Consider the following 56,269-nt stretch of genomic DNA (forward strand, 5'->3'; position numbering starts at 1 on the left):
CAGACCGTCGCGACCATCATCGATCTGATCGGCGGCAGCCCGGTGATCGCGGACATGGTCGGGGTTTTCGCCGATTCCATCTACGACAATATCGCCGCCAACAACGACTACACCCTCGGCCAGGTGGTCGACCGCGAACCGGTGGAAGCGTTGCTGGAGAAGATCTTCGGCATGCATCAGGCCCAGGAACGCATTCTGGACCGGCTCACCGAGAGCCCGCTGGTCGCCACCGTCGCTTCGAAGTTCGTCGACAAGTTGATCTCCGACTTCATGGAGGCGAACAAGCAAATCGCCGGCAAGATCCCCGGCGTCTCCTCGTTGATCTCCATGGGGCAGTCCGCGGCCAAGACCGCGAAGAAGGCGACCGAGAGCACCTTCATCGGCGACATGGCGGGCAAGGGCGCGGTTTTCGCACTCAAACGGACCAACAACGCGATCCGCGAAATGTTGCGTGACGCACCGGTGCACGACGCCGCCATGGAATTCTGGGATCTGCACGCCGACGAACCGGTCAGCGGCCTGCGCGATTATCTGTCGCAGAAGGATCTGAACGAACTGGTCTTGATCTGCTACGAAATCGCGGTCACCACCAGGGAGAAGGAATACTTCGGACTGCTCGTCGGCGAATGTGTCGAGGTGTTCTTCACGAAGTACGGCGATTACACGCTGGCGGCCATGCTGCCGGAACTCGGCTTGACCGCCGACGACATTGCCGCCGAAATCCTGCGCTACGGCCCCGCGGTCATCGAGGGCGCCAAGCGAAACGGCGTGCTCGCCAAGTTGATTCGGGAACGGCTGGAGCCGTTCTACACCTCCGAAAAGGTACTCGCGATTCTCGGCGGCGAGTAACCGGCTCCTTGTCGATTGCTGGTGGGTTGCCGATCGACCCGCGGCTCACCAGCGCGCACGGTGCCGCGGCGGCGGGGGAGCGGCCGCCGCTCGAGGTGCGCGCAAGGCCGCGACTCGGCTACTATCCGAGGGCATTTCGGGCCGGCGCCCGGATGCCGACTGATCGTCCACCTGCCCTACCTCACTTCGGTGGGCATTAAGTTCTGCTTCAACCTTGAACCACCTTTCTGTCTCAAACGGGACAGTTGGTAGCAACGGGTTGGCAGTACGGGTTGAAAAGTATGAACAAAGTTCCCTATCTGGGGTTCTCGAGTTGACGCCGGACCGGGCATATGGGATTTTGCTCGGAGACTTTCCGTGCGCTCGTCGTGGAGCTGTCACGGCCGGCTTTTCGGAGGAGTAGCAGGTTGGTGCGTTCACGTCTACGGCAACCAAAGCCCGGGGACACACCGGATCTCACAATTGCGGTTCCCGCTGGGAAGCCAAGCGGTCGAATGACGGCCGTCATCCGGCCGAGAACCATCGGCGGTCAGCTGACCCGAATTCTGGCGCTCGCACTGATTTTGGTGCTCGCGTTGCTGGGAGTCACTGTCTATCGCGAACTCTCGGACTACCGAGAGTCCAACGACACGGTGAAGGCCGTGTCGCTGGCGCTGAGCGTGCAGGACCTCACCAACCAGATCCAGCGTGAACTCGGTTTGAGCAACGGCCTGCTCGGCGGCGACAACCGCCTGCAGCAGCCGCTGCTCGACCAGCGAGGCAAGGTCGACAGCGCACTCGGCACCCTCACCAGCGCCGCGGCCGGGGACGCCCCCGGCGCCGATCAGGTGCGCGCGGCGCTCAGCCAGCTGAATCTGCTGGCCAACACCCGCACGCAGATCGACACGCGCCGCGTCAGCAGGCAGGTCGTCTTCCAGTTCTACACCGACGGCGTCACCGCGCTGAACCGCCTCGCGCTCGGCCTCGACCAGGCGCGCGACCCGCAGATCCAGCGCGGCCTGCAGGCGTTGTACGCGCTGGGTGGGGCCAAGGAGGAGGTCGACAAGGAGCGAGGCTTCCTCAACGGCGTCTTCACCGCGGGCCGCTTCAACGGCGGCGAGTACGTGCAGTTCATGGAGATCCGCTCCACCAAGCTCGCGGGCTTCACCGCGTTCTCCCGCTACGCGACCAAGGCCCAGCAAGCAAAGCTGGACGCCGCGATGTTGAGCGAGAACGCCACCAAGGCAGACCAATCGGAGACCATCGCGATCGCGTCGAGCGACGGACCGCTGGTCCGTGAGGTCGACCCGATGACCTGGTGGACCCAGATGTCCAGCGTCCTCGACGAACAGCGCACCGTGCAGCAGGCCGTCGGCGACGACGTGCAGGCCCGCGCGGACAGCCTGCGTGCCGCCGCGTTGACCAAGTTGATCTTCTTCCTCGTCGCCTCGGGAATCGCCATCGCGGCGATGATCGTGCTGGTGATCACCTCGGTGCGCGCCATCGTGCGCCCGCTCGCCGCGCTGGCCGGCGAGGCCGACGACGTGGCGACGCGCCGGCTGCCTCAGGTCATCGAGGCCTGGTCGAGAACGGACGACAGTCGGCCCGAGGCGCCGATGCCGGTGCTCGCACCCGCCGGTGCGAGTACCGAAATCGCCGCCGTGGCAGGCGCGCTGGACCGCGTGCAGACCACCGCCTTCGAGCTCGCCTCGCAGCAGGCGCTGGTGCGCCGCAACACCACGGAGTCGATGGCCAACCTGGCCAGGCGCAATCAGAACCTTGTCCGCCGCCAGCTCGGCCTGATCAGCGAGTTCGAACGCGAGGAACTCGATCCCAAGGGTCTGTCAAACCTGTTCGAGCTCGACCACCTGGCCACCCGCATGCGGCGCAACGCCGAGAGCCTGCTTGTGCTCGTCGGTGAGGCGAGCCCGCGGCGCTGGGCCCAGCCGATCGCGCTCAGCGACGTCATCCGCGCGGGTCTGTCCGAGGTCGACGACTACCGCCGGGTCGTGCTGCGCCGGGTGGATGACGTGATGATCACCGGCGCGGTGGTCAGCGAGCTCGCGCACATGCTCGCCGAGCTCATCGAGAACGGACTCGCCTTCTCCCCACCGGATCTGGAGGTGGAGATCTACGGCCGCCGGGTGCCGCACGGGTATCTGCTCGCCGTCGTCGACCACGGTGTCGGCATGCCGATGGACCAGCTGGCCCAGTCGAACGCCAGGCTGCGCGGCGAACAGGACTTCATCGTCGCGCCGACCCGCTACCTCGGCCACTACGTGGTCGGCCGGCTGGCCGAGCGGCTCGGCATCGACGTCGAGCTCAACGTCTCGCCGGTCAGCGGCATCGTCGCGCGGATGTCACTGCCGTTGGAAATCCTTGTCCAGGAACAAGATCGTCGGCCGGCCGCGGTGCAGGCCAAGATCTCCGGCACCGGGCTGGAGCGGTCGTGGGGCGCGGATTCGGAGTCCAACAGCGTGCCCGAACTGGAGTCGGGCCCGAATACCAACGGCGCCATGACTTCTCCGGCCGTGATCCGCGGCAACGCGCCCGAGCCGATCCCGCCGAGCCCGCGCGGTCCCGCCCATGCGGCGCCCGCGATCTCGTCGAACGAACAGAACGGTGTGGAGCGCCGGGCCGAGGGTCCGTGGACCGCGGCGCAGCGGGCGGTACCGCGCAACGACCAGTACACCGGTCCGCAGCATGCCGCACCGAGCGGCCCCGCGCCCTCCGCGTACTCCCAGTTCGTGTCCCCGCCAACGGTTTCCACGCCGCCGCCGGTATCCCCACCGCCGGACCCCGCCGATCGATTGCTGACCGACACCGGAACATGGCGGCTGCCCGATTCGCCGGAAGGCCCGCACGGAGTCACCGAAAGCCATTACGGTGTCAATGGATCGGCGCCCGGGGCACCAGCACCGCGCACCACGCGTAACGGACTTGTCAAGCGCAACAAGAAGTCTCGCTCCGCGGGCACGGCGCCCAGCACCGAACCGCGGCGGGAGACCAATGGCACGGCGGAGCGGCCGGATCGGGCACCGATTCCGGAACGTTCGCCGGAGGAAACCCGTAGCATGCTTTCGTCGTTCCGGGCCGGACACGATCGCGGCGCCCCGCCGCCGCCGTCGACCACCCGTCCCTACGTCGGAGCCCGCGACCACGACGCCCGCGCCGACGACCAGGCTCAGACCATCGCAGAGGAGAACCGGTGACCACTCACTTGCCGAGCGCCGACCCGCACACGTTCAACTGGATGCTCGCCAACTTCGTCCGGGAAACCGACGGTGTCCGCGACACCGTCGCGGTCTCCTCGGACGGGTTGCTCATCGCGATGTCGGACGGCCTGGACCGCACCTCAGCGGACCGGCTCTCGGCCATGGTGTCGGGGCTGGCCAGCCTCGCCAAGAGTGCGTCACGCAGTTACTCCTTCGACGGACTCAAACTGATCATGATCGAGATGAAGCGTGGCTTCTTGCTCGTCTCGGCCATGGGTGACGGCAGCTGCCTCGGCGTAATCGCCGACGGCAGTTGCGATGTCGGCCTTGTCGGCTACGAAATGGCCGTGCTGGCCGAACGCGCCGGGTCGCTCCTTGACCCGACGTTGATATCCGAGTTGCGAGAGACGTTGCGAAGATGAGAGATCCTGACCGGCCGAGGCTGCCGGACCCGCGGATGATCCCGATGAATCAGATGTTCGGGTGGTTCGATCCGGACCGCCCAGGCCAGCAACAACCGCCGGCCGAAGAGCTTGTCGACAGTGATGAACAGTTTGTGCGTCCCTTTGTCGTCACCGCGGGGCGCACTACGCCGTTGATGGACGGTTTGCGCATCGAAACCCTGGTGCAGGCGCCGCCCTCGGCGCTTTCCGCACCGCTGCAATTCGAACAGCGCACCGTGGTGCAGCTGTGCCAGCAGCCCCATTCCATCGCCGAAATCGGTACCGCGCTGCGCGTTCCGGTCGGTGTCGCGAAGGTCGTCGTCAGCGACCTCGTCGCCGGAGGGTACGCGACGGTGCGTGAGGCCGATCAACTGTCTACCGCTGCCATCGAGAGGATCAGGGACCTTGTACGGGCACTCTGACATGAACGCCGCGCCACCACCGACGATGCCGTCCTCGGTGAAGATCGTGATCAGCGGCGGATTCGGCGTCGGTAAAACAACATTCATCGGCGCGATCTCCGAGATCGAGCCGTTGGTCACCGAGGCCGCGATGACCGAGGTGGCGATCGGTATCGACGATCCGGGTCGGCGCGCGGAGAAGACGCAGACCACGGTCGCGCTCGACTTCGGCCGAATCACGTTGGACCGCTCGCTGATTCTGTACCTGTTCGGCACGCCGGGCCAGGACCGGTTCGTCTTCCTGTGGGACGACTTGGTCGACGGCGCGCTCGGCGCGGTGATCATGGTGGACACCAGCCGGGTCGGCGACTGCTACCCCGTGCTGGACTACTTCGAGGAGAAGCAGACGCCATTCGTGGTGGTGGTCAACCGCTTCGACAACGGCGTGCATTTCGACCTCGCCGAGGTCCGCGAGGCGCTGGAGCTCGACGACTGGATCCCGGTGCTGGAATGCGATGCGCGCGACCGTGAATCGGTCAAGGACGTCCTCGTCGCCCTGCTCGAGCAGGTCCTGTTCCACCGACTATCGGTGCAGGGTCTGCCTGCCTGACGAGCTCCATCGAACGGGACGTGACCACGGCGACCGCCGGGGTCAGGTCCCGTTCGGCGTTTAGGGTGGCGGGCGTGGGTGAGATGAAGGAGCGAATGCTCCGCGTGGAGTTGTACCGGGACAATGATCCCGAGTTGGAGATCGAGCGGGAGCGGGCGCAGCGGCTGTGCGACGAATTCAACGGGAGCGCCGCCGGAGACCGTGAGCGGCGTGATGCTGTGCTGCGTGAGTTGCTCGGGAAGTTCGGCGAGGGGTCGTGGATCAGGCCGCGGTTCCAGTGCGACTACGGGTATCTGATCGAGATCGGGACGAACACTTTCCTGAATTTCGATGCGATCCTGCTGGATTGCGCGCCGATCAGCATCGGCAACGATGTGTCCATCGGGCCGCGATGCCAGTTGCTGACGGCGCTGCATCCGATGGCGGACCACGAGCTGCGCAGGGAGCGCTGGGAGACCGCCGCGCCGATCCGGATCGGGAACAACGTGTGGTTCGGGGGCGGGGTGATCGTGTGCCCGGGGGTCACCGTCGGGGACGACACCGTGGTCGGCGCGGGCAGTGTGGTTACCAGAGATCTGCCGCCGAGGGTGTTCGCAGCCGGTAATCCGGCACGGGTGATCCGCGACTTGTAACCGCTGGCGCGTAGTTGCTATGTCAGCGTCGCCTGGTCGCCGTACAGCGGGTCGTCGTTGAAGACTCCGAGCTGCTCGCCTTCGGCGTCGAGTGGGTACAGCCAGATGTAGACCTCTTCGGATTTCGCGAGTGGCTTCTGTTTGGGTTGGGCGACGGGCACGTCGACATGGTGAGGCTTGCTGTCACACGTGAGGCCCGAGGCCTTGCCGATCAGATTCTTGTCGCGCTTGCTGGCGATCTCGACCTCGACACCCTTGACGCCCGAGTCCTTTTCACACGAGTAATCGACCCCCACCTTGACGGTCTTGCCGGAGATCTCCGCCGACACCACGCGGCCGGCGCCATTGAAGGGGTCGTCGGCGCTGGCCACGCCGGATCCTCCAGCGACGAGCGCGGCAACAGCCATGACACTTGCGAACATCCGAGTCCTCATGAGCTACTCCTCGATAGGCCGGGGTCAGTACAGCTCCTTATTCGGTCCTGCGTCGTGCTCGGATGGGTCCGAGGCGGCGTGTTCCGGTTCGGCGGCGACGATAATTCTGAGCTATCGCAACGGACACCGTGTCAGCCGATGAATTCGGTTCGGCTCCGCCGTCAGTAGTGGTGTCCCGCCTTACTGAAGGAGTACAAACATGAGCAACGGCAAAGATCTCGCCCTCAGCCACGTCGCCGTGCTGGTCGGCGACCAGGACAGGGCGGTCGAGTTCTATCGCGACGTACTCGGCCTCGAGGTCCGCCAGGACATGCCGTTCCCGGGCGGCCGCTGGCTGACCGTGGGTCCGGCCGGTCAGGCCGGCATCGAATTCATCCTCGAGGTCCCGGAGATGAACCCCTCCGCCGAGGCGCGCGAGGCGGCACAGGCGCGGCTGCGCAACGGCGCGGCAGGCACGCTGATCTTCACCACCGAATCGGCCGACGACACCTTCGCCCGGCTGCGTGACGCGGGTGCCGAGGTGAGCCAGGAGCCGATCTCGCAGCCGTATGGCATGCGCGACTGCGCCTTCCGCGACCCGTGGGGTAACCACCTGCGGTTCTCCGAGGTGCTCGGCTGACCTGAACCCGTTGACGCCCTGGGATTCCCAGGGGTCAGCTCACGCGGGTCAACACCGCGATCGGCAACTTTCGCGAGGTGAGCGCCTGATAGGTCGCGTAGGCCGGGTACTGGGCGACCATGATGCGCCCGCGGCGACACGGTGTGGGCGGCGTCGCATACCAACGCGGGCCGGACGGCAATACTGTCTGATCATGGGTGAATCGACGAGCGAGACGCAACACGACGCCATCCGGCCACTGCGCGACGACATCCGATTTCTCGGCGGCGTACTCGGGGACGCCATTCGTGACCACGAGGGCCCGGAGGTATTCGACCTCATCGAGCGGGTGCGCATCGAGGCCTTCCGGGTGCGGCGTGCGGAGGTCGAGCGCAGCGCGGTCGCCGAGATGCTGGACGGGGTGGAGATCGGGGTGGCGCTGCCGCTGATCCGCGCGTTCAGCTATTTCGTGCTGCTGGCCAACCTGGCCGAGGACATCCAGCGTGATCGCCGTCGTCATGCGCACGAGGCGGCCGGTGAGCCGCCGCAAGATTCGTCGCTGGCCGCCACCTATCGCAAGCTCGACGCGGCGGCGCTGGACGGCGCCGAGGTCGCGGATCTACTGGCCGACGCGCTGGTGTCGCCGGTGATCACCGCGCACCCGACCGAGACCCGTCGCCGCACGGTCTTCGACGCCCAGACCCGGATCACCGAGCTGATGCGGCTGCGCCAGCGATTCACCGACACCGAGCGCGAGCGCGTCGACTTCGAGCAGCAGATCCGCCGCCAGGTGCTGAGCCTGTGGCGCACCGCGCTGATCCGGTTGCAGCGCTTGCGGATCCAGGACGAGATCTCGGTGGGACTGCGCTACTACGACATCACCCTGTTCGACGTGATCCCGGCGATCAACGCCGAGGTGCGGGCCGCGCTGCGCTCCCGTTGGCCGGGCGCGGAACTGCTGCCGCGGCCGATCCTGCGGCCCGGCTCGTGGATCGGCGGCGACCGCGACGGAAACCCGTACGTGACAGCGGATGTCGTGCGCCAGGCCGGACATCAGGCGGCGACGGTCGCCTTCTCACGGTACCTGCGTGAGCTGGTGGAGCTGGAAAAGGTGCTCGCGCTGTCGGCGCGCCTGGTCGCCGTGACGCCCGAGGTCGTCGCCCTCGCCGCGGCCGGATACCCCGATCCCGCGACCCATGCCGACGAACCGTATCGCCGTGCGCTGCACACCATCCGGGGCCGGCTGACGGCGACCGCGCACCGCGCGCTTGGTGTGGTCCCGCCGAACGGTCTCGAGGTCGGCGCCGAACCGTACCCGACCCCGCAGGCGGTGCTCGACGATCTCGACGCGGTGGACTCCTCGCTGCGCGGCAGCGGCGACGACCTGCTCGCCGACGACCGCCTCGCCGCGCTGCGCCACGCGATCGAGACCTTCGGCTTCCACCTGCAGGGCCTGGACATGCGGCAGAACTCGGAGGTGCACGAACAGGTCGTCGCCGAGCTACTGGCCTGGGCCGGTGTGCATTCGGACTACGCGAGCCTGCCCGAACAGCAGCGCGTCGACCTGCTCGCCGGGGAACTGCGCACGCGACGCCCGTTGCTCGGCCCGCATGCCCGGCTGAGCGAGCTGGCCCGCAAAGAGGTCGACATCGTCTGTGCCGCACGCGATGTGGTGGACACCTTCGGCACCGAGGCGGTGCCCAACTACATCATCAGCATGTGCACCTCGGTCAGCGACATGCTGGAGGCCGCGCTGCTGCTGAAGGAGGGCGGCCTGCTCGACCCGGGCGAGCCGGACGGGCCGCCGCACTGCTCGGTGGGCATCGTCCCGCTGTTCGAGACGATCGAGGACCTCGGCGCGGGTGCGGCCACCCTGGCTGCCGCACTGGACGTTCCGGTGTATCGCGACCTGGTCGCGGCGCGCGGCATGCGGCAGGAGGTGATGCTCGGATACTCCGATTCCAACAAGGACGGCGGGTACCTGGCCGCGAACTGGGCGCTCTACCGCGCCGAACTCGATCTCGTCGAGGTGGCCCGCAAGGCCGGAATTCGGTTGCGGCTCTTCCATGGTCGCGGTGGCACCGTCGGTCGCGGCGGCGGTCGCAGCTACGATGCCATCCTCGCCCAGCCCGCCGGTGCGGTGCGCGGGTCGCTGCGGCTGACCGAGCAGGGCGAGGTGATCGCCGCCAAGTACGCGGAACCCGGTGCGGCCCATCGCAATCTGGAGTCGCTCATCGCGGGCACGCTGGAATCCACGCTGCTCGACGTGGAGGGTCTCGGGGCGGACGCGGAGCCGTCCTACGAGCTGATGGACGAACTGGCCGAGCGGGCCCGCGCGGCGTATGCCCGGCTGGTGCACGAAACACCGGGATTCGTCGAGTATTTCCGCCAGTCAACCCCGGTGGCCGAGGTCGGCGACCTGAACATCGGCAGCAGGCCCGCCTCGCGCAAGCCGACGAACTCGGTGTCGGACCTGCGCGCCATCCCGTGGGTGATGTCCTGGAGCCAGGCCAGGGTGATGCTGCCCGGCTGGTACGGCACCGGCACCGCGCTGGAGGAGTGGATCGGCGGCGATCCCGAACGCCTTGCGACACTGACCGATCTGTACCGGCGCTGGCCGTTCCTGCGCACCGTGCTGTCGAACCTGGCGCAGGTGATGGCCAAGAGCGACCTCGATATCGCCGCCCGCTACGCCGAGCTGGTCGAGGACGTGGCGTTGCGGGAGCAGATCTTCGGGATGATCCGCGACGAGCACGCCAGGACCATCCGGATGCACGCCGCGATCACCGGCAACGATCACCTGCTCGCCGACAACCCCTCACTCGCCGAGTCCATCCACAACCGCTTCCCGTACCTGGAGCCCCTGAACCAGATGCAGGTAGAACTGCTGCGCAGGCTCCGCGCGGGCGACGACTCAGAGCTGGTGAAGCGCGGCATCCTCCTCACGATGAACGGCCTCGCCACCGCGCTACGCAACTCGGGCTAGCCGCATAATGAGCTGGACCGCAGAAGGAGGCGCCGCACGCCTTCTGACGTCGCGCACTCCGACTCGCCGCGCTGACACGCGTGCGTTTGTCAGAAGTGGTGCGGCTCAGGCGGCCGAGCGGGAGCGGGCGGCTTGGGCGAGGGTGGTGTCGACGAAGGCTTGGGCGGCGGCGGTCAGCGGACCGCCGCGGTGCACCAGCCACTGCGGTAGCTTCTCCGGCGGATCGAATCGATAGACCTCGGCCCCGGCGCGCACGGCCAGGTCGTGCCAGCCGTCGGGCATCAGGCCGGAACCGATGCCGCGCAGCACCATCGGCAGCACCACGCTGCGATCGCCGACCTCGGCCGCGATGTGCAGATCGCCGACGGTGGCGGCGAGCCGGTCGAAGCGGGCCCGGACGGCGGTGGCGGGCTGGGTGATGACAAAGCTCATGCCGCGCAGGTCTTCTGGCGTGACTGTGCCATCGACGCCGATCTTCGTGCCCGGCGGCGCGACCAGCAGGAACTGTTCGTCGCGCAGGTGGTGCGCCACCAAACCGCGGCCTGCGGGTCGCTCCGCGCTGCCACAGACCCCCGCCTCGCAGCGTCCACGCAACACCATGGCGACCACCTCCGCCGCCGACAGCGCCGACCAGGTGCCGACCGTCAGTCCGGGGTGATGCTCGCGCAGTTCGGCGATGGTGCTGATCACCGGCTCCAGCGTCGAGGACGAGGTGGCCGCCACATCCACCCGGCCGACCACACCCTCACCGACGGCCTGCGCCGCGGCCCGCAGCGCATCGAGGTCGCGCAGCACCTGACGGGCCCGGTCGGCCATGAATTCCCCGGCATTGCTGAGCACGGCATTGCGGCCGACCCGGTGGAACAGCGCCACCCCGAGCTCGCGCTCCAGCTTGCCGATCGCGCGCGACAGCGACGGCTGGGCTACCCGCAGGGCCCGAGCGGCGTGGGTGAACCCACCGTGCTCGACGATGGCGACGAAGTACTCCAGCTGCCTGCGTTCCATAACCATAGGCTATCGGTTTAGTGCCATAGATGTCTTGGACGTACGTACCGTTATCGAGAGATACTCAGCAGGTGTTCACCACGCGGCCTACCTTGCAGGGCACCTTCGGGATGGTGTCGTCAACTCACTGGCTCGCCTCGGCCGCCGCGATGGCGGTGCTCGAGGACGACGGTAACGCGTTCGACGCGGCGGTCGCCGCGGGGTTCGTGTTGCACGTGGTCGAGCCACACCTGAACGGCCCGGCCGGCGAAGTGCCGATCATCCTGGCGCCCGCGGGGCTGCCCCCCCGTGTGCTGTGCGGCCAGGGTCCGGCGCCGGCCGGGGCCACCATCGCGCGCTACAACGCGCTCGGCCTGGACCTGGTGCCCGGCACCGGCCCGCTGGCCGCCGCGGTGCCCGGCGCGTTCGATGCGTGGATGGTGCTGTTGCGCGATCACGGCACCAAGCGCCTCGCCGAGGTGCTGTCCTACGCGATCGGCAATGCCGAGCGCGGCCATCCCACGGTCGAGCGGATCGGTGAGACCGTCGAGACGGTCAAAGAGCTGTTCGAGAACGAGTGGACCAGCTCCGCGGAGCTCTACCTGCGCGACGGAAAGGCGCCTGCCGCAGGCGCTTTGCTGCGGAATCCGACACTGGCCGCGACCTGGCGCAGGCTGATCGCCGAGGCCGAGGCCGCCAGCTCGGACCGGGACGCCCAGATCGAGGCCGCGCGCCGCATCTGGCGCGAGGGTTTCATCGCCGAGGCGCTGGTCGCCGCCGCCGCGCGCCCGACCATGGACACCTCCGGTGAGCGCCACATCGGCACGCTGACCGGTGACGATCTCGCGAATTTCAGTGCGACGTACGAGAATCCGGTCACCTACACCTGGAACGGCTGGACCGTCGCGAAGCCGGGGCTGTGGAGCCAGGGCCCGGTCCTGCTGCAACAGCTCGCGCTGCTGCCGGAACGGCTGGAGTACGGCACCCCGGAGTACTACCACACGCTGATCGAGGGCTCGAAGCTCGCGATGGCCGACCGCGAGGCCTGGTACGGCGACAGCACCCAGGTCTCGCTCGCGACGCTGCTTTCCCCCTGGTACAACGCGCAGCGCAGCGCGCTGATCGGCCCGCAGGCCTCCTTCGACCTGCGTCCGGGTAGCCCGGACGGCCAGCGTCCGCGCCTCAGCGGCTACGTGCAGACCAATTCCATTGACGCCGTTGACGTTCCGCTTGGTGCGGGGGAGCCGACGGTGGCCACCTCCGGCGCCACCCGCGGCGACACCTGTCAGCTCGATATCGTGGACCGCTGGGGCAACATGATCGCGGCGACACCGAGTGGTGGCTGGCTGCAGTCCAATCCGGTGGTGCCCGAACTCGGCTTCCCGCTCGGCACTCGACTACAGATGGCCTGGCTGGAACCGGGCCTGCCCAACTCGCTCGCACCGGGCCGCCGCCCGCGCACCACGCTCAGCCCCTCGCTGGCGCTGCGCGACGGCGAGGCGGTGATGGCGTTCGGTACGCCGGGCGGCGATCAACAGGATCAATGGAGCCTGCATTTCTTCCTCGCCGTTGCCATGCGCGAGAAAGTACGTGGCGGCCTCGATCTGCAAGGTGCCATCGACGCACCGAACTGGCATCAGGAAAGTTTCCCCGGCTCGTTCTATCCGCGGGCGATGAGCCCCGGTGCGGTGATCGTCGAATCGCGGATCGGCACCGAGGTGATCTCCGACCTGGAACGACGCGGTCATCGCGTGACGGTGGGCCCGCCGTGGTCGGAGGGCCGGTTGTGCGCGGTGGCTCGTGACCGGGAGAACGGTGTACTTTCAGCTGGAGCCAATCCGCGGGGCATGCAGGGCTACGCCGCGGGACGATAACTGAACATTTAAGCAGCGAATAGCGGTCCGGATACGCCGGACCGCTATTTGTCGTGTCATTTATGAGTTCGCACCGATTCATCCGATGACGTAAACAAGAACAATCTACGAAAAGGAATACCCGGCGAGAAAAGTGCGAAACGTTGAAGTATCTTGTAGCGCATGCTCGCTCGCTTCACACGGATGCTGGTGCTCGGCGTGACCGCCGTCGCCATCGCCTCCTGCGCACCGGTACAGCACCCCGCTGGAACGGCAACGCACACAGATGATTACGGCACACCCGTGGGATCGCAGCCGGTACGTGAGGGCGGCGACCTGGTGATGGGCCTTTCCTCCGAACCCGACAAGCTCGACCCGACCACCTCCAGTTCGCTGTACACGCGTTACGTCATGAACTCGATCTGCGAGAAGCTCTACGACAACGACAAGTCCGGAAACCTGGTGCCGCAGTTGGCAACCGCGCTGCCCACCGTCTCCGAGGACGGCCTCACCGTCACCATTCCAGTCCGTGACGGCATCAAGTTCGCCGACGGCGCCCCGTTCGACGCGGCCGCGGTGCAGACCAGCCTGCAGCGGCACTTCAGCATGAAGGGCTCGCAGCGGACGAGCGAAATGGGTCAGATCGCGGCCATCGAGACGGCCGATCCGACGCACGTTGTGATTCGCTACAAAAAGCCGTTCGCGCCGATCACCGCCGCGCTCGCGGACCGGGCCGGGATGATCATGTCCCCGGTCGAACTAGCGAAGGACGAGGGCAAGAACTTCTCCGATCACCCGGTGTGCGTCGGGCCGTTCAAATTCGTCAAGCGGGTGCCGCAGACCTCGATCGAGGTGGTCCGCGACCCGCAGTATTACGACGCGAAGAACGTTCACCTCGACAAGGTGACCTACCGGATCATCACCGACGCCAACATCCGTGCGGCGAATCTGCGATCGGGTGACATCCAGGTCGCCGACACCATCTCGCCGCAGGACGTGGACGCGCTGGCCAAGGATCCGGACCTGCGGGTGCTGCAATCCGGTTCGCTCGGCTTCAATGGCGCGTATATCAATATCGGCAACGTCGACGGCGTAGGCAAACCGACCAAGCAGATCGACACCCCGATCGCGAAGGATCCGCGGGTCCGGCTGGCGTTCTCGCTGGCCACCGACCGGAAGACGCTGGTCGACACGGTCTTCAACAACTGGTTCGAGCCGGCCTGCTCGGGCATCGTGCCCAAGAGCACGTTCGCGACGGAAGCCGGCATCGCTTGCCCGGCTTATGACCCGGAACGGTCGAAACAATTGCTGACCGAGGCCGGCGTACAGCAGCCGTACCCGGTGACATTGCAGGTGACGAATTCCCCGGATCAGCTCCGCTACGCACAGGCCTGGCAGGCCAGCCTCGCGGCGGGCGGATTCGACCTGAAGATCGTGCCCACCGAGTACGCGACCCTGCTGGACGTGCAGAAGCGCGGCACCTATGAGGTGCTCTACCTCGGTTGGTCGGGACGGCTCGACCCGGACGCGAATATCTCCAAGTTCCTCACCACCGGATCGGCCGGAAATTACGCCGGATACAGCAACCCCGCCCTGGACGACCTGTTCGGAAAGGCGGCCCGTGCGAAGGACCCCAAAGAGCGCGCCGAGCTGTATGGCAAGACCACGGCGCTGATCCAGGCCGACAATCCGTACGTCTACACCTACCGAATCCGGGTGCTCACCGTGCACACCAAGAAGGTGACCGGCGTCGAGGCCTACGCCGACGGTGTCGTCCGCCTCGGTAAGGCGGCGTTCACCGATCCGAAGAACTGAACGGCGCGCATCGCAGCGCAATAGCTGAACACTGAACGGAAAATAGCGGTCCGGAGTCGCCGGACCGCTATTTTCCGTATCTTTTTTCGCCTGCCTTCATTTCCTGCAGTGGCGGTTAAGAGAACAATGTACAAAAAGAAACGGTGGTGGCGAAAAATGCAGCGTGTTCAAGTATGTTGTAGCGCATGCTCGTTCGCTCCACTCGGATGGCGGTCCTCGGTGTCGTCGCCGCCGTCCTCGCTGCCTGCGCACCGACGCAACACGCCACCGAGACCGCAACGCACGTCGACGATTACGGCACGCCCATCGGTACGCAGCCGGTGCGTGAGGGCGGTGACCTGGTGATGGGCTTGTCGAACGAACCCGACAAGCTCGATCCGACCACTTCCAGCTCGCTCTATATGCGCTACGTGATGAGCACGATCTGCGAGAAGCTCTACGACAACGATGCCTCTGGAAACCTGGTGCCGCAGTTGGCCACCGCGCTGCCGGACATCTCGTCGGACGGGCTCACCGTCACCATTCCCGTACGCAGCGGGATCCAGTTCGCCGACGGCACCCAGTTCAACGCCGACGCGGTCCAGACCAGCCTGCAGCGGCACTGGAAGATGGAGGGTTCCCAGCGCACCGGCGAGATGGGCCCGATCGACGAGATCGAGGCCGTCGACTCGACGCACGTGACGATCAAGTACAAGGAGCCGTTCGCGCCGCTCACCGCGGCGCTCGCGGACCGCGCCGGGATGATCATGTCGCCTGCCGCGCTGAAGGAGTCGGACAAGAACTTCGGCGATCATCCGGTGTGCGTCGGGCCGTTCAAGTTCGTCAAGCGGGTCCCGAACACCTCGATCCAGGTGGCCCGCGACCCGCTGTACTACGACGCGAAGAACGTGCACTTCGATTCGATCACCTATCGGATCATGCCCGATGCGAAGGTCCGCTCGGCGAATCTGCGCTCCGGCGACATTCAGGTCGGCGACACGATGTCCCCGATCGACATCGACAGCCTGGTCAAGTTGCCGCAGCTGCGTGTCCTGCAATCGGGATCCTTCGGTTTCCAGGGCCTGTATCTCAATATCGGCAACGTCGACGGCGCGGGTAAACCGGTCAAGCCGATCAACACCGCCATTGCCAAGGACGCCAGGGTCCGGCTCGCGTTCTCGCTGGCCACCGATCGGGAGTCGCTGGTCAAGAAGGTGTTCAACAACTGGTACGACACGGCCTGCACGCCGATCGCGCCACGTACCTCGTACGCGACGCAAGCCAGCACCGCCTGCCCGCTCTTCGATCCACAGCGATCCAAGGAACTGCTCGAGGAAGCGGGCGTGCAACTGCCGTATCCGGTCACCATGCAGGTCACCAATACCCAGGACTATCTCCAGTACGCCGAAGCGCTGCGGGACAGTGTCGCGCAGGGCGGGTTCGATCTGCGGATCGTGCCGACCGAATACTCGGCGATGCTGGACGCGCAGAAGCGGGGAACCTACGAGGCGTTGCTGCTCGGCTGGTCGGGCCGAATCGACCCGGATGGCAACACCGCTCGGTTCATGACCACGGGCTCGAGCGGTAACTACAGCGGATACAGCTCGCGGGAACTGGACGACATCCTCGGCTGGGCCGCACACAGTACGAGCGCCGCGCAACGCGGTGCGCTTTATGAGCAGGCGGTGCGGTTCATCGCGCGGGAAAACCCGTTCATCTACACCTACCGGCTGCGTAACTTGACCGTGCACTCGACATGGGTGACGGGCATCGAGGTGTACGCCGACGGCGCTGTCCGGCTCGGCAAGGCCGCGTTTGTCGCGGATCGGAAGGGCTGAAAATCCATGTTGCAGTATGTGTTTCACCGTCTGTGGCAGTCCGCTGTCACGTTGGTGCTCGCGTCGATCGTGATCTTCCTCGGGGTGCGCGCGCTGCCGGGCGATCCCGCCACGGTGATGGCGGGTGAGCAGGCCGACCCGGTGGCCATCGCCGCGGTGCGCGCCGATCTCGGGCTGGACCGGTCGCTGCCGGTGCAGTACTTCGAATTCGTCTGGCACGCGCTGACCGGTGATTTCGGGCGGTCCATCCGCACCGGCACGCCGGTGATCGACATGATCGGCACCACGCTGCCGGTGACCGTGCAACTCGCGGTGTACGCGATGATCATCGCGGTGCTCGCCGGCGTGATCGGCGGTGTGATCGCCGCGGTGTATCGCGGTCGCTGGCCGGAGTGGGTCGCCAACGGCTTCTCGCTGGCCGCGCTGTCGGTGCCCACCTTCTGGGTCGGCATCCTCGCGGTGCTGTATCTGTCGGTGCAGCTCAACTGGTTCCCCGCCTCGGGGTACGTGTCGCCGTTCGAGCATCCGCTGCGCGGCCTCTACTTCCTGACGCTGCCCGCGATCATCCTCGGCCTCGCGCACGCGGCGGTGGTGCAGCGCCAGACCAGGTCGTCCATGGTGGAGACGCTGACCGCCGACTTCGTCCGCACGGCGCGGGCCAAGGGCCTCGGCCGCGGTGCGGTGATCTTCCGATTCGGCCTGCGCAACAGCCTGATCGTGGTCACCACGATCGTCGGGCTGCAGCTCGGCGGGCTCATCGCGGGCGCGGTGGTCACCGAGCGCATCTTCAGCCTGCCCGGCATGGGCAAGCTGACCCTCGATTCGGTGTTCACCCGCGACTACCCGGTGATCCAGGCGGTCATCCTGGTGATCGCCGCGTCCTACATCGTGATCAACCTGCTGGTCGATGTGCTGTACACGGTGATCGACCCCCGCGTGCGAGTGTCCGGGAGGGCGCAGTGACCATTACCGATACCCCGGCCGTCGAGGCAGCTCCCGGCGTCGAGAACAAGCCCATCGAAACCCCGCCGCTGGCGGCGGTGCGCGGTCGCGTGCTGCGCCAGCTGTGGCACAACCCGCTCGGCATGGTCGGCGCGGTACTGCTGCTGATCGTGATCTTCGTCGGCGTGTTCGCGCCGCTGCTCGCCCCCTATTCGCCGAGCGAGGTGCACTTCCCGACCCCGTTCCAGCAGCCGGGCACCGTCGGATTCCTGTTGGGCACAGACGATCTGGGCCGCGACATCTTCTCCAGGGTGCTGTACGGCACGCGTGCCTCGCTCGAGGTCGGCGTGCTTTCGGTGCTGTGCGCGGTGCTCATCGGCGTGCCGCTCGGCCTGCTCGCCGGGTACTGGCGGACGCTGGACATGATCCTGTCCCGGCTGTCCGACGTGCTGCTCGCGTTCCCGTTCATCATCCTCGCGGTCGGGCTCACCGCGATCAACGGCGGCGGGCTAGCCGACGCCGCGATCGCGCTCGGCATCGCCCAGGTGCCGATCATGATGCGGGTGGTGCGCGCGGAAACGTTGCGGCTCAAGGAAACCGACTTCGTGCTCGCCGCGAACACGATGGACGTGCCGTCCTGGAAGATCCTCGGCGAGCACATCCTGCCCAACTCGCTGGCGCCGATCATCGTGCAGGCCACCGTGATCATGCCGACGGCCGTGATCGGCGAGGCGATCCTGTCGTTCCTCGGGCTCGGCATCAAGCCGCCGGCGCCGAGCCTCGGCATCATGCTGTCCGACGCACAGCAGTACCTGACCCGCACGCCGTGGCCGGGCATCTTCCCCGGTGTGGCGCTCGCGCTGATCTGCTTGGGATTCAACCTCTTCGGCGACGCCCTGCGGGACGCGCTCGACCCGAAGACACGGCGCTGAGGAGCCAGCAATGACTGAACCACTTCTGGAGATCGCCGATCTGCGGGTGTCCTTCGGCGCGGTGACCGCCGTGCACGGCGCGGACCTGGTCGTCGCACCGGGGGAGCGGGTCGCGGTGGTCGGCGCCTCCGGATCCGGCAAATCGACACTGGCACACTCGATCATGGGCCTGCTGCCCGGCTCCGGCCGGGTGACCGGCGGCAGCATCAAGTGGCGCGGCGAGGACATCACGCACGCCGAGGAGAAGCGGCTGCGCGCGTTGCGCGGCAAAGAGATCGGCCTCGTTCCGCAGGATCCGATGTCGAACCTGAACCCGGTATCCCGGGTGGGTCGTCAGGTGTCGGAAACCCTGCTGGCGCACAAGGTCTGTACCCGCGCCGAAGCGAAAGAGCGCGCCATCGAGCTGCTCGGGCAGGCGGGGTTGCCCGAGCCCGCGCGGCGGGCGCGGCAGTACCCGCACGAGTTCTCCGGCGGCATGCGGCAGCGCGCGCTGATCGCGATCGGCCTGGCCTGCCGTCCGGCTCTGCTCATCGCCGACGAGCCGACCTCGGCGCTGGATGTGACTGTGCAGCGCCAGATCCTGGATCACCTGGAGAAGCTGACCCAAGAGCTCGGCACCGCGCTGTTGCTGGTGACCCACGACCTGGGGCTGGCGGCTGAGCGGGCGGACCGGGTGGTGGTGATGTCCGACGGGCGGATCGTCGAGTCCGGGCCAGCCCGGCAGGTGCTGACGGACCCGCAGGAGGAGTACACGCGGCGGTTGGTCGCCGCGGCACCCGCGCTGATCGCGCCGCGGCGGGCTGATCCGGTTGTGGTCGATGAGGTGCTCGAGGAACAGGCCGCGGTCGGCGAGAACGGGTCTGCCGACGAGGTTGGTGACGCCACGGTCGCTGCCGAGGTCGCGAACGACAAGGTCGTCGCTGCGCAGGCTGCTGACGAAACGGCTACCGGCGGTGCGGATTCCGACGCGAAGCTGGTCGAGGACAAGACCGCGGCGGAGGACAACGCTGCCGACGAGAAGGCTATCGACGAGAAGGCTGTCGATGGCAAGGTCGCGGTCAAGAAGGCGGCAAAGGGTAACGGCAAGGTGGTTACCGAGAAGGTAGTCGCCGACGAGGTCGCTGAGACCGAGTCCGAGGCGACTGCTGAGAAGTCTGCTGGCGACAAGGGTGCCGACGAGAAGGTCGCTGCCGAGAAGTCGGACGATGACAAGTCGACCGATGCGGACGCTGCTGACGAGAAGGCGGTTGCCGAGAAGTCGGACGACAAGTCGACCGCCGCAGCAGGGGTCGGCGACGCCGCCGACGACAAGGCAGCTGACGCGACGGCAGCCGACGAGGAGCCAGCCGACGACAAGGCAGCCGACGAGAAGGCAGCCGACGAGAAAGCGACTGACGGCGAGCTCGCCGACACGAAGAGCGCCGCCGACGCGGCTGCCGAGGCGAAGGTCGACGACGCGAAGGCGTCCACCGACGAAGCCGCTGCCGACGCACCGGCAAAGGCGGTGCCCGCCAATGGTTCCGCGATCCTCGAGGTCTCCGGCATCAGCAAGGAGTACCGGATCCGCGGTCGCGGTGGGGTGCTGCGCGCGGTCGACAACGTGTCGTTCAATATCACCCGCGGCCGCACCACGGCGATCGTCGGCGAGTCCGGCTCGGGCAAGACCACGACCGCGCGGATGGTGCTCGGCCTGGTGACCGCCACCTCCGGCACCATCAAGTTGAACGGTGTCGACATGGTCGGGCTGAGTGGCGCGCCGTTGCGCGCCGCGCGGCTGTCGATGCAGCCGGTGTTCCAGGACCCGTACGCGTCGCTCGATCCCATGTGGACGGTCGAGCGGCTGATCGCGGAACCATTGCGCGCCTTCGGCATCGGCGATCGGGTGGCCCGCCGTAAGCGGGTGTCCGAACTACTGGAGCAGGTGGCGCTGCCCGCCGCGATGGCGCACCGGTATCCAAACGAGCTGTCCGGTGGGCAGCGCCAGCGTGTCGCGATCGCCAGGGCGCTGGCCATCGAGCCGCAGCTCGTCGTGTGCGACGAGGCGGTGTCGGCGCTGGATGTGCTGGTGCAGGACCAGATCCTGACGCTGCTGGCCTCATTGCAGGAGCGGCTCGGCGTCAGTTACCTGTTCATCTCGCACGATCTGGCCGTGGTTCGCGCGCTGGCGCACGAGGTCGTGGTGATGCGGGACGGTCGGGTGGTGGAGCAGGGCCCGGTCGAGGATGTCCTCACCGCGCCCGCCGATCCGTACACCCGTCAACTGCTGGACGCGATCCCTGGTGCGGGTGTCGTCGGCGGGCCGGAGGACGACGACGAAGCCGCAGACGATGACGTCGCGGCTTCGGTCGATAGTGAATTGGCTGCGAAAGTCTAAGGGGCGCAGCAGAACCCAGGCCCCGCGTCGCGGCTGACTACGCGGCGCGGTCCAGCCGCCCCGATCCACTCGGTCGGGGCGGCTGCTTCGTACTACTCGGAGACGATCGCGACGGCGTCGATCTCGACGAGCATTTCCGCGCGCGGCAGTCCCGTGAATACGGTGGTGCGGCTTGGCAATACGTCACCGGTGGTGTTGGCGGCGACGAACTCGCCGTAGGCCTCGTTCATCGCGCCGAAGTCGTCGCGGGTGGTCAGGTAGACGCGCAGCATCACCACATCGTCGAACGTCGCACCGCTCGCGTCGACGATCGCCTTTACATTCTGCAGCGTGCGGATGGTCTGTGCCGCAACGTCGCCCGGGTACAGGTACTCGTTGGTGACCGGGTCCACCGGACCCTGTCCAGAGACCTGCACGAACGGTCCCTTGCGCACGCCCTGGGAGAACGTGTGCGCGGGTGCGGGCGCATCGGTGGTGCGGACGGCGATCTTCTCACTCATGGTCAGCCTTTCGTGGGGGTGGTTGCGCGGCCGGGGGTCCAGCCGAGCTCGGCGGAAATGGCGTCGGCGGCCGCGCGAACCCGCGGCAGTTCGGCCAGCACCTGATCGTGGTCGAGCAGCATGTCCGGCACCGACATGGAGACCGCGGCGACCACCGCGCCGGTGCCGTTGCGCACCGGGACACCGATGCAGTTGACGAAGCTCTCGTGTTCCTCGTGGTCCTCCGCATAACCCAGTGCGGCAACCTTTTCCAGCTCGATCAGGTAGCGCTCGGGGGTGCGGATGGTCCGTTCGGTGAACGGGTGGAAGTCGATCTTCTCGGCGATGATCCGCCATTCCGATCGCGGCAGCGCCGAGATGAGCACCTTGCCGACGGCGGTGCAGTGCAGCGGCGCCGGGCGGCCGACCCGCGAGTACATCCGCACGCTCTGGGTGGCGTCGAGCTTGTCGATGTAGATGACATCGCCGGACTCGTAGGTGGCCAGGTGGATGGTCTGTTTGGTGTCGGCGTTCAAGGCGCTCAAATGCGGTCGCGCGAGGGTGCGCACGTCGCGCTGCTCCAGGGTGCGGTTGGCCAGCTCGAACAGCCGCGACCCGAGCACGTACCGGTGCTGGCTGTCGTGGGTGACGAAGCGCTGCGCCTCCATCGTTTGCAGCAGCCGCAACACCGTCGACTTGTGCACGCCGAGCTGGGTCGCCAGCTGGTCCAGCGATCGCGAATCCTCGCCGAGGGCAACGAGAATGGTCAACGCACGCGACAAACTCTGACTCATGACTGCGACTCGCTGACTCTAAGGTGACGCCCGACTCCGCCTCGCTGGCGCTCAGCTCCGTCGTGCGCCAGCGCACTGTGTTGTTGATTCGTTCGCTTACGCTCACTCATGAAGCCACATCCTGAATGACACTGTCGTTGTAATGCAGTTCGGCCCAGGCTTTTTCGTCCACGCTGACCAGTCTCTCCAGTATCGCCGGGGCGGGCAGTACCGCGCCGTCCCCGGTTCCGGTCAATGCCGCCGCCGCGCAGAGGTGCCCGAAACGCAACCGCTGCACCAGCGGTCGTCCGTGCAGCAGCGCGGCCAGATAGCCGCCGGCGAACGCGTCGCCCGCGCCGATCCGTTCGGTGATCTCCAGCCCGAGCGCGGGCACCTCGACGCGCTGGGTGCCTGCGAATCCGGTGACCGTGTGCGCGTCGTTCTTGACGATCAGCTGCGCGGGTTGCGGGAACAGCGCGCGCAGCTCGTCGGCGTCGTGGGTGCCGAAGACCGCACCGGCCTCGTCGGCGCCGAGGAACACCACATCGCTGCCGCGGACGTGGCGCGCGAGCACCTCGGCGGCCAGTTCGCCACGCCCGGCCCACAGCGCGGGCCGGAAGTTCAGGTCGAAGCTCACCAGCCTGCCGTCGCGGGGGAGGGCGAGCAGCGCCTCGGTGAGCCCGGTCGCCGACGCCGACAGCGCGGTGGTGATCCCGGTGAAGTGGATCAGGCGGCATTGCGCGAGCAACTCGGCCGCCGCGGTCGCCGCGAGATCGGCCGGGGACAGCGCGCTGGCCGCCGAGCCGGTCCGGTAATAGAGCATGCGGCTGGCCCGGTCGGCCAGATCGGTGGCCTTGCCCGAGCCGCTGCCGCGCTCCTTCACGTACACCGCGGTCGGCCGGGCGGGATCGGTCACCACCGCCGACACGTCGACGCCGCGTGCCGCCAGGTGCGCGACCAGATAACGGCCGAACCCGTCGTCGCCGACGCGGGACAACCACGCGGTGTCGACACCGAGCTGGCGCAGCACGGTGGCCACGTTCGCCTCCGCGCCGCCCGCGGTCCGTTCGAAGCTCTCCGACTCCTCCAGCGGTCCCGGCTGCGCCACCAGCACCGCGAGTCCCTCGCCGACAGTTACCGCCCGTGAGCGGGTCGACGTAGGCCACGTCACACCGATCTCCCTCCTGTGCTTGCGGCCACCGGCCATCCCGTGCAGAATAACCACACGAAACACGATGCGCAACAAGCATTGCAAAATATGCAATAGCAATACGCTATGCATAATGAGGTGAATTCGCTGGGAAGGAATGCCGTGGCGATCGACGAAGACGTCGTAGCAGGACTCGGAGACCGGACGATCGGACCCGAGCACAAAGGGCTGCCGCCCGCCGCCTGGGGTCGCACCGTGCGCGAATTCCTCGCCACCGCACCGAGTCTCGATCAGTTCGAGACGCCACTGCTGACCATCGACCGGTCCGCCGTCGAGGCGAACGTCGCCGTCATGGCCGATTGGGCGAGTGCCGCGGGTGTACAGCTCGCGCCGCACGGCAAGACCACCATGTCACCGCAGCTGTGGGCGCAACAGCTGGCTGCGGGGTGCTGGGGCATCACCCTGGCGACCATCTGGCAGGTTCAGGTCGCGCGTTCCTTCGGCGTCAGCCGGGTGCTGCTGGCCAACGCGCTCGTCGATCCGGTCGGATTGCACTGGGTGGCCGCGGAATTGGCGAACGATCCCGCCTTCGAGTTCGTCTGCTGGGCGGACAGCGTCGAGACGATCGAGCTGATGGACGAGCACCTGCGGTCCGCGCCGGGGTCGGCGAAGGTGCGGGTGCTCGTCGAACTCGGTGGGCCACACGGTCGTACCGGTGCCCGCACCGTCGAGCAGGCGCACGCCGTCGCGGCCGCAATCACCGGCGCGCGGCGGCTGACTCTTGCCGGAGTGGGCGGCTATGAGGGCGCGCTGGCGCACGACCGCATGGCCGGGGCCACCGACACGGTGCGGCATTACCTCGACGAACTTGCCCGCCTGCATCGCGAACTCGCCGCCGCCGGACGGTATCCGGACGGCGCGATCGTGACCGCCGGTGGCAGCGCCTATCCGGACCTGGTCGTCGAACGTCTGGCGAGTCTCGCCGATGAGCAAGGCGCGCAGGGAGTTCCGACTTCGGTCGTGTTGCGCTCCGGGGCGTACATCATCCACGATGACGGCTTCTACGCGGGCATCTCCCCGTTCGCCGCAGCACGCAGTGAGAAGCCGCTGCGTTCGGCCATGCACGGCTGGGCCCGCGCGATTTCTCGCCCGGAGCCGGAATTGGCGCTGCTGGACGCTGGGCGGCGTGATCTGCCCTTCGACGAGGGGCTGCCGGTGCCGCAATACGTTGCGGGACCCGAGGGTTCGGCGCTGGCTGCGACGGTCTCCGCGCTCAACGACCAGCACGCGTTCCTTCGCCTGCCCGAGGGCACCGAGTTGGCGGTCGGCGCGGTGGTGCGGCTCGGCCTGTCGCACCCGTGTACCGCGTTCGACAAGTGGCGGCTCATCCCGGTGATCGACGACGCCGACGCGAAGTCGCCGCGGGTCGTCGACTTCCTGCACACGTTCTTCTGACGAGTCGATGACCATGACGGACTTACTCTTTCGCGACATCGACATCATCGATGGCACCGGCGCGCCGAGCTTCCGCGGCGATGTGCTCGTCGAGCGGGGGCGCATCGCGCGGATCGCCGAGCCGCGCGGTATCGCCGGCGCCGACCGGATCATCGACGCGGGACCCGGCGCGGTGCTGTGCCCCGGCTTCATCGACATGCACGCCCACTCGGACCTGCACCTGCTCACCGATCCGGGCCACTTTCCGAAGATCAGCCAGGGCATCACCACCGAGCTGATCGGGCAGGACGGGCTGTCCTACGCGCCGATCGACGACGCCACCCTCGCGGTGGTGCGACGCCAGATCGCCGGATGGAACGGCAATCCCGGCGATCTCGACTTCTCCTGGCGCAGCGTCGGTGAGTACCTGGATCGGCTCGATCGCGGGATCACGCCCAACGCGGCATATCTCGTGCCGCAGGGCACGCTGCGGTTGCTGGTCGTCGGCGCGGAACAGCGTCCGGCGACGGCGGACGAGGTCCGCCGCATGCAGGAGCTGCTCTCTCAGGGCCTGCGCGAAGGTGCGGTCGGCATGTCCAGCGGGCTCACCTACACGCCCGGAATGTATGCCGACACCGGTGAATTGGCGGCGCTGTGCCAGGTGGTCGCCGAGTTCGGCGGGTTCTACGCGCCGCACACCCGGTCCTATGGCGCGGGCGCGCTCGAGGCGTACGCGGAGATGATCGAGCTGGCTCGCACCACCGGATGCGCACTGCACCTCACCCACGCCACCATGAACTTTCACGTGAATCGTGGACGCGCGCCGGAATTCCTGGCGCTGATCGATGCCGCGCGGGCCGAGGGCTGCGATATCACCTTGGACACCTATCCGTATCTTCCTGGCGCGACGACGCTTTCGGCGCTGTTGCCGAGTTGGGCGATGTCCGGGGGACCGGACGCGGCGCTGGCTCGTCTCGACGACGCCGAGACGCGGGCGCGAATTACCGCGGATGTGAACGTGAACGGGTCCGACGGGTGCCACGGGGTGACCGTCGAATGGGAGACCATTCAGATCAGCGGCGTGGCCAACTCCGAGCTCGACGGATATGTCGGCAAGCGGGTCGACGAGATCGCCGCCGAGCGTGCCATGGCGCCGGTCGAGGTGTTCTTCGATCTGCTGCGCCGCGATCAGTTGGCGACCAGCATTCTGCAGCACGTCGGGCACGAGGAGAACGTGCGCGCGATCATGGTGCACCCCGGGCACATGGGTGGCAGCGACGCGCTGCTCGCCCCGGCTCGGCCGCACCCGCGTGCCTGGGGTACGTTCCCGCGCTATCTCGGGCATTACGTTCGTGAGCTCGGCGTGCTCGAACTCGAAGATTGTGTGCATCATCTGACCGGCCGGCCCGCAGATCGGTTGCGATTGCGTGATCGCGGGCTCGTATTCACCGGATATGCCGCTGATCTGGTGGTGTTCGATCCGGAAACCGTCGTGGACACCGCGACCTTCGACAACCCGAAACAGCAGGCGCGCGGCATCCGGCACGTGCTGGTCAATGGCGAGTTCGCCATCGAAAACGGCGCGCCGACCGGGACTCTCGCCGGACGTGCGCTGCGCATGGACGCTTCGCGGAAGGAGACATATTGAGTACCTCGGCCCTGCAGGTGATCCGGGCTGATCGCGTGCTGAGCGTGGTGCGCGCGCCCGAGATCCCCGATCCGGTCGCGCTCGCCGAAGCGCTTGCGTCGTCCGGTATCCGGGCGTTGGAGCTCACCTTCACCACACCGGGTGTGCTCGGCTATCTCGCCGCGGCCAGCGCCGCCGAGGGGGCCGTGCTCGGAGTCGGCACCGTACTCACCGGCGAACAAGCCAAGGCAGCCATCGACAGTGGCGCACAGTTCCTGGTGACCCCGGGATTGCGCGCCGAGGTGGCGGAAGTCGCCGCGCAGCACGACATTCCGGTCGTGATGGGCGCCTTCACGCCGAGCGAGGTGCTGACCGCACTGGATCTCGGCGCGGCCGCAGTGAAGATTTTCCCCGCCAGGGCGCTCGGCCCTGGCTATCTGAAGGACCTGCGTGGTCCATTCCCTGACGTGGCGCTCATCCCTTCGGGTGGCGTCAACGCGGGCAATGCCGCCGAATTCCTGGCCGCCGGCGCAGTTGCCGTCACGGCCGGAACCGACGTTGTTGCCCCTTCCGATGTCGCGGCGGGCCACTGGTCCGAAATCGCTTCGCGTGCGGCATCGTTCGTTCGATCCATGAATTGAGAGGTCCACCATGGGCGCCGTTGATTGGCTGCGCACCACTACCCCGGGGCTTTTGGTGCTCTGTGGGCTCGCGATCGCTGTGTTGCTATTCGCCATTATCAAGGTCAAGCTGGAGCCGTTTATCGCGCTGCTGCTCACCGGACTAGCGCTGGCGCTCGCCGCCGGACTACCGGTGTCCAAGATCGTCGGCACGGCGATCAAGTCCGGTGATTCCATCCTGGAGACCGGCTTCGGTGGCATCCTCGGGCACATCGCGGTGATCATCGGGCTGGGCACCGTGCTTGGTGCGATCCTCGAAAAATCCGGTGGCGCCGACGTTTTGACCCGAAAGCTGCTGGATCTGTTCGGCGAGCGCGGTGCTCCGGTCGCCATGGGCCTGCTCGGGCTCATCTTCGGCATCCCGGTGTTCTTCGATATCGGCATCTTCGTGCTCGCGCCGCTGATCTACGTGGCCGCCAAGCAAGGTGGGCGTTCGCTGGTGCTGTACGCCATGCCGATGCTGGCCGGACTGTCCATGACGCACGCGTTCCTGCCGCCGCACCCGGGTCCGGTCGCGCTGGGCGGGCTGCTCGGCGTCAGCCTCGGCTGGCTGATCCTGATGGGATTCATCTGCGGTATACCGGGATTCGTGGCAGCGGGCATCGTCTGGGGTAGCTACATCGGCAAGCGCGTCCAGATCGAGGTGCCCGACGAGTTTCTCGTCCGCAAAGACGAGGAGAAGGAGCCCGCTCCCGATGAGGGGGAGCGGGGTTCCGACGGTTCGGGTGGCGTCGCCACGAAGCGGCCGGTGACGACGGCGCCGCCGTCGGTCGGGCTGATCGGCGCGATCATCGCCATCCCGCTGGTGCTGATCCTCGGTGCCACCTTCGGTACTCAGCTGCTGGACAAGAACTCTCAGCTGCTGCAGGTGCTGACGTTCTTCGGCACGCCTGCGGTGGCGCTGCTCATCGCGGTGCTCGTCGCCTTCTACGTGCTCGGCGTGCGCCGCGGGTCCACCGTGCAGGAACTCAGCCAGCTCACCGCGGAATCGCTGCGGCCGGTCGGCATGCTGCTGCTGGTGGTCGGCGCGGGCGCCTTCTTCGGAAAGGTCATCTCCGCCACCGGAATCGGCACCGCCCTCGCCGACACCATGTCCGCGGCAGGCCTTCCCGTGATCGTCCTGGCCTACATCATCAGCTGCGGTCTGCGCATCGCCCAGGGCTCGGCCACCGTCGCCATCGTCACCACCGGCGGCATCGTCGCCCCCTTGGTAGCCAGCGGCGGCTACTCCCAAATGTCGATCGCCCTGATCGCCATGGCCATCGCCGCGGGATCGATCATCCTCAGCCACGTCAATGACGGCGGCTTCTGGATCATCGCGAAGTTCTTCAACATGTCCGTCAAACAAACCCTGCAAACCTGGACCGTCCTCGAAACCATCCTCTCCGTAGTAAGTTTCGCGGTAGCGGCGATCCTCTTCGCCATCGTCAGCTGACCCCGCCGCCCCCAGTCACTGCACCGCGCAGTGACTGGGGGCCAGCGGCATCACGACTGCGGCCGGTCACTGCCCGGCGAAGCATTCGACGTACCGCATCGCCGAGTTGGTCACAAAGGGAGTCGTAGGTCGCACGAGACGGGGGTCATACTCGCGAACCTGGCTGCGGCTTTACGCTCGTGACCATCTGAGAGTGAGGGGTTGCGAGTGTCCAAGGCGGTCATTGTCGGCGGTGGAATTGGTGGGTTGGCCACTGCTATCGGGTTGATCCGGGGCGGGTGGGAGGTGGAGGTGCTGGAGCGGGCGGCCAGGATCGCGGAGGTGGGGGCGGGGATTTCCTTGTGGTCGAATGCGCTTCGCGCGCTCGACGCGCTGGGTGTCGGTGATCAGGTGCGGGCTCGGGCTATCGAGGACGGGGCGGCCGGTATCCGGGATAGTAAGGGGCGGTGGATTTCTCGCGTCGATACTGAAACCATCCGTGCGAGGTTCGGTAGTCCGATCGTGATGCATCGTGCCGATCTGCTGGATATCTTGCACGCGGCGCTTCCGGAAGAGGCACTGCGCACCGGTGTTTCGGTGCGCGAGGCGCGGACGGACGGAACCGTCATCCACTCCGGTGGGACATCCATGGGCGACCTTGTTGTCGGTGCCGACGGCGTCCGCAGTGTGGTCCGCCGCGCGATCTGCGGCGACATCACACCTCGCTACCGTGGCTACTCCGCCTGGCGGGTGGTGGTCTCGCCCGCGCAGCCGATCACCGAGCTCGGCGAATCCTGGGGCCGGGGTGAACGGTTCGGCTTCGTGCCATTGTCCGACGGTCGCGTCTACTGCTTCGCCGTCGCCAACATGCCCGAGGGCACCCCCGGCGGCGGCCTTGCCGAACTACGCCGACGCTTCGGCACATGGCACGACCCCATCCCGTCCTTACTCGCTTCTGCCGAAGAATCGGCCGTCCTCAAACACGACCTATACGACCTACCGGCTCTGAAAACCTATGTTGCCGAACGCATTGCCCTCATCGGCGACGCCGCCCACGCGATGACCCCCAACCTCGGCCAGGGCGCCTGCCAAGCCCTGGAAGACGCCGTCATCCTCGCCCGAGTCGCCACCGAAGACCCCGACCTGACCAGATATGACCAGGAGCGCAGACCCCGCACCCAAATGCTCGTCACCCGATCCCGCCGCATCGGCACCATCGCCCAGCTGTCATCGCCCCCCGTTGTCGCCTTGCGAAACGCGGCATTGCGCCTAATCCCCGCCTCGGTCCAGGCGAATTCCCTTGCACCAGTTCTCGACCGGACCTGCTGACGGCGGCATCGTGATCTATCGAATGCGGATCTATCGGGCCGTCGAGGAGAATCTCACGGTTTTCCATGACTTCTTCCGGACTCACTTGCTGCCGGTGCAGCTGCGGCATGAGGCGCGGCTGATTGGTCGGTGGGAGACGGAGGATGGTCGGGTCGTCGCCGTGTGGGAGTACGACGATGAGGAGGCGTATCAGCGGATCCAAGCCGCGGTTGCGGCGGACCCTGCGACGCGGCGAGCGCAGGAGGTTCGACGGACGCTTCCTCCGCTGTTCACCACGCGGGAAGAGGTGTTCATGCGGGCGGCACCGGCCGCGCCCGCGCCGAGTCGTTAGGGCAGGGTGGCTGGCCGCGGGTCTTCGCGTGGTAGCGAGCGTGCATGCGGCCGGCGGTCTCCGCCATGCGGGCACGCAGCTCGGGCGGCTCGAGTACCTCGCAGTGTTCGCCTAACGGGAGGATGGCGTGGGCGAGGACATCGTAGGACTCCGAGGGGAGCGTCAGTTCGACCCATCCATCGGAGTCGGGCTCGGTGGCCGAAGCCAGCGCCACGGCGACCGCGACGGGCTCGTGCCACAACCGCAGCAGGCGCAGGTGGGTGGCGGGCATTCGGCAGCGAGCGCGGACGCGCAGCATGGACTGTGCGAAATCGTCGGCGGCTGCGGACCAATGCGCGGCAAGGTCGAAATCGGCGGGGCGGGTGAATGATTCGCCGGTCGGTTCCGCGGAGATGATCCTGCTGACTCGGTAGGAACGGACTGCCGTGCCGTCTTGGGCCACCAGATACCAAGTGCCCGCCTTCATCACCAGTCCGAGTGGATCGAGGCGGCGGTCGACGACCTTGTCTTTGCGGCCGTACCGAACCCGCAACCGCCGGTCGTGCCAGAGCGCGTCGGCGACGACATTCAGGGTGGGCGTCTCGTCCGGCGGGCGGAACCAGCCGGGCGCGTCGATGTGCACCCGCTCGGCGATTCGGGTTGCGCGGCCGCGTAATTCGGGTGGGAGCGCGGCGAGGACCTTGAGCTGGGCGGTGGCGAGCACGGTGCCGAGGCCGAGATCGGCTGCCGCGCCGGGCAATCCGGCGAGCAGTACGGCGTCCGCCTCGTCGGTGGTCAGGCCGGTCAGTCTGGTGCGGTAGCCGTCGACGAGTTGCACCCCACCCGCGCGGCCCGGCTCGCTATATACCGGCACGCCCGCCGCGGACAGCGCCTCGACGTCCCGGTACACGGTGCGCACCGACACCTCGAGCTCCTCGGCGAGCTCGCCGGCCGTGCACCGCCCGCGCGTCTGCAAGATCAGCAGTAACTGCAACAGTCGACTCGCTCGCATGAGTCGAGATTAGCCAGAAACCCTGACACAAGATGTCAAGGATCGCTCGTACTGTCTAGAACATGACCACTTGGAGCGAATTCACAGCAGAGGCGCCGCACATCTCCGAACTCTTCGTGCGCAGGTACACCGCCACCGGCTACCTGTGCATGCTCGGCACCCTCCGCTCGGACGGGTTCCCGCGGATCAGCCCGGTGGAACCGCGGATCTTCGAGGACATGCTGGTGATCGCGGGCATGCCGGGTACGACGAAGTTCCGCGACCTGGCCCGCGACCCGCGCTTCTGCCTGCACACCGCGACCATCGACACGAAGGTCAGCGACGGCGACGCGAAACTGTTCGGCACCGTCGTCGACCTGCCGGACAAGGAGGTCCACGCGCGCTTCGCGCAGCAACTGTTCGATGAGGTCGGGCTCGACATTCGCGATGACGAGTTCGATCACTTCTACATCGCGGATCTGAGCAGCGCGTCGACGGTCGAGGTGATCGACGACCATCTGGACATCACGATTTGGAAGCCGGGTCAGGGTGAACGGGTGGTGCGTAAGCACTGAACCGGTAATCAGCGCGGCGGCGTAAGCTGTGCGGCGATCGCCGCGGGGACGGCCACGCCGCGCTTGCGTAGCTCGTGTTGAAACCGTTGCACCAGTGGGTCATTCGGCGTGCTGGTCAGGCAGACGATGTCGCGGAAGATCGGCGGGTGCAGGCTTGAAATCCGGTCCCGCCAACGACGGAGCGGTTATTCCTCGCGCGAGAGCCGGTTGCGTACCTCGGTAGCGAGTTGCTCCGGATCGATACCGAGTGCCTGCAGCGCGGGCCGCACGACCTCATCGTCCGGCGCGATGAGCCCGAGCAGCAAGTGCCCGACATCGACTCTGCCGCTATTGGTCTTACGGGCTTCGATGTCGGCACGCGCCAACGCTTTCTGCGCTCGCGTCGTGAAATGCGGGGTGACGGTGGCGGCAGCCCGATACGTCGAGGCGACACGTAGGGCCCGCCTCAGCTTCTCGTGCGTGAGACCGAGTGTGGTGACGGCGGTGCCGACGGGCGTTTCCGGGTCGTCGTCGGCGGTGCTGGTGAGCGCGAGCAGGATGTCGCTCGGCTCGATATGCACGTGTTCGAGCGTCTGCGCTTCGCGCAGGCTGTTTTCCAGCGCCTTTCTGGCCTGTTTGGTGAAGGGAATGTGACTCGACACGCCGTGATCCGCCGTGCCCGGCGTGAGCGCGATCTGCGCCCGCGCCGCGGCCGGTTCGATCCCCAACTCGGCCAGCGCGCGTGCGGTGGTGGCCGCGGAACCGATCTCGCAGGCGCGCAGGATGGCGAGCAGCATGTGTTCCGCGCCGATGTAGTCGTGGCCGCGCTCGCGCGCCTCTTCTTGGGTCAGCACGATGACCCGGCGGGCTTGATCGGAGAATCTCTCGAACATAGCGACCCCCTTTCGGCCGTTGGCCGCTGATTCGATGGTAGTCAACTTTGTCGAACAGCTGGTCGATATGCGATGTCGAGTCGGCATTCAGCGGCGGTCGGTCAACGATTCGCGGCGGCGAGTGAGGAAGGCTTGTTCGGCGGCATTGCCTGTGCGGGCGATCGCCGCGTCGAAGGCGGCCGCGGCTTCGGTTGTGCGGCCGAGGCGTTCGAGTAGGTCGGCTCGAATCGCGTGATACAGGTAGTACTTTTCGAGATCGAGATCGTCGAGCAAGCCGAGCGCGACGTCGGGGCCGTCGACCTCGGCGACCGCGACGGCCCGGTTGAGCGCCACGATCGGGCTCGGCGTCAGCGCGGTCAGCCGGTCGTAGAGCCGGACGATCTGCGGCCAGTCGGTGGCCGCCGCGATCGGCGCGTCCGTGTGCACGGCGTTGATCGCGGCTTGCAGCTGATACGGCCCAGGTTGGTTGCGGCGCAGGCACTCTCGCACGATGGCGTGGCCCTCGGCGATGCGCTCACGGTCCCACCGGGCTCGGTCTTGTTCGGGCAGCGGCACCAGCGATCCGTCCGCGGCGGTGCGGGCCGTGCGGCGGGCCTCGGTCAACAGCATCAACGCGAGCAACCCGGCGGCTTCGGGCTCGTCCGGCATGAGCTCGGTCAGCAGCCTGCCGAGCCGGATCGCCTCGGCGCACAGGTCGGCACGGGTGAGCCGGTCGCCGGAGGTCGCCGTGTGGCCCTCGGTGAAGATCAGATAGATGACCGCGAGGACGGCGTGCAGCCGGGCCGGGAGGTCGGCGTCAGCGGGCACCCGGTAGGGAATGCGGGCGTCGCGGATCTTGCCCTTGGCGCGGACAATCCGTTGCGCCATAGTCGATTCCGAGGTCAGGAAGGCACGGGCGATCTCGGGGGTGGTCAGCCCGCCGAGCAGTCGCAAGGTGAGCGCGACCTGGGCGGTGCGTGCCAGCGCGGGATGGCAGCAGGTGAAGATGAGCCGTAGGCGGTCGTCGTGCACCGCGCCCTCCTCTTCGGCCGGTTCGGCGTCGGCGTGCAGCAACGCGGCCTGTGCATGGCGGTCGGCGCGGGAGGCTTCCCGGCGCAGCCGATCGATGGCCCGGTTGCGTGCGGTCGTGATGATCCAGCCGGGCGGGCTCGGCGGCAGCCCGTCCGACGGCCAGCGCCGCACGGCGGCGGTGAACGCGTCCTGCACCGCGTCTTCGGCGACACCGATATCGCCGAAGACACGGATCAGGCAGGCGACCGCACGGCCGTAGTGTTCGGTGAACACTGCCTCGATCACCGCGGTGGTCACGGGTGCGCCCATCTAGCTGTCCCGCAGCGGCCGTACCTCGATCGGCAGCGTGATCGCCGCGGCCAGCCTGCGACCCCACTCCAGGGCCTCGTCCAGATCGGTGGCCCGGATGATGGTGAATCCGCCGATGTGTTCCTTGCCTTCGACGTAGGGGCCGTCGGTGATCAGCACGTCATCGCCCTTGGCGTGCAACACGGTCGCGGTGCTCGGGGCGTGCAGTCCGGCCGCGAACACCCATGCGCCTGCGGCCTTCAGGTCGGCGTTGACCGCGTCGAGGTCTCGGATGATCTCGTCGATATTGTCGGGGACGCCCTCGCCGTCCGGCTGGTAGATGCTGAGCAGGTATTGCTTCATTGTTTTGTCCTCCTCATCCGCGCTGGTAGGTGGCGATGATGACACCGGTTGTTGTCGGGGTGCTCGCGACGAGCCGCAGATCGCCGAGCTCGACGCCGTCGAACAGGCGGCGGCCGGTGCCGGCGACAGTCGGGTTGATCAGCAATAGATACTCGTCGACCAGATCGTGTCGCATCAGCGATCGCAGCAGATCGCCGCTGCCGAGCACGACCAGATCGAGATCCTGCCGTAGCTCGGCGATGGTTGCGATGGCGTCGCCGGGCAGCAGGGTGGAGTTCTGCCACGGCAGCGGCTCGGTGAGGATGCGTGAGGCCACGTATTTCTGGGTTTTATCGAGCACCTCGGTGAACGGGTTGTCGGTCTGACGCGGCCAGAATCCGGCGAAATCCTGGTAGGTGCGCCTCCCCAACAGCAGCGCCCCGTGCGCGTCTGTCAGATGCTCGCCCATCGCCGCTGCCTGCACGGGATCGCTGAACCGCCGCGCCCAGCCGCCGAGCCCGAATCCGTCCCTGGTGTCCTCGTCGGCCCGGCCGGGGGACTGCATGACGCCGTCCAACGTCACGTGCTCGACCGCGGTGATCCTGCCCATGTTCGCTCCTTCGGTAAGGCCGGTCCATTACCGGCTTCACCAACTACACGAACGCCTGACCACCGAATCGACACCTCCGCGAAAACTTTCTGCCGTCGAATCGGCCACCGACTGAGGGTGACCCTGTCCGGTCAGTCGGTGAGGGCCTGGATTTCGGTGTAGGGCGGTGCGGCGTGCGGGGCCGGAGCGTCGTCGCGGACCGCGCGGGCGGTATCGATGGCCACGGCCAACGCCGTGCGATACAACAGCGAGCCCGTGCTGACCCGGCGGACACCGAGTGCGCCGAGTTCCGCGATGGACGGACCGGTCGGCGAGTACAGGATGTTGACGGGCAGCGGAATCGCTTCGACGATCCGGGCGATGCCGTCGGGATCGGTCAGGCCGGGCACGAAGATGCCGTCCGCGCCCGCGGCGGCGTACCGCTCGGCGCGGGCCAGCGTGCGGTCGATATCGTCCTTCACCCAGTAGGTATCGACCCTGGCGTTGATGAACAGCTCCGGCACCCGATCCTTGATCGCGGCGATCAGCTCGGCCTGATGATCCGGTTCGGCCAGTGTGCTTTCCGCGCGACCGTCCTCCAGATTGATTCCGGCGATACCCATTTCGGCCAGTTCGGCCGCGTATTCGCCTACCGCGGTGGGACTTTCGCTGAATCCGCCCTCGATGTCGACGGTCACCGGCACCGGCAGGCGTGCGAGCAGCCTGGCCAGTGCCATTGTCGCGGCGCCGGTCACGCCGGTGCCGTCCGGCAGTCCCGCCGCGACCGCGACGCCGAGGCTGGTCGTGCCGATCGCCGGAAACCCCTCGGCCGCAAGGACTGCCGCGGAGCCGAAGTCCCAGGCGTTCGGCAGGACCAGCGGCTGAGCGCCGTGATGTAGTTCGCGGAAGAGCTTGGCCTTGTTCATGCGGACCCCTCGATGATTCCGGTGGCGATGGCGATGGCGTGTGCTCGGCCGGGGCAGGCGTGCGGGCCCGCACCGAAACCCAGTCCAGGGTGCCGCATGTCGAGCTCGACCACCTCGCCCGCGACGACGCGTCTGGTCGAGCGAAGCGGCGGATTCTCGTCCATGGTTCGCGCGATGATCTGCTCGGCGGTGCCTGGCGTTGTCGATTGCCGGGCGTTGTCGACGAGGGCGCCGGTTGCCGCACAAGCCTGAACCAGCAGGCAGATTCGGGCTGCCGTGGCGTCGTCTGCGACACCGCCGCAGGCCGCGACCAAGACTTCGACGGCCTCGTCGGCCGCAGGGTTGTCCGGCTCGTACGGCTGATAGTGCGCGGCGACCAGCGCTACGGTGTCGACGGAAATGTCTTGTAGTCCAAGGGCTTCCGCTAATGCGCGAACCTGGGGCAGCGGTCCGTGGGCGGCGCGTGCCCGTTCGCGCAGGTCTGCGGGGGAGAGCCGGTCGAGTTCCGCGGTGACCAATGCCCGGAGCCGCTGGTGTTCGGCTCCCGTGCTGAAGCGCGGCACGTGGGCGCGCAGCCACGCGAGGCCGACCGGCGCGTCCACCGCGGGCACGGCGGGTACCGGTGCGCCGATCAAGATGGCGCGCACCTGATCGGGGTCGGTGATCAGGGGAACTGTCCGATTCATGCCGTGACCGTAACTCCGGGATGTTTCGGTCGCCGCCGAAACGATCGCGCAGCATGATGGGATCGTGTCATCCAGAGGAGCCGACTTAGCAGGTCTGGCCACGTTGCTCGCCGACCGCACCCGCGCCGACATGTGCCTGGCGCTCGTCGACGGCCGCGCGTGGACCGCGGGCGAGCTCGCCCGCCACACCGGCGTGGCCGCGTCGACCGCCACCGAACACCTCAACCGGCTGCTCGACGGCGGGCTGCTCATCGAACGCCGCCAGGGTCGGCACCGCTACGTCCAGTTGGCGGGCGCGCACGTGGCCGAGCTGCTCGAGTCCATGGTCACCCACCTCGATCCGCCCCGACCGGTCGTGACCAACCTCCGAACCGCCACTGTCGCAGCGGTTTTGGCGCGCGGCCGCACCTGCTACGACCATCTGGCCGGTCGTCTCGGCGTGGCCATCGCCGATGCCATGACCGCCCGAGACCTGCTCGACCAGGACGGCGGATTCGCACTCACCGAGGCGGGTCTGGCCTGGTTGACCGGACCGTTGGGCGTCCAGCCGGCCTCCTTGCAGGCCACCCGCCGCCCGCTCGCCCGCCCCTGCCTGGACTGGACCGAGCGCCGCACCCACCTGGGCGGTGCCGCAGGCGCACAGCTCTGCCGCCGCCTGCACGAACTCGACTGGATCACCCGCGTCGGCACGGGACGCGCGATCCGAGTCACCGCGAAAGGCGAATCCGGCCTGCACACTCTGCTCGGCATCGAACCGTCCGCACTCGAACTCGCCCCTACACCGCATCCCGCAACTGCCGAAGCTGATAGGCAACCCGCGAAATAACCCCCGCCAACATCCGAGCCCCCGATTCCAACCGCTCCAACAGCTCGACCAACTCGTCCTCGGTAGCCCGCGAAACATCGAGCCCACGCAGCCCGGCCACCGCCCGCTCCAGCGCGCTGACCTGCTCCTCAAAGGCTCCGTTCGAACGCATGTTCTAATGATAGCGCATCTCTCGTGGCCTCATCAGTGGCAGGATCCGCCGGGTCCTCGTCACTAGGACGGACAGCGGGTGATTGCCGCATACTCGGCAGTCATGCGCGTAATGGGTGCGAGCAGTGAAGCGGAGATGGTTGCTTGCTTCTTGCTCGGTGAGTTGTCCAGCGCGAGGTTCGGCGAAGCTATCCGGTCTGGTCTGGTGGCGGGCGGCTGGGGGGAGTGCTTGCTCACGCATCCCAATTTCTGCGACGCCGAAGCGAACGCCGCGCGGCGGGCTCTGCTCGCGGCAACACGCGGGTACGGCGAAAATCGTGACCTCTTCGAGGGTTTTCCTGCCGACGTCGCGTGGAATCGGGCGGTGCTCACCGCGGTGGAGATGGCGAGCGTGCGGTACGTGGACTACTCGTACTGGGTGGAGTTGTCCGGAGGTAGCCGCCTGCCTGCTGAGGCAGCGCGGCGCATCAGGGCAGGCATACGGGTGTTCGGCGTGTCCAATGAGCCGTTCGTGACGGCAGCTCACGTCATCGCGACGGGCGGGCAGTTTCCTCCGTTGATCCTTGTTGGCGAGAAACACGACAAGCTGGTGTGTTTGGAAGGCCACCTGCGTCTGACCGCTTACGCCTTGGCTGGCTATCCGGCCGAGATCGAGTGCCTGATCGGTATCGCGCCGGACATGGGGCGCTGGGCAAGGTAACCGGGGCTAGCGCGTTCGGCGACGCGGAACGCGTCGGTGACGTGGTCGAGGGCGTCGGCGACACCACCTGTGAGATCCCCGAGCGCTCGTCGCGGCATACATGGTGTCGGCGACCGGCATCAGTGAGTCCCGAAATCTCAGCGCCTCGGCATATCGTCTTCGACACCGCGAACGCCGAGGTCTGAATTGCTGGCGTCGGCGTTGCGGGAACCACCATTGGCCAGGCGCGTCGACGCGGCGCCCGCAAGCAACGCGAACGCCCCTACATAGAGCAACCGAACGCCCAGCACGAACGGCTGAAATGCCAAGGGCATCAGTGGAATCAACGCCAAAATCAACACGGCGACCAGTCCGGCGGATAACCAGAACCGCCTCGGCGCGCGCCGGACGGCCGGTGGGTCACCGTGCCAGGCTCGCAGCAGTCCGCGTCGGCCGATGTAATAGAACAACCCGACCGCGAGTACCGCACCGCCCAAGGTGGATGTCTGCTGCAGCAGGTACCACCAGGGCCTGCCGAACGGACCCGGCTGCAACAGCACGGGAAATCGGGCTACTCCCCAGCCATGCCCGCCAGCCGGATCATGGGTGAACCCGTCCCAAAAGATATGAGTCAACGCACCGATCAGTATCGAGTAAACCGTGACATACCACCGATATCGCACGGCACCGAGTACGCCATAGGCGGGCAGATCGAACGCTCCGAGCCGTGGCAGGTGGGCGGCAATCTGCGCGGCGCCCCAACGGATTACCACCGCCGCGATGACTCCCACGGGCAGACACCACCACAGCAACGCCGGTAGTGCATGCGTCTCCGGCATCGAAAAAAACCCTGCCACCGGATAGGAAGCATCGGGAACCGCGGAGCCCACCACTAACGCGACACCATCCAGATGCCGAGGCCACCGGATCTTCAACGGAAGCACTGCCAACGCATGCGATGGAAAAGTGAGCGGCACGGCCAAGTGTATCCACAGTCGTTTCAACCAGTTCGGAGACGCGTCCGACTCCATCGGCGAGCAACCGCGTCATGGTGGCGCAGTTCCGCAAGCGCATGGGTGAGCGCGCGCCCATCTGGACCGAGGTCGGGGTGCCCGCCCTCGGCGCGCCGAAGATGCGAGTCGAGATGCGCGTGACCGCCAGTGTGCGGCAGGAGGATTGAGCACGGTGGGGTCGTAGTCAGGCAGCGTCCGTGCGGAGCTATGCCCGTACGCGCCCCTGCCTGGTTGCCCGATCGGGTAGTCCTAGTCCGTGGGCGGACGGTGGTGGCCCCCTTCGAGTCTGGTGCCGGACTGGTCGCGAACAACGACCTCGATGGCGGAGGCGGTCCAGACGATGACGCCCTGGTCGTGCCACGACATTTCGAAGTCCGTATCGCCGATGACGTGCTCGGCGGCGTCGCTGGCGTCGAACTCGATCGTGAACGACTCTCGCGGACGCATCCAGTACTCCTCAGCCCAGGGCTCTACGAACACGACAAGGGTCTTGTCGGAGGTGTTGTTCAACCTGATCTTGGGCATCGGTGAAGCGTAGGCCGACAGCGAGAATGTGTCAGGCAACGGCCGACGACAACGAGTTGAGCTCGATCGAACCGACCGACGGTCTCCGATCGTTTCTGGCATTCTGGCCTCCATGGATTCGGACGCCTTGTCTCAGCGGTTGTTCCACAACGTCACGGGTGCACTCGAGATGCACGCGGTGTACTTGGGTGAGCGCCTCGGTTACTACCGGGCGCTCGCCGACGGCGGCCCGATGACGTCCGCCGAATTGGCCTCGGCCACCGGAACGGCGGAACGCTACACCCGTGAATGGCTCGAGCATCACGCGACTGCCGGGTTGCTCAAGGTGGACAGCGACCGGCGGTTCACGCTGCCGCCCTCGCATATTCCGGTGCTGGCCGACCGGGAAAGCGTGCTGTTCGACACGCAGCACAGCATCAACCTTGTCCGCGTCGGCCGTCGAATGGCCGACCTCGTGGAGGCGTACCGGACCGGTGACGCGCCGCCGCGGATTCCGTGGGAACCCGAGGGCCGGGCCGAGTCGAACCGGGCACTTTATCTCAATCTCCTTGGTAGGCAATGGCTGCCCGCGATTCCGGGGATCCACGAGCGACTCTCGTCGGGCCCGGCCAGGGCCTGCGACATCGCCTGCGGTCTCGGCTGGTCGAGCATCGCGATGGCGCTGGCATACCCCGAACTGACCGTCGACGGCTTGGATCTGGATGCGATGGCTATTTCCGCCGCGCAGCAGAACGCCATGGCCTCCGGTGTGCACGACCGGGTGACCTTCTCCGCGATGGACGCCGCCGACTTGGCCGGCACCCAGAAGTACGACCTCGTCACCATCATCGAGGCATTGCATGACATGACCCACCCGGTCGCCGCATTGACCGCTGCCCGGAAGTTGTTGGCGGCGAACGGATCTGTCCTGGTCGCCGATCTGTGGACGGAAGACGAACTCACGTCTCCCGGTTCCGTGCGAGAACAGCAGGAGTACGGGTGGAGCCTGACCAGCTGCCTGCCTGGTGCCATGGGTGATGAGACCTCGGCCGCGACCGGAGCCGTGATGCGCCCGGCCACATTACGGAAGTACGCACTCGAGGCAGGCTTCACCACCGTGACGATCCACCCGATCGACAGCGACAAGTTCCGGTTCTACGAACTGACCTGATGGTTGGGGGAGTTGGGGACCGGGATTTCGAATTGCCAGGGACCGGGAAGGCCGGGGCGGGCGGCGGCCCGGGTATGCAGGTGCAGGTAGTCCGCACGGGAGAGGTCGATGGCGCCGAGCGAGGCGAGGTGGCTGGAGGTGACCTGGCAGTCGATGAGGGCGAAGTCCCAGGCGGCCAGTTGGGCGCAGAGCCAATACAGCGCGACCTTGGAGGTGTCACGGGCGCGGGAGAACATGGACTCGCCCGCGAAGGAACGGCCGCATGCGACGCCGTAGAGGCCGCCGACAAGGTCGCCGTCGCGCCACACCTCGACCGAGTGCGCATGACCGAGGTGGTGCAGCCGCAGGTAGGCCGCCAGCATGTCGGAGCCGATCCAGGTTCCGGTCTCCTTGTCGCGCGGTCCAGCGCAATTCGACATCACAGCGGCGAAGGCGCGATCCATGGTCACCCCGTAGTCGGCACTGGCGACAGATCGGCGGTGGGACTTGGTCACTCGCAGGTCGGTCGGCACCAGAACGCTCCGCGGGTCCGGGCAGTACCAGTGGATCGTTTCGCCAGGGTTGTACCAGGGAAAGATGCCCGCGGAATAGGCGCTCAACAGTCGCTCCGGTGACAGATCCCCGCCGAGAGCGACGAGTCCGGACGGATCCGCGAGCTCGACAGATGGGAAAGGCTGGTCTGGATCGACCAGATACATCCGCATCAGGTCGGTAGCGTCGGTCACCGGACAGACAGTACCGACCTGAGCGAGTAGCCTCCGGCTGCGACGACGGGTCTCGGCTTCAGCTCGCGGCCGCCAGTACCCGCCACATCTTTCTGGCACGCGGGCGGACCTGCGGAGCAGCGTATTCGATTCGCCTGCGCGCTTCGTGAGCGCTGATCCGCAACAGATCGGTCAATAGCTCCACGGTGTCCCGATAGCCGGTGTCGGTGGCAAGGCCACGACGCTCGGCTTCGGCGACGGCCGCGCGCATGGCGGCATCCAGTCGCCTCCGGCGGCGTTCGGTTTCGACGAGGGTGCGCAGCAGGTCGGCATCGGCGAGTTCCGGCCATCCTGAGGTTCGAGCATCCGGCGCCATCGCGGTCGAATGTATGTTCACGCGAGTCACCATACCTCAACCATAGAACATATGTTCGATAATTTACCTTGCTGGGCATGCCGTCACGTGCCGAGGCTCAAGCTGTGCTGTGCCGACTCCGGTACGCCGCGACGCTGGCCCGATGCGCGCAGGGTCGGGTGCAGTACTGCTTTGAGCCGTTGCGGGAGAGATCTACGAACGTAGCCCGGCATTTCGGCCCGGCACACACGCCGAGACGGGCAGGGCCGAGCGTGGCGATCACGGCGGCCAGCGCGCCGAGCGTGGTCACGGCCAGGTGTGCTGCGCAGCGGTCGGTGTCGGAGGTGACCTCGGTCCACCACCGGTCATGATCGTGGCGTAGCGCCGGGGTGGCGCGGCTGCGGAGCAGTCCTTCGTTGACCAGCGTGGCGGCCCCCACCGGGTCGGTGCCCGCTCGTTCGAGCACGGCTCGCACCGTCTCGCGCACCGCGCGGACCTCCACGAGGTCGTCGTGAGTCAGGCGCCGCCACGGGCCCGCTCCTCGGTCGGCAGTAGAACTTCCAGGCTCGCGCCCAGTCGGCGAATGGTCCGCCAGGAAGTCCCGGAGCTGCTGCACGGTCTGGAGCGTGTCCTCTCCCTTGATCGGCCGCAGGGTGTTGGCGAGAGCGACGGCCGCCTCGACCGCCGATGAGCTGTAACACGCATCAAGCATTTGACGTGTCTCCTTGCCGTCTCTAGTGTGACACTCATAGTACCGTTTACATGTCACATCAGACGGGGTGGAGATGACAATGTCGCAGACGATCCAGTCCGGAGAGACTGTCGGCGCGGGCTCCGCCCTGGATGGGCGTCGGCTGGGTCTAGCCCTGGGGATGCTGGTGCTACCGATGTACGTGGCACTGGGAGCACCCGCGGTGGCGCTGCCTGCCATCGGTCGCGCGCTCGAGGTGCCGTTCGGTGCCACGGCATGGATTCTCGCCGCATGGTCGCTGACTTCCGCGCTGGCGATGCCGGTCGCGGGTCGGCTGATGGCCCGGTGGAGCCCCGTGCGAGTACTCGTCGCCGGGGTCGTACTCGTCGTCGTTGGCTCCACGGTCGCGGCGGCCGGACCGGCACTGCCGATCGTGATCGCCGGTCGGCTGATCGGTGGCGCCGGAGCGGGTGCGACCGTGATCGCGGTCTTCGCCGCGGCCACCTCCCTGACCGGGCGGGAACGGAGCCGCGCGCTGGGAATCATCGCGGCCGCCATGGCGACGGCGTCGGCGTGCGGGACCCTGCTGGGCGGGGCGGTCACCGTGTGGCTGGGCTGGCGTGCCGTGCTCGCGCTCCCGGCCCTGGCGCTGCCCCTCCTGCTGGCCGCATGGGCAGGCGGGCGCACATTTCCGCGGATCGGTCGCGGTGCGCGGGACGACTCGGCCGGGCGACTCGACATCATCGGCGCGGCGGTGCTTTCGGTACTCGCCGGCGCGCTGATCACAGTGCTGCAAGCACATTCGGTCGGACTGCCCGCATCGGTCACGCTCGCCGTGGCCGCCGCCGGTGCGCTCGCCGTCGTGGGACTGTGCTGGCGGGTGCGGCGCACGCCCGACGGGTTCGTGCCCCGGCGGGTGATCGCGGCACGCGGCCTCCCGGCGGCCGGACTCATCGGCGGGGCTGTCTTCGCCGGGTACTACGGAGTGTTGTTCCTCGCTCCATCCCTGATCGAGCAGGCCACCGGCGGTGGCCCCCTCGAAGCGGGCGCGCTGCTGGTCCCGGCCGCCGTCTTGTCGGTGTTGGCCGGGCGGCTGGCCGGCGCGGTAACCGCCCGGTTCACTGCCTGGCAGGCGTCGGCCGGTGTCGCGGCACTCACCACGGTGGGCGTAGGCGTGGTCGCGGTCTTCCATGGGCCGGTCCCGGTCATCCTCGGTGTGGCGCTGACCGCGTGTGGGTTCGCCGGCGCTCAGGTCGTGCTGGTGGGCCTCGCGCCGGAACTGGTCGCCTCGGGCGACCGCGACACCGCGCAGGGTCTGCTCAACTTCATGATCAACCTGGGCGGCGGGATCGGTCCGGCCGTCGTCGCGGGTCTGTCCGGCATCGTGTCGATGCCGGAAGCCTTGGCTGTGCTCGCGGCGCTGCCCCTGGCCGGACTCGCCCTCAGTCTGATCCGGCGCCCCGGCGTCGGCCGCCGACCCGAACCCGGCGACACGCGTGCGAGCCCGCGCTGACAGTCCATACCCGAGGGCCGGTCGACGGCTGCACGTGACCCACCTTTGATCCGATAGATGTCCTGCCGAGGGAAAGGAAGCCCGCTGTGACCGCCGAGCCGTTCGAGGTCAGCATCACCAAAGCCGAGATCGCGGACCTGCGTGACCGGTTGCGCCGGACGCGGTGGCCCGAGCCCGAGCCGGTGGACGACTGGTCACAAGGGGTGCCGCTGGCGTATGCGAAGGAACTGTGCCGTTACTGGGCCGAGGACTACGACTTCGGGTTCGCGCAACGGGTGAACGTCTTCCCGCAGTACCGCGACACAGTGGATGGGCTCGGCATTCACTTCCTGCACGTCCGTTCACCGGAGCCGGACGCGTTCCCGCTTGTGCTCACGCATGGGTGGCCCGGTTCGGTGCTGGAGTTCCTGGAGGTCATCGGCCCGCTGACCGACCCACGCGCGCACGGCGGGGACCCGTCCGACGCGTTCCATGTGGTCGCGCCATCACTGCCCGGATACGGCTGGAGTGACAAACCGTCGACGACCGGGTGGGGTGTCACTCGCATCGCGCGCGCCTGGGACGCGTTGATGGTCTCGCTGGGTTACGAGCGATACGGCGCGCAAGGCGGTGACTGGGGTTCGGCGGTGTCCGGCGCGCTGGGCGAGGTCGCGCCCGACCGAGTCGCCGGCGTGCACCTGAACCTGGGGTCCGTGGCACTAGGCACGTTCGACGACCCGACGCCCGCGGAACTGGGAAACCTCAAGGCCGAGAAGGAGTTCGCGCGCACGGGCCGGGGGTACTCGGGCCAGCAGGCCACCCGCCCGCAGACCCTCGGTTACGGCCTCACCGACTCCCCGGCGGGCCAGGCCGCCTGGATCGCCGAGAAGTTCTGGGCCTGGACGGACCACAACGGCAATCCCGAGGACGCGGTGTCGCGGCAGAAGCTCCTCGACGAGATCTCGGTCTACTGGTTCACCGCGTCCGCCACATCCTCGGCACGCCTGTACTGGGAGAGCTTCGCCCACTTCCGCGACAAGGTCACCGCACCCTCAGGGCTCTCGGTCTACCCGCGCGACATAACCCGCCCGTCACGGCGGGAGGCCGAACTGCGCTTCACCGACCTGCGCTGGTTCGCCGAACTAACCCGAGGCGGCCACTTCGCCGCCTTGGAGCAACCAGAGTCGCTGATCGAGCAGGTACGCGGATTCTTCCGCCTCGTCCGCTGAGCGAGCCTGCCCGTAGGTGGTCGGCCCGGTGCGAGCGGCGCGTTGGGCGAGGCGGTTCGTGCCTACCGCTGCAGGAACTCGACGCTGATGCGTTCGAATTTCTGCTTAGCTTCCAGGAATACCCAATGCCCGCAGTTCGACAGCACGTGCAGCTCGGCGTCGGGGATCAGCCGCAGCGGAATCTGAGCCATGTCCAGCGGGCATTGGCGGTCGTCGGCGCCCCAGACCAGCAATGTTGGGCACTGCACCTTGTGCAACATGGACCAGTAGGGCGGGACCTTCGACTGTGCCTCCGATTGTTGTTGCAGGGCAGCGGCTTTCGATCCGTACATTGCCTGGAGTGTTTGCAGTGCGGCGGGTTGAGTGGCGGCCTGCCAGCGTTCCGCGATCAGGTCGTCGGTAACCCACTTCGGATCGAACACCATGCAGTGCAACCAGCGGATCAGTGCCTCGCGACTCGGATTGTCGGCGAATTCCCGCAAAAGTCGTGTCCCCTCGCTCGGCCCCGGGCTGAAGATGTTCGTCCCGACGCCGCCGACGGTCACCAGCTTGTCAACCCGAGCTGGGTGAGCGAGCGCCACCATGGCGCCAACCACGCCGCCCATCGAATTCCCGATCATGGCAGCGGATTCCACGGCGAGGGCGTCCATGAACCGCACCACCGAAGCGACGGCAGTCAGTACCGGGTGCGACCCGGGGATCGGGTCGCTCGCCCCGAACCCGGGGAACTCGAGGATGTAACAGTGGAAATGCTCGGCTAGGCCTGACAGGTTGCCACCGAAGTTCCGCCAGCCGTTCACACCGATTCCGGAGCCGTGCAACAGGATCAACGGCGGCCCGTCACCCGCCTCGTGATAGCGCAGCACCCCCTTGTCGGTCCGGACAGTCTGCGCAGTGTTCTCGTATGTCACATCCACCCCAACAGATTAGAACGTGTTGCAGTTATCGCGGGCCGCTCGCCGGACAGGAATTAGTCGTCGGTCAGCTGCTTGCGAAACTCCTGCCGCCAACGGGGGTCCTGACGGCAGCCCACGACCAAACCCAGGGCTTGCCGGGCCGGCAGGTTGAGTGCTTCGGTCAGGGCGCGGGCGGCCATGGCCCGTTCCTGCCAGACGGACCGGTCTTTCCAGTCGGCGTATGTCACCTGAGCCTCGGCGTGTACGCGGCGCAACCGCAGGTCAAGGGCGGAATCGTCGGTAATGCCGTGGTGATCCTCCTCGCTCAAAATGGACAGTGCGGCAGTGACCTCGGCATAGGTGTCGAGTCCGGTCTCGGCGGCCAGTGACGACATCTGCGTGGCGAGTACGCGGCGCAGGCGCTCGGGCGTCGCGGCGTCGACGAGGGAGACGAACCGGTCAGGCACGGGTGTTTTGAAGTTGTGCTCCGGGAGCCCGAAGTTGTTGTCCGGGAGCAGGGGAAGGATCCGCGCGCTGTCGAGTTCCCCGTCCAGGCCGGGCGGTGGCAGTGGTATGCCACAGCCGCGAACGACCGCGTCACACACCGCAAGCAGCAGTTCCCGCCGCTGCTCGGGTGTCGGTTCCGGAACGGGCGTCGGCAGACCGGGGAAGACCTCGAACGGGTCGCGCGCACCGTGCGGGACGGCCGATCGAGTGTAGTACCTCGTCACCAGTTCGCCATCGTCGAAAAGGGACACTGAGGTCGTGCCGCCGCTCCAATAGTGTATGGACACCGCGCGGGTGCCACGGGACACACGGCGCAGCACCTCCCCGCGTGTGCCCTCCAAAATATGGCGACCTTCCTCGATGCCGAACGCCCAACCGCCGTGGGTTCCCACGCGGACCACTGGCAGCAGCACGCCAGGGTTCTGCCACTGGTCAGGACTTTCTGCCTCCTCCCGCCACCGGGGTCGCCGGGTCTCGGGCAACGCGCCGAACCGGCGCAGAAGTTCGGTCTCGTCCAAGGCCTGCACGAAGGTCAGGCAGAAATCTTCGTAACCGCCGGGCCAGGTCTCCTCCGGCGTGGTGTGGGAAGTCGTCCGGCGTGGCGTGGCGATGACCGGGTCGGCGAGGGCGCGGTCGAACAGGGACCGAGGCTCGGGTTGCCGTTCGAAAGCGTACTCCCACAGCAACATTCCGTCGTCGACGATAGGCACATACGGTAGCCCCACCGTCATGACGGATCCGCTCTCCATGGAGTCGGCGAGCTGTTCCAGGAAGGCGGCGAGGCTTCCCCATTCCCCGAAGCTCACGCCCTCGGCCTCCTGCTGGTGGCCCACCGCGCCGAAGGACTCGCCTTGACGGCAGTCCACGACCAGCCCGTCCGCACTGACATTGCGGGCGAAGCGTACGAAATCGTGGTGCCAGAAGCCCACGAGGTATGGGTCGTCTTCGTGCGTGGCCCACGACTCCTGGTGGCTCCGGCCCGAGGAGAGGATCTGGGCGAGGGTGCAGGGCTCAAAGCCGGGGAAGCTGAAACCCCCCTCCTCGGGGGCGACGTAACCCAGCTGCCCGGGGGAGACTCCGTCGTGGTGCCGCAGATACGCGACCAGATCCGCGGGGAACTCCACCCCCAGCTCGGCAGCCGCGGCGCTGATGGCCTCCTGCGAGGCGGGTGGGCGCAGGGATGAGAAGGTGCGCGGCGCGTGCGCGGCGAGCCATGAGTCGATCCGGCGCCAGGACTCTTCGATGGGGCTAACGTGCATTGGCCGATCATCACATCCACCTATGACATCAACGCCCGCTCCGGAGGCCACCGTCCGGAAGTCGGTCGGTCATCGGCATAGCGGATGTTCGCCAGATCCGTTGCCGCACACCAGGTACGACTCGATGGGGCAGTATGGATGCCGTGGTGGACATCAGCCTTCTGACCGGATCCGACCGTGCCTGCTGGGAAACACTTGCCCGCGGCAAAGACGCATACTTCGAGGTCGAACGCGGCGACGCCGATTACGAACGGACATGGCGACGCCTGCTCGATGACGAGCAGCTGCGCGGGATCGCTGCCCGGGTGGACGGCAAGATGGTCGCCATCGCGCACTACGTATTCCACGCCAGCGTCTGGTACTCCAAAAAGTGTTATCTGGCGGACTTGTTCGTCGATGCGGAAGTCCGGCGGCGGGGTGTCGCGACCGCGGTGATCAACTGGGTGGCCCAGGACGCCAAAGAACACGACTACCCCGGCCTCTACTGGAACACCCTCGAAGACGCCCCAGCTCGCGCCCTGTACGACAAGATAGGCAAGTTCCGAAAGGGGCTCATCCAGTACACCTACCGGCCCGACGCGAACCAAAATCCCTGAACCCCGGCATGGGTCGGATGGCGCGGGTATTGCTGTTGGTGTCAGCAGCGGGGTTGGTGGGTGTGTCGGGGGCATGTTCACCTGAGGAAGGGCCGCCGTTGATACCGGGCGCCGCACCTCCGTCCACCTCATTCCTCGACTCCAGTAGCGTGATCGACCGCAATAATCCGGCGGCGGTCGCGGGGGCGGCCACCGACGTCTTTTTCGGGCAGGTCGTCGAGTCGATCGGATCGACCGAACGTCGCGGGCAGCTCGAGTCGCAGTTCTCGATGGCGGTGACCGAGCGGTTGAAGGGCAATGTGGCGGGCCGGGTGACCATCAACCAGCGCGGTGGTCTGAAGGACGCGACGGTGATTGTCGAATCCGGTGACGAACTGCTCGTGGTGGGTCAGTCGTATCTGATCGCGGCGCGCTACAGCAAAAACGAGGACTGGTACACACTGATCCCGGTGGCCGGCGACATCCCGGTCACCGACCACAACTCCCCTCGCGCCACGGTGCACCGGCCACCGGAAAGCCGTGACGAGGTGCGTAATCGGATGAAGGACGCGATCGCCCGCGAAATCCCGTTCACACCATCGGGATCCACTGACAAGACCAACCCGCCCACATCCCCGTCGACCACTACCAGACCGACCACCACGACTCCAGCCGCACCGACAACAACTCCCGGCAGCACGCGCATTTCGCCGACATCCTGACATCGGCCCCGGCACGTTGGGCAGCCGGCGGGCAACCCACCTGTGTGAACGCCCGACGCTTCTGGTGGCGAAGAGCGAGAAGCGTGCGGAGAAGGTAGGAATGAGGCATGGCTGGATTTCGCTTTGGCGTCAATATGGGGTTCCCTGGTCCGCGTTCCGAGTGGGTGGAAAAGGCTCGGCGTGCGGAAACGCTGGGGTACGACGTGCTCGCGGTGCCGGATCATCTCGGGATGCCCGCACCGTTGCCGTCGTTGCTGCTAGCGGCGGAGGCCACCGAGCGAATTCGGTTGGGCACCTTCGTGTTGAACACGCCGTTCTACAATCCGGTGCTGCTGGCCCGTGACGTTGCCGCGTTGGACCAGTTCAGCGGCGGCCGGGTCGAGCTCGGTCTCGGTGCGGGTTATGTGAAGGACGAATTCGACGCCGCCGGTATACCTTTCGCCAGCGCGGGCGCCCGCATCGACCATGTCGAGCAGACCGTGCTCACCTTGCGCAAGCTCTACGGCGACCCCGATTACCAGCCCGCACCCGCACGGCCGGAGGGGCCGCCGATACTGATCGCCGGATCGGGAAACCGGTTGCTGCGCATGGCCACTCAGCACGCCGATGTGGTGGGGCTGACCGGAGCGGCCCTGACGGAATCCGGCCTGATGACCGCCGCGGCAGCGGACGACGTCGCCGAACGCGCCGAGTACGTGCACGGCTTGCTCGGCGAGCGTCGCGATCGGGTGGAGCTCAACCTCCTGATCTGGTCGGTGGGCACCCCGTCGGAACGAGACACCCTGGGCGACCGGGTGCGCAATTTCCTGCCCGGATTCACCGACGATCAGATCGGCGCCGTGCCCGCGGTTTTGGTGGGCACGCCGCAGGAGATCGCCGACAGCGTGCGCGCCTCGCGTGAGCGATATGGAATCACGTATTTCACCGTGATGGAACCGGATATGGAGCGATTCGCGCCGGTCATCGAACTACTGAAGTAGCCGACTTCGTCCTGGGCTCGACTTCGCCGGAACGATTCCGGCGAGGTCGAGCGCCAACCGGCCGCCCGGACTAGTCGAATTCGAGTGCCCTGGCCGGGCAGGAATCCAGGGCTTCGCGCACTGCCGAGTGTTGCTGCTGCGGTTGCGGGTCCAGCAACAGCACTGTGCCGTCGTCGTCTTGATCGAAGATGTCCGGCGCGATGAGCGCGCACATGCCCGAGCCGACGCACCGCTCGCGATCCGCGGAGATTCGCATCTCGTCCGCTCCTTTCACCAGGTGACGGGTAGTTCGTGGACGCCATAGATATTCATGTCGGTCCGGAGTTTCACGTCGTCGGCGGGAATGGCGAGCGCGAGGGTCGGGAAGCGACGCACCAATCCGGTGAAACCGGCGCGCATTTCGATGCGGGCCAGCTGCTGACCGAGGCAGGTGTGGATGCCGTGTCCGAAGGCCAGGTGACCACGCGCCTTGCGGTGCAGGTCCAGGGTGTCGGGATTATCGAAGCGCTGCGGGTCGTGGTTGGCGGCCAGCAACGAAACGACGACGGTCGATCCCTTGGTAATGGTTTCGCCGCCGAGTTCGAGGTCCTCGGTGGCATAGCGATAGAAGATGTCGGCCACCGAAAGGTAGCGCAGCAGTTCCTCGACGGCGTCGGGCATCAGCTCGAGGTCGGCGCGCAGTTCGGCCAGCTGCTCTGGGTGTTCCAGCAGCGCGAAGGTGCCGAGCGCCAACATGTTCGCGGTGGTCTCGTGGCCAGCGAGCAGCAGCAGGAAGGCAATGCCGACGAGTTCTTCGATGCTGAGGTCGTCGTTGCGGGCCAGGTCGGAGAGAATGTCGTCGCCGGGTTCGGCGCGTTTGCGGGTGACGAGTTCGGCGAGGTAGCCCGTCATCGCGCCGTAGGCGGCCATCTTCTCGTCGAGCGACTGCTCCCTGACCAGGAACTGGGCCGAGTTGACCTGGAAGGTCGCCCGGTCCGCGTAAGGGACGCCGAGCATTTCGCAGATCACCAGCGAGGGCACCGGCAGCGTGAACTCTTTGACCAGGTCGACCTGCGGGGTCAGGCGCGCCATCTCGTCCAGTTGCCGCTCGGTGATCTCGATGATGTGTTCTTCGAGCTGCCGCATGCGCCGGACGGTGAAGGTGCCGGTGAGCAGGCGCCGCAGCCGGGTGTGGTCCGGCGGGTCCATGGCGATGAACAAGCCGGGGATCTGCGGCGACGGCTCGGTGACGGGCGGCATGTCCGAGATGTCTTCCAGGGTGTGCAGGATGCCGATGTCCTGGCGGGAGCTGAACCGGGTGTCGGCCATGAGCTGGCGGACCGCGTCGTAGCCGGTGACGATCCAGCCCTGGTGACCGTCGGGGAAGACGATCGGGCTGACCGGGCGGGCGTCGCGTAGCCGGGTGATCTCGCTGGGTGGGTCGAACGGACTCGCGTCACGTTCGGTGGGCAGGCCGTGCGGGATGGGCACTGTGTGCGTCATCGAATTGTCCTTTCGTGGCTGTTGCGAGAACATTCGCCGACCGGCCTGACACGCGGCTGTCACGGCCCTGACACCGGTGACGTGCTGCGTCCCGGCAGGCGCTCGATCGCCCATGGCAGGATCAGGTAGGTGCAGATCGGGATTCTTGGACCATTCGAAATTCGCACGGACGACGGCGCTTTCGCCGACGTGCCGGGCGCGCGGCTGCGCGGGCTGTTGGTCGCGCTGGCGCTCGAACCAGGTCACGCGGTCCCGAAGGCGACGCTGATCGACTGGATCTGGGGTGAGCAGCCGCCCGCCGACGCGGCGAATGCCTTGCAACGCTTGGTTTCCCGGCTGCGCAAGGCGCTACCGGACGGGGTGGTCGATGGCCAGCCGGACGGCTACCGGTTGCGGGTGGAACCCGACGCCGTCGACGCCGTGCGGTTCGAACGCCTCATCGCCAAGGCCCGCAACGACGAGGACCAGGGGGTGCGGCGGCTGCGCGAGGCCCTCGCGCTGTGGCGCGGCGCGGCCATGCAGGACGTCGGGCTGCTGGAGAGCGCGGCGTTCGACGCGGCGGTCACCCGGCTCGACGGATTACGCCTGACCGCGCTGGAGGAGCGGTTCGATGGCGAGATCAGCCTCGGCCACGGTGCCGAGCTGGTCACCGAGCTCACCGATCTGGTTGCCGCGCATCCGGTGCGTGAACGGCTGGTCGCCGCGTTGATGCGGGCCCTCGTCGCGAGCGGTCGCGACACCGAGGCACTGCTCGTGTACGAGCGCATGCGCGAAACCCTGGCCGACGAACTGGGCGTCGACCCGTCACCGGAGCTGTCCGCGTTGCACGTCGCGCTGCTGCGCGGGGAGCTGGGTCGGCGGGAGGAGAACCGCAAGACCAACCTGCGCGCCGAACTGGCCAGCTACGTCGGCAAGGACGACGACGTCGCCGCGGTCCGCGACCTCATCGCCGACCATCGGCTCACCACGCTGATCGGACCGGGCGGCTCGGGAAAGACCCGGCTCGCCACGGAAACCGCGCGCACGCTGGTCGACGACCTGCCGGACGGCGTCTGGGTGGTCGAACTCGCGGCCATCGGCGCGGACGGCGACAAGGAAGGCGAATGGGGCGGGAACAATGTGGCGCAGGCGACGCTGTCCGCCCTCAAACTGCGCGACGCGCTGCTCAGCGACGCGGCGGACGTGGAGCCGACGGACCGGGTCATCGCCGCGATCCGGGATCGGTCGATGCTGCTGATCCTGGACAACTGCGAGCACGTGATCGAGTCCGCGGCGACCTTCGCCCATCGGGTGCTCGGCGAATGCAGGCGGGTGCGGATCCTCGCGACGAGCAGGGAACCCCTCGGCATCACCGGTGAGGCACTGTGGCCGGTCCTGCCGCTGGTGCTGCCCGCGGTGGACGCCGGCCCCGCCGAGATCGAGGCCGCGCCGGCGATCCGCTTGCTGCGTGATCGGGCGACCGCGGTGAGCAGGGAGCTCGGCGCCGACGCAGGCACACTGGCGACGATGGTGCGCGTCTGCCGGGCGCTGGACGGAATGCCGCTGGCCATCGAACTCGCCGCGGCCCGGTTGCGCACCATGTCCCTCGATCAGCTCGCCCACCGGCTCGACGACCGGTTCCGCCTGCTGACCGGCGGCAGCCGTACCGCGCTGCCGCGGCACAAGACGTTGCGCGCGGTGGTCGACTGGAGCTGGGAGCTGCTGACCGACGCCGAACGGGTTGTGCTGCGCAGGCTTTCGGTGTTCTCGGGCGGGGCGAGCCTGGAAGCGGCCGAGCGAGTCTGTGCCGGAACGAAAGTCGAGCGGGATCAGGTGGATGAGTTGCTCACCGCGCTGGTCGAGAAATCGCTGCTGGTCACCGTGAGCGACAGTGCGCCGCGTTACCGAATGCTCGGCACGATCAAGGAATACGCCGAGCAACGTCTCGCGGAGGCAGGCGAATCGGAGCTGACCCGCCGCGCGCATCTGACCTACTTCACCGAACTCACCGAGACCGCGGAGCCGCATCTGCGTCGGGCCGAGCAACTGGCCTGGCTCACCACCCTCGAGGCCGAGCACGACAATATCGCGGCCGCGATGCGCGGTGCGCTCGCGGCGGGCGAAGCGGCCGAGGCGATGCGGCTCGCCGCCGGGGCGGGCTGGTACTGGTGGCTCGGCGGCCACAAAGTGGAGGGCAACGAGCTGATCATGGCCGCCGTCGCGCTGCCGGGTGAGGTGCCCGACGAGACCAAGGCCTGGGTGTACGCGCTCATCGTGCAGTTCGTGACGGGCGGTCAGCAGAGTGACGAGTACCAGGCGGCGGAGTGGATCCATCAGGCATACGAGATCAGCCAGCGCTCGCAGGACCATCACCCGGCGCTGGGGTTGGTCATCCCGCTCGAACGCATGTTGCGGGACCCCGGCGCGGTGTTGTCCGCGTGGGAAGCATTGCTGGGTGACAAGGATCCCTGGGTGCGCGCACTGGCCCGGCTGCACCTCGGCAAGATGCGGATCCAGCTCGGACAGGGCGGCCGGGAGGCCGACGAATATCTGGCGCTGGCGCTGGCCGAGTTCCGGGCGCTCGGCGAACGATTCGGTATTTCGTTCGCCCTGACCGAACTGGCGAATCGAATCGCCATGCGCGGCGAGTTCGCCGCCGCCTGCGAGTACTACGAACAGGCGATCACGGTCGTCACCGAGGTCGGCGCCATCGAGGACGCCGTGCCGATGCGCTCGCGGCAGGCCCAATTGTATTGGCTACTAGGCGATGTGGAGGCCAGTGCGGCCGCCATGGCCGAGGCGCAGCGTGCGGCGGAACGGGTCGCCTGGCCGAACGCGCTTGCCGAGCTGGCGCTGTCGAAGGCGGAGCTCACCCGCTGGAGCGGCGATGCCGAGCAGGCCCGCAGGCAACTCGCCGTCGCGACGGTACAACTCGGCGACATCGGCAAGCGCGCCATCGTCCGCGCGATGATCCAGGACATGCTCGGCTACCTCGCCGAGGACATCGACGAGGCCAGGGAACACCGCGCCGCGGCCTTCCGTGCGGTGTCGGAGGCGGGTCATCCGATGCTGATCGCGCAGGTGCTGGTCGGGGCGGCGGATCTGGCCCTGCGCGCGCAACAGTACGAGCAGGCGGCGCGGCTGCTCGCGGCGAGCGCGGGCGTGCGCGGTCTGCCGGATCGTTCGCATCCGGATGTGGCCAGGATCGAGCAGGCAGTGCGCAGCCGCCTCGGCGACGCGGAGTTCGAGGAGGCAGCTCGAGAGGGCGCGGAAACGAGCTGGAGTGAGCTGATTTCGGCCATGCTGGCTTCTTGACGGCGGCCGGCGACCCTCGGGATCAGGCCTGACGTGCGCCTGTCAGGCCGGTGTCCGAACGTGTCAGAGGCCGCGTCAGCTCCGTGACGGTCCGGTGTCAGGGCGGCTGGCCAATGTTGTTCCCATCGAACGGCACAGACCAGAGATGAGGAACCATGACAATCCAGTCCACCCAAGCGACCACCACGACCACCGCGCCGAACCGCCCGGAGTTGCAGCAGGTGATCGAGGAGGTCGTCGAGGCCGGTTACGCCGGAGTGCAGCTGCGGGTGCGCGACGAGCAGGGCGAGTGGGTCGGCAGCGCCGGAGTGAGCAAGCTGGGCGACGACGCGAAACCGGCGACGAACGGGCTGTTCCGGATCGGCAGCAACACCAAGACTTTCGTCGCGACCGTTGTGCTGCAACTGGTGGCAGAGGGCAAGATCGGGCTGGACACCCCGGCGGCCGACTACCTGCCGCAGTTCGAGCTGGACCCGCGGATTACCGTGCGAATGCTGTTGCAGCACACCAGCGGCGTGTTCAACTTCACCGGCGAGTATTTCCCGGACGGGACGATCGTGCCGGGAATCCCCTGGCAGGGCCAGGAATGGGTGGATAACCTGTTCCACAGCTACCCGCCCGCGGAGCTGGTGCGGCTGGCCTTGTCCAAGCCCGCGCGGTTCGAGCCCGGCACCGACTGGAGCTACTCGAACACCAACTACGTGCTGGCCAGACTGGTGACCGAGAACGTCACGGGCCGGTCGTTGGCCGAGGAAATGCACCGGCTGATCCTGGGGCCGCTCGGACTGACCGGCACCGTGGTGCCGGACTTCCAGACGGAGATCCCCGAGCCGCACGCGCACGGCTACTACGCGTACCAGGTCGGCGACGAGTGGAAGGTGGTCGACACCAGCAGCATGAACCCGTCCTGGATCTCCGCGGGCGGTGACATGATCTCGACCACCGCGGACCTGCAGACGTTCATTTCCGCGCTGATGAGCGGCAAGCTGCTGCCTGCTCCGCTGCTGGCCGAGATGCGCACCCCGCGTGCGACGGGCCTGCCGAAGAACGAGTACGGCCTCGGGCTTTTCGTCGAGGAAACCGACGGCGGCGACATCCTCTACACGCACAACGGCGGCTTCTTCGGCTGGGCGGCACTGATGTACAGCACGCCCGACGGCAGCAAGACCATGACCGCCTCGATCACCACCGGCGACGCCAAGGTCGACTTCGCGGAAATGTCCGCGACGTTCCTGCAGGTGCGGCAGCGACTCGTCAACACGGTGTTCGGCAACCGGGCCTGATCGAACTCACCAGACACTCAATACATTTCACTCACTCCAGGAGTACCGCCATGCCTACTTTCCAGACCCCGGAACCGATTACCGTCACCGTCGAGGTGCCCGCAGGCAACGTCCAGG

55 protein-coding genes and 1 pseudogene (2 of these 56 only partly in view) are annotated in these 56,269 nt (G+C 67.2%); 34 read left to right on the plus strand and 22 right to left on the minus strand.

The features are described from left to right. From ACIA8C_RS37025 to ACIA8C_RS37050, 6 genes are all read left to right on the plus strand, one after another. Positions 1-849, plus strand: partial view of a hypothetical protein gene (locus ACIA8C_RS37025; RefSeq protein WP_397143034.1) — the 3' portion only. It extends 174 nt beyond the left edge of the window; only the last 849 of its 1,023 coding nucleotides appear in the window; its start codon lies beyond the left edge, outside the window; its stop codon occupies positions 847-849. A 494-nt stretch (positions 850-1,343) separates the two neighbouring features. Further along, on the plus strand, positions 1,344-4,040 hold the full coding sequence (locus ACIA8C_RS37030) for a nitrate- and nitrite sensing domain-containing protein (protein ID WP_397143036.1): 2,697 nt from the start codon (positions 1,344-1,346) through the stop codon (positions 4,038-4,040). A gap of 41 nt (positions 4,041-4,081) precedes the next feature. Next, positions 4,082-4,465 carry a roadblock/LC7 domain-containing protein gene (locus ACIA8C_RS37035; RefSeq protein ID WP_150407654.1) on the plus strand — a complete coding sequence of 128 codons (384 nt, stop codon included), beginning with the start codon at positions 4,082-4,084 and terminating at the stop codon, positions 4,463-4,465. A gap of 53 nt (positions 4,466-4,518) precedes the next feature. Further along, the gene (locus tag ACIA8C_RS37040; RefSeq protein ID WP_364737692.1) at positions 4,519-4,908 is read left to right on the plus strand and encodes a DUF742 domain-containing protein; all 390 of its coding nucleotides are present in this window, start codon (positions 4,519-4,521) and stop codon (positions 4,906-4,908) included. 46 nt (positions 4,909-4,954) lie between these two features. Further along, positions 4,955-5,497 (plus strand): GTP-binding protein, encoded by a 543-nt coding sequence (locus ACIA8C_RS37045; RefSeq protein WP_396990193.1) that lies wholly within the window; start codon positions 4,955-4,957, stop codon positions 5,495-5,497. Between the two features lie 74 nt (positions 5,498-5,571). After that, positions 5,572-6,129, plus strand: coding sequence for a sugar O-acetyltransferase (locus tag ACIA8C_RS37050; protein ID WP_397143039.1), 558 nt, complete (start codon positions 5,572-5,574; stop codon positions 6,127-6,129). 17 nt (positions 6,130-6,146) lie between these two features. Here the strand turns inward: ACIA8C_RS37050 and ACIA8C_RS37055 are convergent, their stop codons facing one another. Further along, entirely contained in the window at positions 6,147-6,551 is a 405-nt protein-coding gene (locus ACIA8C_RS37055) for a hypothetical protein (RefSeq protein ID WP_397143041.1), read from the minus strand. 211 nt (positions 6,552-6,762) lie between these two features. Between ACIA8C_RS37055 and ACIA8C_RS37060 the strand changes: the two genes are divergently transcribed. After that, positions 6,763-7,182 (plus strand): VOC family protein, encoded by a 420-nt coding sequence (locus ACIA8C_RS37060; RefSeq protein WP_397143043.1) that lies wholly within the window; start codon positions 6,763-6,765, stop codon positions 7,180-7,182. Positions 7,183-7,375: 193 nt separating this feature from the next. Then, positions 7,376-10,147: a phosphoenolpyruvate carboxylase gene (ppc, locus tag ACIA8C_RS37065; protein WP_397143045.1), complete on the plus strand. Its 2,772-nt coding sequence runs from the start codon at positions 7,376-7,378 to the stop codon at positions 10,145-10,147. A gap of 105 nt (positions 10,148-10,252) precedes the next feature. Here ppc and ACIA8C_RS37070 read toward each other — a convergent pair whose 3' ends face one another. Then, positions 10,253-11,152 (minus strand): LysR family transcriptional regulator, encoded by a 900-nt coding sequence (locus tag ACIA8C_RS37070; RefSeq protein WP_397143047.1) that lies wholly within the window; start codon positions 11,150-11,152, stop codon positions 10,253-10,255. 71 nt (positions 11,153-11,223) lie between these two features. Between ACIA8C_RS37070 and ACIA8C_RS37075 the strand changes: the two genes are divergently transcribed. From ACIA8C_RS37075 to ACIA8C_RS37105, 7 genes and pseudogenes are all read left to right on the plus strand, one after another. Beyond that, positions 11,224-13,005, plus strand: coding sequence for a gamma-glutamyltransferase family protein (locus tag ACIA8C_RS37075; protein ID WP_397143049.1), 1,782 nt, complete (start codon positions 11,224-11,226; stop codon positions 13,003-13,005). 162 nt (positions 13,006-13,167) lie between these two features. After that, positions 13,168-14,799 carry an ABC transporter substrate-binding protein gene (locus ACIA8C_RS37080; protein WP_397143051.1) on the plus strand — a complete coding sequence of 544 codons (1,632 nt, stop codon included), beginning with the start codon at positions 13,168-13,170 and terminating at the stop codon, positions 14,797-14,799. 185 nt (positions 14,800-14,984) lie between these two features. Beyond that, complete coding sequence (locus ACIA8C_RS37085; protein ID WP_397143053.1) at positions 14,985-16,616, plus strand: ABC transporter substrate-binding protein; 1,632 nt, start codon at positions 14,985-14,987, stop codon at positions 16,614-16,616. Between the two features lie 18 nt (positions 16,617-16,634). After that, entirely contained in the window at positions 16,635-17,579 is a 945-nt protein-coding gene (locus tag ACIA8C_RS37090) for an ABC transporter permease (RefSeq protein ID WP_397143055.1), read from the plus strand. Beyond that, on the plus strand, positions 17,576-18,490 hold the full coding sequence (locus ACIA8C_RS37095) for an ABC transporter permease (RefSeq protein WP_397143057.1): 915 nt from the start codon (positions 17,576-17,578) through the stop codon (positions 18,488-18,490). The genes ACIA8C_RS37090 and ACIA8C_RS37095 overlap by 4 nt, the downstream gene beginning before the upstream one ends. Positions 18,491-18,500: 10 nt before the next feature. Then, positions 18,501-19,286: pseudogene (locus tag ACIA8C_RS37100) on the plus strand (ABC transporter ATP-binding protein); the annotation flags it as partial. Further along, complete coding sequence (locus tag ACIA8C_RS37105) at positions 19,275-20,864, plus strand: ATP-binding cassette domain-containing protein (RefSeq protein ID WP_397143234.1); 1,590 nt, start codon at positions 19,275-19,277, stop codon at positions 20,862-20,864. The pseudogene ACIA8C_RS37100 and the gene ACIA8C_RS37105, both read left to right, overlap by 12 nt. A gap of 92 nt (positions 20,865-20,956) precedes the next feature. Here ACIA8C_RS37105 and ACIA8C_RS37110 read toward each other — a convergent pair whose 3' ends face one another. The 3 genes from ACIA8C_RS37110 to ACIA8C_RS37120 form a co-directional block, all read right to left on the minus strand. Continuing rightward, entirely contained in the window at positions 20,957-21,364 is a 408-nt protein-coding gene (locus ACIA8C_RS37110) for a RidA family protein (RefSeq protein WP_397143059.1), read from the minus strand. A 2-nt stretch (positions 21,365-21,366) separates the two neighbouring features. Continuing rightward, the gene (locus tag ACIA8C_RS37115; RefSeq protein WP_396990070.1) at positions 21,367-22,137 is read right to left on the minus strand and encodes an IclR family transcriptional regulator; all 771 of its coding nucleotides are present in this window, start codon (positions 22,135-22,137) and stop codon (positions 21,367-21,369) included. A 106-nt stretch (positions 22,138-22,243) separates the two neighbouring features. Next, a complete protein-coding gene (locus ACIA8C_RS37120; RefSeq protein ID WP_397143061.1) occupies positions 22,244-23,287 on the minus strand; it encodes a sugar kinase in 1,044 nt (347 codons plus the stop codon). A 105-nt stretch (positions 23,288-23,392) separates the two neighbouring features. Here ACIA8C_RS37120 and ACIA8C_RS37125 point away from each other — a divergent pair, with 105 nt between their 5' ends. The 6 genes from ACIA8C_RS37125 (at position 23,393) to ACIA8C_RS37150 (ending at position 30,081) form a co-directional block, all read left to right on the plus strand. Further along, positions 23,393-24,721 (plus strand): amino acid deaminase, encoded by a 1,329-nt coding sequence (locus ACIA8C_RS37125; protein WP_397143063.1) that lies wholly within the window; start codon positions 23,393-23,395, stop codon positions 24,719-24,721. Positions 24,722-24,734: 13 nt separating this feature from the next. Beyond that, a complete protein-coding gene (locus tag ACIA8C_RS37130; protein ID WP_397143065.1) occupies positions 24,735-26,348 on the plus strand; it encodes an amidohydrolase family protein in 1,614 nt (537 codons plus the stop codon). After that, complete coding sequence (locus ACIA8C_RS37135) at positions 26,345-26,968, plus strand: bifunctional 4-hydroxy-2-oxoglutarate aldolase/2-dehydro-3-deoxy-phosphogluconate aldolase (RefSeq protein ID WP_397143067.1); 624 nt, start codon at positions 26,345-26,347, stop codon at positions 26,966-26,968. The genes ACIA8C_RS37130 and ACIA8C_RS37135 overlap by 4 nt, the downstream gene beginning before the upstream one ends. A 10-nt stretch (positions 26,969-26,978) precedes the next feature. Then, complete coding sequence (locus tag ACIA8C_RS37140; RefSeq protein ID WP_397143069.1) at positions 26,979-28,442, plus strand: GntP family permease; 1,464 nt, start codon at positions 26,979-26,981, stop codon at positions 28,440-28,442. 207 nt (positions 28,443-28,649) lie between these two features. Beyond that, on the plus strand, positions 28,650-29,750 hold the full coding sequence (locus tag ACIA8C_RS37145) for an FAD-dependent monooxygenase (RefSeq protein ID WP_397143071.1): 1,101 nt from the start codon (positions 28,650-28,652) through the stop codon (positions 29,748-29,750). A 10-nt stretch (positions 29,751-29,760) separates the two neighbouring features. Further along, positions 29,761-30,081, plus strand: a complete 321-nt coding sequence (locus ACIA8C_RS37150) for an NIPSNAP family protein (RefSeq protein ID WP_397143073.1) — start codon at positions 29,761-29,763, stop codon at positions 30,079-30,081. Here the strand turns inward: ACIA8C_RS37150 and ACIA8C_RS37155 are convergent. Beyond that, complete coding sequence (locus tag ACIA8C_RS37155; RefSeq protein ID WP_397143075.1) at positions 30,041-31,072, minus strand: helix-turn-helix transcriptional regulator; 1,032 nt, start codon at positions 31,070-31,072, stop codon at positions 30,041-30,043. The two genes, ACIA8C_RS37150 and ACIA8C_RS37155, sit on opposite strands and share 41 nt — an antisense overlap. A gap of 62 nt (positions 31,073-31,134) precedes the next feature. On the opposite strand from ACIA8C_RS37155, the gene ACIA8C_RS37160 reads away from it, so the two are divergent. Beyond that, a complete protein-coding gene (locus ACIA8C_RS37160) occupies positions 31,135-31,626 on the plus strand; it encodes a pyridoxamine 5'-phosphate oxidase family protein (protein ID WP_397143077.1) in 492 nt (163 codons plus the stop codon). A gap of 185 nt (positions 31,627-31,811) precedes the next feature. Here the strand turns inward: ACIA8C_RS37160 and ACIA8C_RS37165 are convergent, their stop codons facing one another. From ACIA8C_RS37165 to ACIA8C_RS37190, 6 genes are all read right to left on the minus strand, one after another. Then, positions 31,812-32,498: a Clp protease N-terminal domain-containing protein gene (locus tag ACIA8C_RS37165; protein ID WP_397143079.1), complete on the minus strand. Its 687-nt coding sequence runs from the start codon at positions 32,496-32,498 to the stop codon at positions 31,812-31,814. Positions 32,499-32,585: 87 nt separating this feature from the next. Next, positions 32,586-33,818, minus strand: a complete 1,233-nt coding sequence (locus ACIA8C_RS37170) for an RNA polymerase sigma factor (RefSeq protein WP_397143081.1) — start codon at positions 33,816-33,818, stop codon at positions 32,586-32,588. Beyond that, positions 33,819-34,160: a YciI family protein gene (locus ACIA8C_RS37175; protein ID WP_397143083.1), complete on the minus strand. Its 342-nt coding sequence runs from the start codon at positions 34,158-34,160 to the stop codon at positions 33,819-33,821. A gap of 13 nt (positions 34,161-34,173) precedes the next feature. Next, positions 34,174-34,749, minus strand: coding sequence for a dihydrofolate reductase family protein (locus ACIA8C_RS37180; protein WP_397143085.1), 576 nt, complete (start codon positions 34,747-34,749; stop codon positions 34,174-34,176). A gap of 131 nt (positions 34,750-34,880) precedes the next feature. After that, complete coding sequence (locus ACIA8C_RS37185) at positions 34,881-35,654, minus strand: isocitrate lyase/phosphoenolpyruvate mutase family protein (protein ID WP_397143087.1); 774 nt, start codon at positions 35,652-35,654, stop codon at positions 34,881-34,883. After that, positions 35,651-36,340 carry a hypothetical protein gene (locus ACIA8C_RS37190; RefSeq protein ID WP_397143089.1) on the minus strand — a complete coding sequence of 230 codons (690 nt, stop codon included), beginning with the start codon at positions 36,338-36,340 and terminating at the stop codon, positions 35,651-35,653. The genes ACIA8C_RS37185 and ACIA8C_RS37190 overlap by 4 nt, the downstream gene beginning before the upstream one ends. Positions 36,341-36,404: 64 nt before the next feature. On the opposite strand from ACIA8C_RS37190, the gene ACIA8C_RS37195 reads away from it, so the two are divergent. Continuing rightward, the gene (locus ACIA8C_RS37195; protein ID WP_397143091.1) at positions 36,405-37,166 is read left to right on the plus strand and encodes an ArsR/SmtB family transcription factor; all 762 of its coding nucleotides are present in this window, start codon (positions 36,405-36,407) and stop codon (positions 37,164-37,166) included. On the opposite strand, the gene ACIA8C_RS37200 is transcribed toward ACIA8C_RS37195, so the two are convergent. Next, positions 37,117-37,317, minus strand: a complete 201-nt coding sequence (locus tag ACIA8C_RS37200) for a hypothetical protein (protein ID WP_397143093.1) — start codon at positions 37,315-37,317, stop codon at positions 37,117-37,119. The genes ACIA8C_RS37195 and ACIA8C_RS37200 overlap by 50 nt on opposite strands. A 102-nt stretch (positions 37,318-37,419) precedes the next feature. On the opposite strand from ACIA8C_RS37200, the gene ACIA8C_RS37205 reads away from it, so the two are divergent. Continuing rightward, on the plus strand, positions 37,420-38,016 hold the full coding sequence (locus ACIA8C_RS37205; protein ID WP_397143095.1) for a hypothetical protein: 597 nt from the start codon (positions 37,420-37,422) through the stop codon (positions 38,014-38,016). 137 nt (positions 38,017-38,153) lie between these two features. On the opposite strand, the gene ACIA8C_RS37210 is transcribed toward ACIA8C_RS37205, so the two are convergent. Further along, the gene (locus ACIA8C_RS37210) at positions 38,154-39,026 is read right to left on the minus strand and encodes a DUF4184 family protein (RefSeq protein ID WP_397143097.1); all 873 of its coding nucleotides are present in this window, start codon (positions 39,024-39,026) and stop codon (positions 38,154-38,156) included. 17 nt (positions 39,027-39,043) lie between these two features. Between ACIA8C_RS37210 and ACIA8C_RS37215 the strand changes: the two genes are divergently transcribed. Continuing rightward, positions 39,044-39,175: a hypothetical protein gene (locus ACIA8C_RS37215; RefSeq protein ID WP_397143100.1), complete on the plus strand. Its 132-nt coding sequence runs from the start codon at positions 39,044-39,046 to the stop codon at positions 39,173-39,175. 82 nt (positions 39,176-39,257) lie between these two features. On the opposite strand, the gene ACIA8C_RS37220 is transcribed toward ACIA8C_RS37215, so the two are convergent. Then, complete coding sequence (locus tag ACIA8C_RS37220; protein WP_397143102.1) at positions 39,258-39,533, minus strand: hypothetical protein; 276 nt, start codon at positions 39,531-39,533, stop codon at positions 39,258-39,260. Positions 39,534-39,645: 112 nt separating this feature from the next. On the opposite strand from ACIA8C_RS37220, the gene ACIA8C_RS37225 reads away from it, so the two are divergent. Continuing rightward, entirely contained in the window at positions 39,646-40,683 is a 1,038-nt protein-coding gene (locus ACIA8C_RS37225; protein WP_397143105.1) for a class I SAM-dependent methyltransferase, read from the plus strand. Here the strand turns inward: ACIA8C_RS37225 and aat are convergent. The 3 genes from aat to ACIA8C_RS37240 form a co-directional block, all read right to left on the minus strand. Next, entirely contained in the window at positions 40,668-41,408 is a 741-nt protein-coding gene (gene aat, locus ACIA8C_RS37230) for a leucyl/phenylalanyl-tRNA--protein transferase (RefSeq protein WP_397143107.1), read from the minus strand. The genes ACIA8C_RS37225 and aat overlap by 16 nt on opposite strands. Positions 41,409-41,466: 58 nt before the next feature. Further along, positions 41,467-41,784 carry a DUF222 domain-containing protein gene (locus ACIA8C_RS37235; RefSeq protein ID WP_397143109.1) on the minus strand — a complete coding sequence of 106 codons (318 nt, stop codon included), beginning with the start codon at positions 41,782-41,784 and terminating at the stop codon, positions 41,467-41,469. Positions 41,785-41,860: 76 nt separating this feature from the next. After that, positions 41,861-42,454: a CGNR zinc finger domain-containing protein gene (locus ACIA8C_RS37240; protein WP_397143111.1), complete on the minus strand. Its 594-nt coding sequence runs from the start codon at positions 42,452-42,454 to the stop codon at positions 41,861-41,863. Positions 42,455-42,533: 79 nt separating this feature from the next. On the opposite strand from ACIA8C_RS37240, the gene ACIA8C_RS37245 reads away from it, so the two are divergent. Beyond that, positions 42,534-43,946, plus strand: a complete 1,413-nt coding sequence (locus tag ACIA8C_RS37245) for an MFS transporter (protein WP_397143114.1) — start codon at positions 42,534-42,536, stop codon at positions 43,944-43,946. Positions 43,947-44,032: 86 nt separating this feature from the next. Continuing rightward, on the plus strand, positions 44,033-45,154 hold the full coding sequence (locus ACIA8C_RS37250) for an epoxide hydrolase family protein (RefSeq protein WP_397143117.1): 1,122 nt from the start codon (positions 44,033-44,035) through the stop codon (positions 45,152-45,154). Between the two features lie 62 nt (positions 45,155-45,216). On the opposite strand, the gene ACIA8C_RS37255 is transcribed toward ACIA8C_RS37250, so the two are convergent. Continuing rightward, positions 45,217-46,071 (minus strand): alpha/beta fold hydrolase, encoded by an 855-nt coding sequence (locus ACIA8C_RS37255; protein ID WP_397143119.1) that lies wholly within the window; start codon positions 46,069-46,071, stop codon positions 45,217-45,219. A 53-nt stretch (positions 46,072-46,124) separates the two neighbouring features. Then, a complete protein-coding gene (locus ACIA8C_RS37260) occupies positions 46,125-47,816 on the minus strand; it encodes an SMI1/KNR4 family protein (protein ID WP_397143122.1) in 1,692 nt (563 codons plus the stop codon). A gap of 146 nt (positions 47,817-47,962) precedes the next feature. Between ACIA8C_RS37260 and ACIA8C_RS37265 the strand changes: the two genes are divergently transcribed. The 3 genes from ACIA8C_RS37265 (at position 47,963) to ACIA8C_RS37275 (ending at position 50,093) form a co-directional block, all read left to right on the plus strand. Beyond that, positions 47,963-48,412 (plus strand): GNAT family N-acetyltransferase, encoded by a 450-nt coding sequence (locus tag ACIA8C_RS37265; RefSeq protein WP_397143124.1) that lies wholly within the window; start codon positions 47,963-47,965, stop codon positions 48,410-48,412. A 149-nt stretch (positions 48,413-48,561) separates the two neighbouring features. Continuing rightward, the gene (locus ACIA8C_RS37270) at positions 48,562-49,113 is read left to right on the plus strand and encodes a hypothetical protein (protein ID WP_397143127.1); all 552 of its coding nucleotides are present in this window, start codon (positions 48,562-48,564) and stop codon (positions 49,111-49,113) included. A gap of 107 nt (positions 49,114-49,220) precedes the next feature. Then, positions 49,221-50,093 (plus strand): LLM class F420-dependent oxidoreductase, encoded by an 873-nt coding sequence (locus ACIA8C_RS37275; protein WP_397143129.1) that lies wholly within the window; start codon positions 49,221-49,223, stop codon positions 50,091-50,093. A 70-nt stretch (positions 50,094-50,163) separates the two neighbouring features. Here ACIA8C_RS37275 and ACIA8C_RS37280 read toward each other — a convergent pair whose 3' ends face one another. Continuing rightward, positions 50,164-50,349 carry a ferredoxin gene (locus tag ACIA8C_RS37280; RefSeq protein WP_397143131.1) on the minus strand — a complete coding sequence of 62 codons (186 nt, stop codon included), beginning with the start codon at positions 50,347-50,349 and terminating at the stop codon, positions 50,164-50,166. A gap of 14 nt (positions 50,350-50,363) precedes the next feature. Then, on the minus strand, positions 50,364-51,575 hold the full coding sequence (locus tag ACIA8C_RS37285) for a cytochrome P450 (RefSeq protein ID WP_397143133.1): 1,212 nt from the start codon (positions 51,573-51,575) through the stop codon (positions 50,364-50,366). Between the two features lie 129 nt (positions 51,576-51,704). On the opposite strand from ACIA8C_RS37285, the gene ACIA8C_RS37290 reads away from it, so the two are divergent. From ACIA8C_RS37290 to ACIA8C_RS37300, 3 genes are all read left to right on the plus strand, one after another. Next, positions 51,705-54,869, plus strand: coding sequence for a BTAD domain-containing putative transcriptional regulator (locus ACIA8C_RS37290; RefSeq protein WP_397143135.1), 3,165 nt, complete (start codon positions 51,705-51,707; stop codon positions 54,867-54,869). Positions 54,870-55,024: 155 nt separating this feature from the next. Next, a complete protein-coding gene (locus tag ACIA8C_RS37295; protein WP_397143137.1) occupies positions 55,025-56,152 on the plus strand; it encodes a serine hydrolase domain-containing protein in 1,128 nt (375 codons plus the stop codon). 50 nt (positions 56,153-56,202) lie between these two features. Then, a protein-coding gene (locus ACIA8C_RS37300; protein WP_397143139.1) for a hypothetical protein crosses the window boundary here: on the plus strand, positions 56,203-56,269 show its beginning. 575 nt of this gene lie beyond the right edge of the window; the window shows 67 of its 642 coding nt (coding positions 1-67); the start codon lies at positions 56,203-56,205; the stop codon falls past the right edge of the window.

Source organism: Nocardia sp. NPDC051321 (assembly GCF_044455225.1).
Classification (GTDB): Bacteria; Actinomycetota; Actinomycetes; order Mycobacteriales; family Mycobacteriaceae; genus Nocardia.

Bases quoted from the DNA above. Each gene is read 5' to 3' on its own strand.
- ACIA8C_RS37030 (WP_397143036.1), top strand. From the start codon at position 1,344: ATGACGGCCGTCATCCGGCCGAGAACCATCGGCGGTCAGCTGACCCGA.
- ACIA8C_RS37035 (WP_150407654.1), top strand. From the start codon at position 4,082: ATGCTCGCCAACTTCGTCCGGGAAACCGACGGTGTCCGCGACACCGTC.
- ACIA8C_RS37040 (WP_364737692.1), top strand. From the start codon at position 4,519: ATGTTCGGGTGGTTCGATCCGGACCGCCCAGGCCAGCAACAACCGCCG.
- ACIA8C_RS37055 (WP_397143041.1), bottom strand. From the start codon at position 6,551: ATGTTCGCAAGTGTCATGGCTGTTGCCGCGCTCGTCGCTGGAGGATCC.
- ACIA8C_RS37060 (WP_397143043.1), top strand. From the start codon at position 6,763: ATGAGCAACGGCAAAGATCTCGCCCTCAGCCACGTCGCCGTGCTGGTC.
- ppc (WP_397143045.1), top strand. From the start codon at position 7,376: ATGGGTGAATCGACGAGCGAGACGCAACACGACGCCATCCGGCCACTG.
- ACIA8C_RS37070 (WP_397143047.1), bottom strand. From the start codon at position 11,152: ATGGAACGCAGGCAGCTGGAGTACTTCGTCGCCATCGTCGAGCACGGT.
- ACIA8C_RS37080 (WP_397143051.1), top strand. From the start codon at position 13,168: ATGCTCGCTCGCTTCACACGGATGCTGGTGCTCGGCGTGACCGCCGTC.
- ACIA8C_RS37085 (WP_397143053.1), top strand. From the start codon at position 14,985: ATGCTCGTTCGCTCCACTCGGATGGCGGTCCTCGGTGTCGTCGCCGCC.
- ACIA8C_RS37110 (WP_397143059.1), bottom strand. From the start codon at position 21,364: ATGAGTGAGAAGATCGCCGTCCGCACCACCGATGCGCCCGCACCCGCG.
- ACIA8C_RS37115 (WP_396990070.1), bottom strand. From the start codon at position 22,137: ATGAGTCAGAGTTTGTCGCGTGCGTTGACCATTCTCGTTGCCCTCGGC.
- ACIA8C_RS37125 (WP_397143063.1), top strand. From the start codon at position 23,393: ATGCATAATGAGGTGAATTCGCTGGGAAGGAATGCCGTGGCGATCGAC.
- ACIA8C_RS37130 (WP_397143065.1), top strand. From the start codon at position 24,735: ATGACGGACTTACTCTTTCGCGACATCGACATCATCGATGGCACCGGC.
- ACIA8C_RS37140 (WP_397143069.1), top strand. From the start codon at position 26,979: ATGGGCGCCGTTGATTGGCTGCGCACCACTACCCCGGGGCTTTTGGTG.
- ACIA8C_RS37155 (WP_397143075.1), bottom strand. From the start codon at position 31,072: ATGCGAGCGAGTCGACTGTTGCAGTTACTGCTGATCTTGCAGACGCGC.
- ACIA8C_RS37160 (WP_397143077.1), top strand. From the start codon at position 31,135: ATGACCACTTGGAGCGAATTCACAGCAGAGGCGCCGCACATCTCCGAA.
- ACIA8C_RS37165 (WP_397143079.1), bottom strand. From the start codon at position 32,498: ATGTTCGAGAGATTCTCCGATCAAGCCCGCCGGGTCATCGTGCTGACC.
- ACIA8C_RS37170 (WP_397143081.1), bottom strand. From the start codon at position 33,818: ATGGGCGCACCCGTGACCACCGCGGTGATCGAGGCAGTGTTCACCGAA.
- ACIA8C_RS37175 (WP_397143083.1), bottom strand. From the start codon at position 34,160: ATGAAGCAATACCTGCTCAGCATCTACCAGCCGGACGGCGAGGGCGTC.
- ACIA8C_RS37180 (WP_397143085.1), bottom strand. From the start codon at position 34,749: ATGGGCAGGATCACCGCGGTCGAGCACGTGACGTTGGACGGCGTCATG.
- ACIA8C_RS37185 (WP_397143087.1), bottom strand. From the start codon at position 35,654: ATGAACAAGGCCAAGCTCTTCCGCGAACTACATCACGGCGCTCAGCCG.
- ACIA8C_RS37190 (WP_397143089.1), bottom strand. From the start codon at position 36,340: ATGAATCGGACAGTTCCCCTGATCACCGACCCCGATCAGGTGCGCGCC.
- ACIA8C_RS37200 (WP_397143093.1), bottom strand. From the start codon at position 37,317: ATGCGTTCGAACGGAGCCTTTGAGGAGCAGGTCAGCGCGCTGGAGCGG.
- ACIA8C_RS37205 (WP_397143095.1), top strand. From the start codon at position 37,420: ATGCGCGTAATGGGTGCGAGCAGTGAAGCGGAGATGGTTGCTTGCTTC.
- ACIA8C_RS37210 (WP_397143097.1), bottom strand. From the start codon at position 39,026: ATGGAGTCGGACGCGTCTCCGAACTGGTTGAAACGACTGTGGATACAC.
- ACIA8C_RS37215 (WP_397143100.1), top strand. From the start codon at position 39,044: ATGGTGGCGCAGTTCCGCAAGCGCATGGGTGAGCGCGCGCCCATCTGG.
- ACIA8C_RS37220 (WP_397143102.1), bottom strand. From the start codon at position 39,533: ATGCCCAAGATCAGGTTGAACAACACCTCCGACAAGACCCTTGTCGTG.
- ACIA8C_RS37225 (WP_397143105.1), top strand. From the start codon at position 39,646: ATGGATTCGGACGCCTTGTCTCAGCGGTTGTTCCACAACGTCACGGGT.
- ACIA8C_RS37240 (WP_397143111.1), bottom strand. From the start codon at position 42,454: ATGCTTGATGCGTGTTACAGCTCATCGGCGGTCGAGGCGGCCGTCGCT.
- ACIA8C_RS37245 (WP_397143114.1), top strand. From the start codon at position 42,534: ATGTCGCAGACGATCCAGTCCGGAGAGACTGTCGGCGCGGGCTCCGCC.
- ACIA8C_RS37260 (WP_397143122.1), bottom strand. From the start codon at position 47,816: ATGCACGTTAGCCCCATCGAAGAGTCCTGGCGCCGGATCGACTCATGG.
- ACIA8C_RS37275 (WP_397143129.1), top strand. From the start codon at position 49,221: ATGGCTGGATTTCGCTTTGGCGTCAATATGGGGTTCCCTGGTCCGCGT.
- ACIA8C_RS37280 (WP_397143131.1), bottom strand. From the start codon at position 50,349: ATGCGAATCTCCGCGGATCGCGAGCGGTGCGTCGGCTCGGGCATGTGC.
- ACIA8C_RS37285 (WP_397143133.1), bottom strand. From the start codon at position 51,575: ATGACGCACACAGTGCCCATCCCGCACGGCCTGCCCACCGAACGTGAC.
- ACIA8C_RS37295 (WP_397143137.1), top strand. From the start codon at position 55,025: ATGACAATCCAGTCCACCCAAGCGACCACCACGACCACCGCGCCGAAC.